A 55,800-nucleotide genomic window follows, 5' to 3' on the forward strand; every position below is an offset into this window, starting at 1 on the left:
CAGCACCTGCACCCGGTCGCCGCGGTAGCGCGTCTCGGGCAGCGCCACCGGAGCGGGTGCGGGGGCGGGCATCGTCACCGGCTGGGCCTCGGCGGCCACGGTGAGGGTGCGGGCCGCCTTGAGCGAGGCCGTCTCGACCGGCGTCACCACCGGGCGCGGATGGGGTTCGAGCTTCGCGGCGGCGGCCAGTCCCGGCCGCATCTGGCCGATATCGCGGCCGCCGATCAGCATGACGGCAAAAAGGGTGCAGCAAAGAAGCAACGTCAGGCGCAGCATGGGAAAAATCTCCGGGATCAATCGGGAGGCAGGGGCCGTGCCTCCCTTGCCCTGTGAACCGCGTTCCCCGGCGGCAGGTTCCCGGATTCCTTTCCGTCTGGACCGGAGCGGCGGCCGGGACTAGACACGCGCCATGACCGACACGCCCGAAGATCCGACCGAAGAGCCCCTCACGACCTCGGAGCCGCTCCGCCGTGCCATCGGCGAGCGCTACCTGACCTATGCGCTTTCGACCATCATGCACCGCGCGCTGCCGGACGCGCGCGACGGGCTGAAGCCCGTGCACCGCCGCATCCTGTTCGCGATGCGCGAATTGCGGCTCTCGCCCACCGGCGGCTTCCGCAAGTCGGCCAAGATTGCGGGCGACGTGATGGGGAACTACCACCCGCACGGGGATGCGGCGATCTACGATGCGATGGCGCGCCTCGCGCAGGATTTCAACGTCCGCTATCCGCTGGTGGACGGGCAGGGCAACTTCGGCAACATCGACGGCGACAACCCGGCCGCCTCGCGCTACACCGAGGCGCGCCTGACGCCCATCGCCGAGCTGCTGATGGAGGGGCTGGCCGAGAACGCGGTCGATTTCCGCCCGAACTACGACGGCACGCTGGAAGAGCCGGTGGTGATGCCCGCGGCCTTCCCGAACCTTCTGGCCAATGGCGCCTCGGGGATCGCGGTGGGCATGGCCACCAACATCCCGCCGCACAATCTCGACGAGCTGATCGAGGGCTGCCTCGCGCTGATCCGCGATCCCGCCATCGCCGACGACACGCTGGTGAGCCTGATCCCGGGGCCCGACTTTCCCACGGGCGGCGTGATCGTCGAGCCGAAGGAGCAGATCCTCGAAGCCTACCGGACGGGGCGCGGCGCGTTCCGGCTCCGGGCGAAATGGCAGACCGAGGATCTGGGCCGCGGCACCTGGCAGATCGTCGTGACCGAGATCCCCTATCAGGTGCAGAAGTCGAAGCTGATCGAGCGGCTGGCGGAGCTGATCCAGACCAAGAAGGTCCCGGCGCTGGCCGACGTGCGCGACGAGAGCGCCGACGATGTGCGCATCGTGCTCGAGCCGCGGGCGCGGACCGTCGATCCCGAGATGCTGATGGGGATGCTCTTCCGCAACTCGGACCTCGAGATCCGCTTCTCGCTGAACATGAACGTGCTGATCGACGGGCGGACGCCCCGGGTCTGCTCGCTCAAGGAGGTGCTGCGCGCCTTCCTCGACCATCGCCGCGAGGTGCTGATCCGGCGCTCGCAGCACCGGATGGAGAAGATCGACCACCGGCTCGAGGTGCTGGGCGGCCTGATCGTGGCTTTCCTGAACCTCGACCGGGTGATCGACATCATCCGCTACGACGCGGATCCCAAGCGCGCGCTGATGGCCGAGAGCTGGGGGCGCAAGTTCAAGCGGGCGAATTCCGAGAAGGACTATGTGGGGCCGGGGCCCGGGCCGGGCGAGCTGAGCGAGGTGCAGGCCGAGGCGATCCTCAACATGCGCCTGCGCTCGTTGCGGCGGCTCGAGGAGATGGAGCTTCTGGCCGAGCGCGATGCGCTTCTGGCCGAGCGGGCCGATCTCGAGGCGCTGATCGGCTCGGAGCGGCTGCAGTGGGACCGGATCGGGCATGATCTGGGCGAGATCCGCAAGCTCTTCGGCAAATGGACGGTGGCAGGCGCGCGGCGCACCCAGTTCGCCGAGGCGGGCGAGGTGGAGGAAGTGCCGCTGGAAGCCATGATCGAGCGCGAGCCGATCACGGTGATCTGCTCGCAGATGGGCTGGATCCGCGCCATGAAGGGCCACCAGCCGCTCGACACCGAGGCGAAGTTCAAGGACGGCGACGGGCCGCGCTTCCTGTTCCATGCCGAGACGACCGACCGGCTTCTGCTCGTGGGCTCGAACGGGCGCTTCTACACGCTGACGGGCGCGAGCCTGCCCGGCGGGCGCGGCATGGGCGAACCGGTGCGGCTGATGGTGGACCTGCCGAACGAGGCCGAAATCCACGACATCTTCGTCTGGCGGCCGGCCGAGAAGCTGCTGCTCGCCTCGTCGGCGGGCGACGGTTTCGTGGTGCCCTCCGAGGAGGTTCTGGCCCAGACCCGCGCGGGCAAGGCGGTGCTCTCGATGAAGGAGGGGGTGCGGACCGCCGTCTGCCGTCCGGTGCGCGGCGATCATGTGGCGGTGGTGGGCGAGAACCGCAAGCTTCTCGTCTTCCCGGTGAGCGAACTGCCGGAGATGGCCAAGGGCAAGGGCGTCCGGCTGCAGAAATACAAGGACGGCGGACTGTCGGACGCGATCACCTTCGAGCGTGCCAGGGGGCTGAGCTGGAAGGACCCGGCCGGCCGCACCCGGACCGAGACCGAGCTTGCCGAATGGACCGCCGCGCGGGCCGGCGCCGGAAAGATGGCGCCCCGGGGCTTTCCGCGGGACAACCGCTTCACCTGACGCGCGGGCGGCCGGAGCCGGGGGCTTCGCGCCCCCGGACCCCCGCGGGATATTTGGGCAGAGTGAAAGGGCCGGGCGGCCGGGCGCGGTTGCGCGGCGCCACGGGGCAAGTTATGCGGGGGCAACCTCTTTCGGAGAAGCCCATGATCCTGCGCCTCGCAGCCCTCTGCCTCGCGGTCCTGCTCGTGACCGCCTGCCAGCGCAACGACCTGAAGGAACCGCCCGTCGATCTGGGCGATTTCGCGCTCGGCCTGAACATCGTCGTGGCGGATCATGCGCAGAAGGTGCCGATCTCGCGCGAGGCCTCGGTCGAGGCGTGGGAAAAGGTCATGAAGAAGGCGATCGACGACCGTTTCGGGCGCTACGAGGGGACGAAGCTCTACAATCTGGGCGTCAGCATCGACGGCTATGCGCTGGCTCCGCCCGGCATTCCGGTCGTCGCAGCGCCGAAGTCGGTGATCGCGATCACGGCCAACATCTGGGACGATGCGGCGGGCGCCAAGCTCAACGAGAAGGGCGAGAAGATGACCGTCTTCGAAAGCCTGACCGGCGGGTCCATCGTGGGCAGCGGCTATACGATGAGCAAGGACGAGCAGATGGAGGCGCTGGCCTACAATGCGGCCAAGCGGATCGAGGGCTGGCTTGTCGCCCATCCCGAGTGGTTCGGCCTGCCGCCGCTGCCGCCGGAACCCGCGCCCGCGCCGGGGAAAGACAAGTGATACTTGATTTTCTTCCTGCCAATGGATAACTCCGCCGCCGTGTAGAACGGGCTGTCCGGTGTCCCATGGGCCGCCCCCCAATCCGCGAGGCGCTCCGCCAATGGCAAAGGCAAAGTTTGAACGTAACAAACCGCACGTCAACATCGGCACGATCGGCCACGTTGACCACGGCAAGACGACTCTGACGGCCGCGATCACGAAGTATTTCGGCGAGTTCCGCGCGTACGACCAGATCGACGGCGCGCCGGAAGAGCGGGCCCGCGGGATCACGATCTCGACCGCGCACGTGGAATACGAGTCGGAAACGCGTCACTATGCGCACGTCGACTGCCCCGGCCACGCCGACTATGTGAAGAACATGATCACGGGCGCCGCGCAGATGGACGGCGCGATCCTCGTGGTGAACGCGGCCGATGGCCCGATGCCGCAGACGCGCGAGCACATCCTGCTCGGCCGTCAGGTGGGCATCCCCTACATGGTCGTCTACATGAACAAGGTCGACCAGGTGGACGATCCGGAACTCATCGAGCTGGTCGAGATGGAGATCCGTGAGCTTCTGTCCTCCTACGACTACCCCGGCGACGACATCCCGATCATCAAGGGCTCGGCTCTGGCGGCGATGAACGGCACCGACAAGGAAATCGGCGAGGATTCGATCCGCGCGCTGATCGCCGCCGTCGACGAGTACATCCCGACCCCGGCGCGTGCCGTGGACCAGCCGTTCCTGATGCCGGTCGAGGACGTGTTCTCGATCTCGGGCCGCGGCACCGTGGCCACGGGCCGGATCGAGCGCGGCGTGGTGAAGGTGGGCGAGGAACTCGAGATCGTCGGCATCCGCCCGTCGAAGAAGACGGTCTGCACCGGCGTCGAGATGTTCCGCAAGCTGCTCGACCAGGGCGAAGCGGGCGACAACGTGGGCCTGCTGCTCCGCGGCGTGGACCGCGACGGCATCGAGCGCGGGCAGGTTCTCTGCAAGCCGGGCTCGGTGAAGCCGCACACGAAGTTCGAGGCCGAGGCCTACATCCTCACGAAAGAGGAAGGCGGCCGCCACACCCCGTTCTTCGCCAACTACCGTCCGCAGTTCTACTTCCGGACCACCGACGTGACCGGGACCGTCCAGCTGCCGGAAGGCACCGAGATGGTGATGCCGGGCGACAACCTGAAGTTCAACGTCGAGCTGATCGCGCCGATCGCCATGGAAGAGAAGCTCCGCTTCGCCATCCGTGAAGGCGGCCGCACCGTCGGCGCCGGCGTCGTCTCGAAAATCATCGCCTGATCCTCACGGATCGGCCGGGGCAGGGCGCGCGGGACATCCCGCGCGCCTTTTCCTTTGGCGCCGTCCGTGTCAGGGTGGGCCCGCGCCGCATCCGGCGCCCGCGAGGGAGGCCCGCATGGTGACGATCCGCATCTGACCGTTCATCCGTAACGCCAGAGGAGATCCCATGCCCTCCCCTTTGCTGAACGCCGGCCTGCGGCATCCGATGCGCTTTGCCGACGGGCGCGCGAATCCCTCGATGGTGCATCTGAACCGCGTCATCGACCATCCGAACATCCGCATCGGCGATTTCACCTATGCCAACGACTTCGACCCGCCCGAGGACTGGGCGGCGCGGCTGGTGCCTTACCTCTATCCCGGCGCGCCCGAGCGGCTGGAGATCGGCCGCTATGGCCAGATCGCCCATGGGGTGCGCTTCATCACCGCCTCCGCCGATCATCCGGCGGGCGGGCTCACCACCTATCCGTTCGCGATCTTCGATCCGGGCAGCCTCGCGCTGTTCAAGGAGGCGCTGACGGATCTGCCCGACACGGTGATCGGACATGACGTCTGGATCGGGCATGGGGCGCTGATCCTGCCCGGCGTGCGGCTGGGCCACGGGGTCATCGTGGGGGCGGGGGCCGTGGTCGCCCGTGACGTGCCCGACTATGCGGTGGTGGCCGGCAATCCCGCGCGCATCCTGCGGATGCGCTTTCCGCCCGAGGTGGTTGCACGGCTCCTTGCGCTCGCCTGGTGGGACTGGCCGCAGGAGCGCCTGGCCGAGCGGCTGGCCGCGCTGGTGGCGGGCGATCTCGAGGCGGCCGCGCGCTGACGCCGCAGCCGGCGCCCCACGCGCAACTTTGCACTTGCGGTCGGGCGCCGGCTGCCGTATCTCGCGGCTGGCCTAGGGGTATAGCTCAGTTGGTAGAGCATCGGTCTCCAAAACCGAGGGTCGTGGGTTCGAGTCCCCCTGCCCCTGCCAGGCCCTTCCCGATCCCGCGCTCTTCCGGCGAGAGCCTTGAACTTTGGCGTCCCAGGGCGTATCTGCCGCGCGACGCTTCTTGAGGACAGACGATGGCCAAGGCGAATCCCTTCACGTTCATCTCGCAGGTGCGCAGCGAAGTCGGCAAGGTCGCCTGGCCCGGCCGGCGCGAGGTGCTGCTGACCACGATCATGGTCTTCGTCATGGCGGCGCTGACCGCGACCTTCTTCTCGCTCGTCGACTTCGCGATCCGGCAGGGGCTGAGCCTGCTGCTCAACACCTTCTGACATTTCCGCTTGAACGCCGGGGGTGCTGCCTGTAATCGGGCGGTCACTGGGAAGAGGCCGGCGCGCAGCGATTCGGGTTGCGCGCTGTTTTTTGTTCTGGGGGCGGACGCTGGTTCGCCGGAGGAGCGGGGATTGCCCCGCGCGAAGAGGTAAGGCTGAGGCATGGCGAAGCGTTGGTATTCGGTGAGCGTTCTCTCGAACTTCGAGAAGAAGGTCGCCGAGCAGATCCGGACCGCCGTGGCGGACGCCGGTCTCGAGGAAGAGATCGACGAGGTGCTGGTCCCCACCGAAGAGGTGATCGAGGTCCGGCGCGGCAAGAAGGTCACGTCCGAGCGCCGCTTCATGCCGGGCTATGTGCTCGTCCATATGGAAATGTCGAACCGCGGCTATCACCTGATCTCCTCGATCAACCGGGTGACGGGGTTCCTCGGGCCGCAGGGCAAGCCGATGCCGATGCGCGACTCGGAAGTGAACACGATTCTGAACCGCGTCGAGGAAGGCGAGGCGCAGCCGCGCAGCCTGATCCGCTACGATATCGGTGAGACGGTGAAGGTGACCGACGGTCCGTTCGAGGGCTTCTCGGGCATGGTCGAGGATGTGGATGAGGAGCATTCGCGCCTCAAGGTGACCGTCTCGATCTTCGGCCGGGCGACCCCGGTCGAGCTGGAATTCACCCAGGTGGCCAAGGGCGCCTGAGTGCATCGCGTGGGAGGCGAGCGCGCCCGCAGGGCGTGACGGACCGGACCACTAAACTCGTCCCAAAGGGGGCAGTGACAGAGGAGAGGCCATATGGCCAAGAAGATTATCGGCAGCCTCAAGCTGCAAGTGAAGGCGGGTCAAGCCAACCCGTCTCCGCCGGTCGGTCCGGCGCTGGGTCAGCGCGGCCTGAACATCATGGCCTTCGTGAAGGAATTCAACGCGAAGTCCGCCGACCTCGAGCCGGGCACCCCCACGCCCGTCATCATCACCTACTACCAGGACAAGTCCTTCAGCCTCGAGCTAAAGACGCCGCCGGCGTCCTTCATGCTGAAGAAGGCCGCGGGCCTTGCTCCGGTGGGCAAGCGGAACCGCCCGAAGGGCTCGGCCAAGCCGGGCCGCGAAGTGGCGGGTTCGGTGACCGTGGCGCAGATCCGCAAGATCGCCGAAGCCAAGATGAAGGATCTGAACGCCAACGACGTCGAGGCGGCGATGCAGATCATCCTCGGCTCGGCCAAGTCCTGCGGCATCGAGGTCAAGGGGTAAGTCATGGCCAAGGTTGGAAAACGGACGCGCTCGGCGCGTGAAGCCTTCGTCGGCAAGGACCTGATCTCGGTCGAGGATGCGGTGGCGCTGATCAAGCAGGCCGCCTCGGCGAAATTCGACGAGACCCTCGAAGTGGCGATGAACCTGGGCGTCGACCCGCGTCACGCCGACCAGATGGTGCGTGGCGTCGTCACCCTGCCGAACGGCACGGGCAAGACGGTGCGCGTGGCGGTCTTCGCCCGCGGCGCCAAGGCGGACGAGGCGAAAGCGGCCGGTGCCGACATCGTCGGTGCCGAAGACCTGATGGAGACGATCCAGTCGGGCAAGATCGAGTTCGACCGCTGCATCGCGACCCCGGACATGATGCCGCTCGTCGGCCGTCTGGGCAAGATCCTCGGGCCGCGGAACCTGATGCCGAACCCGAAGGTCGGCACCGTGACGATGGATGTGAAATCCGCCGTCGAGGCCGCCAAGGGCGGTGAGGTGCAGTTCAAGGTCGAGAAGGCGGGCGTGATCCACGCCGGCGTCGGCAAGATGTCGTTCGAGGCGGACAAGCTCGCGCAGAACGTCCGCGCCTTCGTCGATGCCGTGAACCGCGCGAAGCCTGCCGGGGCGAAAGGCACCTACCTCAAGAAGGTGTCGCTCTCCTCGACCATGGGTCCGGGCGTCTCGGTCGACCTGACCTCCGCCACCAGCCACTGAGGCGGGGGCTTTGAGAGTTCCCCTGCCCTCGGGCAGGGGATGACGGGGCGGAAACGCCCTGTCCTGTCCGAGACGGCGGGTGGGGGCAACCTCTTAATATCCTGCCTGAGATGGGGAACGAGACGGATTTTCGCGGGAAACCGCCGGATCTTGGCTCGGGACCACATCGCGGACCCGAACGCCCCGCTTGCGGGGCAGAAGTGAGCCGGGGGGCAACCCCCAAACTTGGAGTGAAACTGTGGATAGAGCCCAGAAAGAGAAAGTGGTCGAGGAACTCGGCCAGATCTTCGAAAGCTCTGGCGTGGTTGTGGTTGCACACTACGCAGGCATCACGGTTGCTCAGATGCAGGACCTGCGCGCGCAGATGCGCGAAGTCGGTGGGTCCGTACGCGTTGCCAAGAACAGGCTCGCCAAGATCGCCCTCGCCGGGAAGCCCTCTGAAAAGATGGGCGACCTGCTGACGGGCATGACCGTGATGGCCTATTCCGAGGACCCCGTCGCTGCGGCGAAGGTTGCGGAAGCCTATGCCAAGAAGAACGACAAGTTCGTGATCCTCGGCGGGGCAATGGGCGACACGATCCTGGACCCGGCCGGTGTGAAGACCGTCGCCGCCATGCCGTCGCGCGAAGAGCTCATCGCTCAGATCGTGTCGTGCATCGGTGCGCCCGCGTCGAACATCGCCGGTGCCATTGGCGCACCTGCTTCGAACATCGCCGGCATCCTCTCCACCCTGGAGGAGCGGGAAGCCGCTTGAGCAATCTCGTCGACCTGCGTGGGTTGTCACCCACCATGTTGGACCCCATCTAACTGAACGGAACAGAAAATGGCTGATCTGAACAAACTCGCCGAAGACATCGTCGGTCTGACCCTGCTCGAAGCCCAAGAGCTGAAGACGATCCTCAAGGACAAATACGGCATCGAGCCCGCCGCTGGCGGCGCCGTGATGATGGCCGGCCCGGCTGCTGGCGCTGCTGCTCCGGCCGAGGAAGAGAAGACCGAATTCGACGTCGTCCTGACCGACGCCGGCGCCAACAAGATCAACGTGATCAAGGAAGTGCGCGCGATCACCGGTCTGGGCCTGAAAGAGGCGAAAGACCTCGTGGAAGCCGGCGGCAAGGTGAAGGAAGCCGTTGCCAAGGCCGACGCCGAAGCGATGAAGAAGAAGCTCGAAGAAGCTGGCGCGAAAGTCGAGCTGAAGTAATTCGGTCGGGTGCGCTTCGCATCCATCGGTTGAAATCGGGCTGGGTCCGGCGGATAGTCGGGCCCAGCCGAACCTGTCTCGGCAGAGGCTTCGCAGGAAGCCCCTCCCAAGGCGCGGTTCGAGGTTCGGGAGCCCTCCGGTGGGACGGGGGGCGTGAATGGGACCTCACCCCCTTCTTCGCAAGCGGCGCAGGACCGTGGCCCGACGGTCCCTGCGCCCGCGAAAACGAAAGGTGACTTCGAGCATGGCTCAGAGCTACGTTGGCCAGAAACGTATCCGCAGGTACTACGGCAAGATCCGCGAAGTGCTGGAGATGCCGAACCTGATCGAGGTTCAGAAATCCTCCTACGATCTGTTCCTGAAGTCGGGCGACGGCCCGAAGGCGGCCGATGGCGAAGGCATCCAGGGCGTCTTCCAGTCGGTCTTCCCGATCAAGGACTTCAACGAGACCGCCGTGCTCGAGTTCGTGAAATACGAGCTCGAGAAGCCGAAGTACGACGTGGACGAGTGCCAGCAGCGCGACATGACCTACGCCGCGCCGCTGAAGGTGACGCTGCGCCTGATCGTGTTCGATGTCGACGAGACCACGGGCGCCCGCTCGGTCAAGGACATCAAGGAGCAGGACGTCTACATGGGCGACATGCCCCTGATGACCGCCAACGGCACGTTCATCGTGAACGGCACCGAGCGCGTGATCGTCAGCCAGATGCACCGCAGCCCCGGCGTGTTCTTCGACCACGACAAGGGCAAGACCCACTCCTCGGGCAAACTCCTGTTCGCCTGCCGCATCATCCCCTACCGCGGCTCGTGGCTGGACTTCGAATTCGACGCGAAGGACATCGTCTTCGCGCGCATCGACCGTCGCCGGAAGCTGCCGGTGACGACGCTGCTCTATGCCCTCGGCATGGATCAGGAAGGCATCATGGATGCCTATTACGAAACCGTGAACTTCAAGCATCAGAAGAACCGCGGCTGGGTCACCCGGTTCTTCCCCGAGCGCGTGCGCGGCACCCGTCCCACCTACGATCTCGTGGATGCGGCCACCGGCGAGGTCATCCTGAAGGCGGGCGAGAAGGCCACGCCGCGGATGGTCAAGAAGTGGATCGACGACGCCCAGATCACCGAGCTTCTGGTGCCGTTCGACCATATCGTCGGCCGCTATGTCGCGCAGGACATCATCAACGAGGAAACCGGCGAGATCTGGGTCGAAGCCGGTGACGAACTCACGATGGAGTACGACCGCGACGGCGAGGTGAAGGGCGGCACGCTCAAGCTCCTGCTCGATCAGGGCATCACCGACATCCCGGTGCTCGACATCGACAACGTCAACGTCGGCCCCTACATCCGCAACACGATGGCTGCGGACAAGAACATGGGCCGCGACACCGCGCTCATGGACATCTACCGCGTCATGCGTCCGGGCGAGCCGCCGACCGTCGAGGCCGCCGCCTCGCTGTTCGACACGCTGTTCTTCGACAGCGAGCGCTACGACCTGTCGGCCGTCGGCCGCGTGAAGATGAACATGCGTCTGGACCTCGGCAAGCCCGACACCCAGCGCACGCTCGACCGCGACGATATCATCGCCTGCATCAAGGCGCTGACCGAGCTGCGCGACGGCAAGGGCGAGATCGACGACATCGACCACCTCGGCAACCGCCGGGTGCGCTCGGTGGGCGAGCTCATGGAGAACCAGTATCGCGTGGGCCTGCTCCGCATGGAGCGCGCGATCAAGGAACGCATGTCCTCGGTCGAGATCGACACGATCATGCCGCAGGATCTCATCAACGCGAAGCCCGCGGCGGCCGCGGTGCGCGAGTTCTTCGGCTCGTCGCAGCTCTCGCAGTTCATGGACCAGACCAACCCGCTGTCGGAAGTCACCCACAAGCGGCGTCTCTCGGCCCTCGGGCCGGGCGGTCTGACCCGTGAGCGCGCGGGCTTCGAGGTGCGCGACGTTCACCCGACCCACTACGGCCGGATGTGCCCGATCGAAACGCCGGAAGGCCAGAACATCGGCCTCATCAACTCGCTCGCGACCTTCGCCCGTGTGAACAAGTACGGCTTCATCGAGACCCCCTACCGGAAGGTGGTCGAGGGCGCCGTGACCGACGATGTGGTCTACATGTCGGCCACCGAAGAGATGCGGCACACGGTGGCGCAGGCCAACGCGCAGCTCGACGAAGAGGGCCGGTTCGTCTCGGACCTCATCTCGTCGCGCAAGGCGGGCGAGTTCATGCTGAACCCGCCGGATGCCATCGACCTGATCGACGTGTCGCCGAAGCAGCTCGTGTCGGTCGCGGCCTCGCTGATCCCGTTCCTCGAGAACGACGACGCGAACCGCGCGCTGATGGGCTCGAACATGCAGCGTCAGGCGGTGCCGCTCCTGCAATCCGACGCGCCCTTCGTGGGCACGGGGATCGAGGCCGTGGTGGCGCGTGACTCTGGCGCCGCCATCATGGCGCGCCGCGCGGGCGTGATCGACCAGGTGGACGCGACGCGTATCGTCGTGCGCGCCACCGAGATGCTGGAGCCGGGCGAGCCGGGCGTCGACATCTACCGTCTGCGCAAGTTCAAGCGCTCGAACCAGTCATCCTGCATCAACCAGCGCCCGCTGGTGAAGGTGGGTGACGTGGTTCACCGTGGCGAGGTGGTGGCCGACGGCCCCTGCACCGACATGGGCGAGCTGGCCCTCGGCCGGAACGTGATCGTGGCCTTCATGCCGTGGAACGGCTACAACTACGAGGACTCGATCCTGATCTCCGAGCGGATCCTCCGCGACGACGTCTATACCTCGATCCACATCGAGGAATACGAGGTCGCGGCGCGGGACACGAAGCTCGGGCCGGAAGAGATCACCCGCGACATCCCGAACGTCGGCGAGGAAGCCCTGCGCAACCTCGACGAGGCCGGCATCGTCTATATCGGCGCCGAAGTGCAGCCGGGCGACATCCTCGTGGGCAAGATCACTCCCAAGGGCGAAAGCCCGATGACGCCCGAGGAAAAGCTCCTCCGCGCCATCTTCGGCGAGAAGGCCTCGGACGTGCGCGACACCTCGCTGCGCCTGCCGCCGGGGGCCTATGGCACGATCGTGGAAGTGCGGGTCTTCAACCGCCACGGCGTCGACAAGGACGAGCGGGCGCTGCAGATCGAGCGCGAGGAAGTCGAGCGTCTGGCCCGTGACCGGGACGACGAGCTCGCGATCCTCGAGCGCAACATCTACTCGCGTCTGCGCACGCTGATCATGGGCAAGACCGCCGTGAAGGGGCCGAAGGGCATCCGGGCGGGCTCGGAGATCAACGAGGACCTGCTGTCCACGCTGTCGCGTGGCCAGTGGTGGCAGCTGGCGCTGGGTGAGGAAGCCGACGCGAAGGAAGTCGAGGCCCTCCACGAGCAGTTCGAGGCGCAGAAGCGCGCGCTCGATCACCGCTTCGAGGACAAGGTCGAGAAGGTCCGCCGCGGCGACGACCTGCCTCCGGGCGTGATGAAGATGGTCAAGGTCTTCGTGGCGGTGAAGCGCAAGCTGCAGCCGGGCGACAAGATGGCCGGCCGTCACGGCAACAAGGGCGTCATCTCCAAGGTCGTGCCGATCGAGGACATGCCGTTCCTCGGCGACGGGACCCCGGTGGACCTCGTTCTGAACCCGCTCGGCGTGCCGTCGCGGATGAACGTGGGCCAGATCCTCGAGACCCACATGGGCTGGGCCGCGCGCGGTCTGGGCATCAAGATCGACGAGGCGCTGCAGGACTACCGCCGCTCGGGCGACCTCACGCCGGTGAAGGAGGCCATGCGTCTCGCCTATGGCGACGAGACCTATGAAGGCGCCTTCGGCGACCGCGAGGACGAGGATCTGGTCGAAATGGCCGGCCGCGTCACCAAGGGCGTGCCGATCGCGACGCCGGTCTTCGACGGGGCGAAGGAGCCCGACGTCAACGACGCGCTGCGCCGGGCGGGCTTCGACCAGAGCGGGCAGTCCATCGTCTTCGACGGCCGCACGGGCGAGCAGTTCGCGCGTCCCGTCACCGTGGGCGTCAAGTACATGCTGAAGCTGCACCACCTGGTGGACGACAAGCTGCACGCGCGTTCGACGGGGCCCTACTCGCTCGTCACCCAGCAACCGCTGGGCGGCAAGGCGCAGTTCGGTGGCCAGCGTCTCGGGGAGATGGAGGTCTGGGCTCTGGAAGCCTACGGCGCCGCCTACACCCTGCAGGAGATGCTGACGGTGAAGTCGGACGACGTGGCGGGCCGCACGAAGATGTACGAGTCCATCGTCAAGGGCGAAGACAACTTCGAGGCCGGCGTCCCGGAGTCGTTCAACGTGCTCGTCAAGGAAGTGCGGGGCCTCGGCCTCAACATGGAACTCCTGGATGCGGACGAGGAATAAGCCGCGCGGACGGCCCGGGGCTCAGGCCCCGGGGACCGTCGCGAGGACCCTCGACCGCAACCTCATCTTTGGGATCAGGACATGAACCAGGAACTCTCGACCAATCCGTTCAACCCGGTTGCGCCGGTCAAGACCTTCGACGAGATCAAGATCTCGCTCGCCTCGCCGGAACGGATCCTCTCGTGGTCCTACGGCGAGATCAAGAAGCCCGAGACCATCAACTACCGGACCTTCAAGCCCGAGCGCGACGGCCTGTTCTGCGCGCGGATCTTCGGGCCGATCAAGGACTACGAGTGCCTCTGCGGCAAATACAAGCGCATGAAGTATCGCGGCGTCGTCTGCGAGAAATGCGGCGTTGAAGTCACGCTCCAGAAGGTGCGTCGCGAGCGGATGGGCCATATCGAGCTCGCCGCCCCGGTCGCGCACATCTGGTTCCTGAAGTCGCTGCCGAGCCGGATCGGCCTCATGCTCGACATGACGCTGCGGGATCTGGAACGCATCCTCTACTTCGAGAACTATGTCGTCATCGAGCCGGGCCTGACGGACCTCACCTACGGTCAGCTGATGACCGAGGAAGAGTTCCTCGATGCGCAGGACCAGTATGGCGCCGACGCCTTCACCGCCAACATCGGCGCGGAAGCGATCCGCGAGATGCTGTCGGCCATCGATCTCGAACAGACCGCCGAGACGCTCCGCGAGGAGCTGAAGGAGGCCACGGGCGAGCTGAAGCCGAAGAAGATCATCAAGCGGCTGAAGATCGTCGAGAGCTTCCTCGAGTCGGGCAACCGGCCGGAGTGGATGATCCTGACCGTGCTGCCGGTGATCCCGCCGGAACTGCGCCCGCTGGTGCCGCTGGACGGCGGCCGGTTCGCCACGTCGGACCTCAACGACCTCTACCGCCGCGTCATCAACCGGAACAACCGCCTCAAGCGGCTGATCGAGCTGCGCGCGCCGGACATCATCGTCCGCAACGAAAAGCGGATGCTGCAGGAAGCCGTCGATGCGCTGTTCGACAACGGCCGCCGCGGCCGCGTCATCACGGGCACCAACAAGCGCCCGCTGAAGTCGCTGTCGGACATGCTCAAGGGCAAGCAGGGCCGGTTCCGTCAGAACCTGCTCGGCAAGCGCGTGGACTTCTCGGGCCGTTCGGTCATCGTGACCGGCCCGGAGCTGAAGCTGCACCAGTGCGGCCTGCCGAAGAAGATGGCGCTCGAGCTCTTCAAGCCCTTCATCTACTCGCGGCTGGAGGCCAAGGGCCTGTCCTCGACCGTGAAGCAGGCGAAGAAGCTGGTCGAGAAGGAACGCCCCGAGGTCTGGGACATCCTGGATGAAGTCATCCGTGAGCACCCGGTTCTTCTGAACCGCGCGCCGACGCTGCACCGTCTGGGCATCCAGGCGTTCGAGCCGATCCTGATCGAAGGCAAGGCGATCCAGCTTCACCCGCTGGTCTGCTCGGCCTTCAACGCCGACTTCGACGGCGACCAGATGGCCGTTCACGTTCCCCTCTCGCTGGAAGCCCAGCTTGAGGCGCGCGTGCTGATGATGTCGACGAACAACGTGCTGTCGCCCGCCAACGGCGCGCCGATCATCGTGCCGTCGCAGGACATGGTGCTCGGGCTCTATTACACCACGATGGAGCGCCGCGGCATGAAGGGCGAGGGCATGGCCTTCTCGTCCGTCGAAGAGGTCGAACATGCCCTTGCCGCCGGCGAGGTGCATCTGCACGCGACCATCACCGCCCGGATCAAGCAGATCGACGAGGAAGGCAACGAGGTCGTCAAGCGCTACCAGACCACGCCGGGCCGTCTGCGGCTGGGCAACCTCCTGCCGCTGAACGCCAAGGCTCCGTTCGAGCTCGTGAACCGTCTTCTGCGGAAGAAGGACGTGCAGAACGTCATCGACACCGTCTACCGCTACTGCGGCCAGAAGGAGTCGGTGATCTTCTGCGACCAGATCATGGGCATGGGCTTCCGCGAAGCCTTCAAGGCCGGCATTTCGTTCGGCAAGGACGACATGCTGATCCCGGACACCAAATGGCCGATCGTGAACGAGGTTCGCGATCAGGTGAAGGAGTTCGAGCAGCAGTACATGGACGGCCTGATCACTCAGGGCGAAAAGTACAACAAGGTCGTCGACGCCTGGTCGAAATGCTCGGACAAGGTTGCGGGCGAGATGATGGCCGAGATCTCGGCGGTGCGGTATGACGATGCCGGCGCCGAGAAGGAGCCGAACTCGGTCTACATGATGTCCCACTCCGGGGCGCGGGGTTCGCCGGCTCAGATGAAGCAGCTGGGCGGGATGCGCGGCCTGATGGCCAAGCCGAACGGCGAGATCATCGAGACGCCGATCATCTCGAACTTCAAGGAAGGCCTGACCGTGCTCGAGTACTTCAACTCGACCCACGGCGCCCGGAAGGGTCTGGCCGACACCGCTCTGAAGACGGCGAACTCGGGCTACCTGACCCGGCGTCTGGTGGACGTGGCGCAGGACTGCATCGTGCGCACGCACGATTGCGGCACCGAGAATGCGATCACGGCCTCGGCCGCGGTGAACGAGGGCGAAGTCGTGAGCCCGCTGGCCGAGCGGGTGCTGGGCCGTGTCGCGGCCGAGGATATTCTCGTGCCGGGCTCGGACGAGGTGATCGTGGCGCGCGGCGAGCTGATCGACGAGCGTCGGGCGGATCTGATCGATCAGGCGAACGTGGCTTCGGTGCGCATCCGCAGCCCGCTCACCTGTGAGGCGGAAGAGGGCGTCTGCGCCATGTGCTACGGGCGCGACCTTGCCCGCGGCACGCTCGTCAACATCGGCGAAGCGGTGGGCATCATCGCCGCCCAGTCGATCGGCGAACCGGGCACGCAGCTCACGATGCGGACCTTCCACATCGGCGGCATCGCGCAGGGCGGCCAGCAGTCGTTCCTCGAGGCGTCGCAGGAGGGCCGGATCGAGTTCCGCAACCCGAACCTGCTGGAGAACGCCAACGGCGAGCAGATCGTCATGGGCCGCAACATGCAGCTCGCGATCATCGACGAGGCGGGGCAGGAGCGGGCGACGCACAAGCTGACCTACGGCGCCAAGGTCCATGTCAAGGACGGCCAGACGGTCAAGCGGGCCACGCGGCTGTTCGAATGGGACCCCTATACCCTGCCGATCATCGCCGAGAAGGCCGGTGTGGCGCGGTTCGTGGATCTCGTCTCGGGCATCTCGGTGCGCGAGGATACCGACGAAGCCACCGGCATGACCCAGAAGATCGTGTCCGACTGGCGCTCGACGCCGAAGGGCGGCGACCTGAAACCGGAAATCATCATCATGAATCCGGAGACGGGCGATCCGATGCGGAACGAGGCGGGCAACCCGATCTCGTATCCGATGTCGGTGGAGGCGATCCTGTCGGTCGAGGACGGCCAGACCGTCCGGGCCGGCGACGTGGTGGCGCGGATCCCGCGCGAGGGTGCCCGGACCAAGGACATCACCGGGGGTCTTCCCCGCGTGGCGGAACTGTTCGAGGCCCGTCGTCCGAAGGATCACGCGATCATCGCCGAGAACGACGGCTATGTGCGCTTCGGCAAGGACTACAAGAACAAGCGCCGCATCACGATCGAGCCGGTGGACGAGACGCTGAACTCGGTCGAATACATGGTGCCGAAAGGCAAGCACATCCCGGTGCAGGAAGGCGACTTCGTGCAGAAGGGTGACTACATCATGGACGGTAACCCGGCTCCGCACGACATCCTGCGGATCCTGGGCGTCGAGGCGCTGGCCAACTACATGATCGACGAGGTGCAGGAGGTCTACCGACTGCAGGGCGTGAAGATCAACGACAAGCATATCGAGGTGATCGTGCGGCAGATGCTGCAGAAATACGAGATCCTCGACTCGGGCGAGACCACGCTGCTCAAGGGCGAGCATGTGGACAAGGCCGAGCTTGACGAGGTCAACCAGAAGGCCATGGATCACGGGATGCGGCCGGCTCATGCCGAACCGATCCTGCTCGGGATCACCAAGGCGTCGCTGCAGACCCGCAGCTTCATCTCGGCGGCCTCGTTCCAGGAGACGACGCGCGTGCTGACCGAAGCCTCGGTGCAGGGCAAGCGCGACAAGCTCGTGGGCCTGAAGGAGAACGTGATCGTCGGCCGGCTGATCCCGGCCGGGACGGGCGGGGCCACCTCGCGCGTCAAGAAGATCGCGCACGACCGCGACCAGAAGGTGATCGACACCCGCCGGGCCGAGGCCGAATCCGCCGCGGCGCTGGCGGCGCCCACGGACGAGGTGATCGATCTGGGCTCCGAGGACTCGGGGCTGGTGGAAACGGTGGAGAACCGCGAGGAGTGATCGCAGCCTCTTTCGCCTGACCTTGGGCCCGCGCACTCCGGTGCGCGGGCCTTGCCTTTTGGCGGCGCTCCCGGTCGGGCCCGGTGATGCCCGCCCGCCACGGCCCGCTGCCCCTCCGGCCGAAAGATCGCGTCCCGCTTCCCTCCGGCTTCGGTCGCGGTCTAGGGTCGGGAGGCGGGACGGAGGATTTCGTGCGACTCTCGGACAATCTGCGCGGCGCCCTCGCCATGACCGTGGCCATGGCCGCCTTCACGGTGAACGATGCCCTGATGAAGGCCGTGACGCAGACCATGCCGCTCTTTCAGGCCATCGCGCTCCGGGGGCTCGTCTCGCTGCCGCTCCTGTTTATCTACGGCTGGGCGGTGGGCGGCCTGCGCTTTCGCATCCCGCGCAGGGACGGCGGGCTGCTCGCGCTGCGGGCGGGGGCCGATGTGCTCTCGACCATCGCCTATCTCTCGGCACTGATGGTCCTGCCGCTCGCCAACCTCGTGGCGATCCTCCAGTCGGTGCCGCTGGCCGTGACGCTGGCTGCCGCCCTCGTGCTGAAGGAGCCGCTGGGCTGGCGGCGGCTTTCGGCAATCCTGATCGGCTTCTGCGGCGTCCTGCTCATCGTGCGGCCCGGCGCCGAGGGTTTCAGCCTCTGGTCGCTCGTGGGGCTGGCGGCGGTCGGCTGTGTCGTGGCGCGCGACCTCGCCACCCGGCGCATCGGCTCGGATCTTCCGGCCGCGACCATCGCGCTCTGGACCTCGGGCGCCGTCACGTTGCTGGGGCTGGCGGGCAGCCTGCCTTCCGGGTTCGGGCCGGTGACGGGGGGCGAGGCGCTCTTTCTCGGCGGCGCGGCGGTGGCGCTGATGGTGGGCTATCTCTCCATCGTCCTCGCCATGCGGGGAGGGGATATCGCGGCCGTCTCGCCCTTCCGCTATACCGCCCTACTCTGGGCCATCGCCCTCGGCTGGCTCCTCTTCGGAGACCTGCCCGACGGGCCGGCCCTTCTGGGTTTCGCAGTGATCACGGCCACCGGGATCTTCACGATCTGGCGCGAGGCGCGGCTGCGCCGGCTGCCGCGGGAAGCATCTGTTGACATCCCCCCCGACTCCCCCTATACGCCGCCTACCTGACCTGCGGGCTTTGCGGCCTGCAGCCAGCTTCAGTTAACTGTAGTGGTCATGATCCGGGCCATGTGCCCCGATCCTCTGGAATTCCACCGCGTCGTCCCCGCCAAAGGGACGTCCGCGGTTTTGGTGTTTGTGTGAACAGGCACCACGAACGGCGCCCCCCGATCGGATCCGGGCAGGCGTGAATGAAACGGGTTGCAACACGGGGAACGTGAATGCCAACGATCCAACAGCTCATCCGCAAGCCGCGGGAGCCGAAACGAGTCCGCTCCAAGTCCCAGCACCTGGAGTCCTGCCCGCAGAAGCGTGGCGTCTGCACGCGCGTCTACACCACGACGCCGAAGAAGCCGAACTCCGCTATGCGTAAGGTCGCCAAGGTCCGCCTGACCAACGGCTTCGAGGTGATCTCCTACATCCCCGGCGAAAAGCACAACCTGCAAGAGCACTCCGTCGTGCTCATCCGTGGCGGCCGCGTGAAGGACCTTCCCGGCGTGCGTTACCACATCCTGCGCGGTGTCCTCGATACCCAGGGTGTCAAAGATCGTCGTCAACGCCGTTCGAAATACGGCGCGAAGCGTCCGAAATAAGGAGTTCCGGGGATGTCCCGTCGTCACGCAGCCGAGAAGCGCGAAATCCTGCCCGACGCCAAGTTCGGCGATACGGTTCTGACCAAGTTCATGAACAACCTGATGATCGACGGCAAGAAGTCGGTCGCGGAATCCATCGTCTACAACGCGCTCGACCGCGTGCAGACCCGCCTGAAGCGCGAACCGCTCGAAGCCTTCCACGAAGCGCTCGACAACGTGAAGCCTTCGGTCGAGGTGCGCTCGCGCCGCGTCGGCGGTGCGACCTACCAGGTGCCGGTCGAAGTCCGCACCGAGCGCCGTGAGGCGCTGGCGATCCGCTGGCTCATCACCGCGGCGCGCAAGCGCAACGAGAACACCATGGAAGAGCGTCTCGCCGCCGAGCTCGCCGATGCCTGCAACAACCGCGGGACGGCCGTGAAGAAGCGCGAAGACACCCACAAGATGGCCGACGCGAACAAGGCGTTCAGCCATTACCGCTGGTAACCCTTCAGCCTGAGGACCATCCCAATGGCACGCGACTACCCCCTCGAGCTGTACCGGAACTTCGGGATCATGGCTCACATCGACGCCGGTAAAACGACGACGACCGAGCGGATTCTGTATTACACCGGGAAATCCCACAAGATCGGCGAGGTGCATGACGGCGCCGCGACGATGGACTGGATGGAGCAGGAGCAGGAGCGGGGGATCACCATCACCTCGGCCGCGACCACGACTTTCTGGGAGCGCACCGAGGACGGCAAGACCCCTCAGACCCCGAAGCACCGCTTCAACATCATCGACACCCCCGGCCACGTCGACTTCACCATCGAAGTGGAGCGTTCGCTGGCGGTGCTCGACGGGGCCGTGTGCCTTCTCGACGCCAACGCCGGCGTCGAGCCGCAGACCGAGACCGTGTGGCGTCAGGCTGACCGCTACAAGGTTCCGCGCATCGTGTTCGTCAACAAGATGGACAAGATCGGCGCGGACTTCTTCAACTGCGTGAAGATGATCAAGGACCGCACCGGCGCCACCCCCGCTCCGATCGCCCTGCCGATCGGTGCCGAGGACAAGCTGGAAGGCATCATCGACCTCGTGACGATGCAGGAATGGGTCTACCAGGGCGAAGACCTGGGCGCCTCCTGGATCATCAAGGACGTCCGCGACGAGCTCAAGGCCGAGGCCGAAGAATGGCGCGGCAAGCTCATCGAACTCGCCGTCGAGCAGGACGACGAGGCGATGGAAGCCTACCTCGAAGGCAACGAGCCTGACGTGCCGACCCTGCGGAAGCTGATCCGCAAGGGCTGCCTCGCCATGGCCTTCGTTCCGGTGACCGCGGGCTCCGCGTTCAAGAACAAGGGCGTGCAGCCGGTTCTGAACTCGGTGATCGACTACCTGCCCTCGCCGCTCGACGTGCCGGCCTACATGGGCTTCGCCCCGGGCGACGAGACCGAGACGCGGAACATCGCGCGCTCGGCCGACGATTCGCAGCCCTTCGCCGCTCTGGCCTTCAAGATCATGAACGACCCCTTCGTGGGCTCGCTCACCTTCACCCGTCTCTACTCGGGCGTGCTCAAGAAGGGTGACCAGATGGTCAACTCGACGAAGGGCAAGCGCGAGCGCGTGGGCCGGATGATGATGATGCACGCCATCAACCGGGAAGAGATCGACGAAGCCTTTGCGGGCGACATCATCGCGCTGGCCGGTCTGAAAGAGACCACCACCGGCGACACGCTCTGCGACCCGAACAATCAGGTCGTCCTGGAAACCATGACCTTCCCCGAGCCGGTGATCGAGATCGCCGTCGAGCCGAAGACCAAGGCCGACCAGGAGAAGATGGGTCTGGCGCTCGCGCGTCTGGCCGCCGAGGACCCGTCCTTCCGCGTCGAGACCGACTTCGAGTCGGGGCAGACGATCATGAAGGGCATGGGCGAACTTCACCTCGACATCCTCGTCGACCGGATGAAGCGCGAGTTCAAGGTCGAGGCGAACATCGGTGCGCCGCAGGTGGCCTACCGCGAGACCATCTCGCGCGAAGCCGAGATCGACTACACGCACAAGAAACAGACCGGCGGTACCGGCCAGTTCGCGCGCGTGAAGCTCGTCATCACCCCGACCGAGCCGGGCGAGGGCTACTCGTTCGAGTCGAAGATCGTGGGCGGTGCGGTGCCGAAGGAATATATCCCCGGCGTCGAGAAGGGCATCAAGTCGGTCATGGACTCCGGTCCGCTGGCGGGCTTCCCGGTGATCGACTTCCGCGTGGCGCTGATCGACGGGGCGTTCCACGACGTCGACTCGTCGGTGCTGGCGTTCGAGATCGCGTCGCGGGCCGCCATGCGCGAAGGCCTCAAGAAGGCCGGTGCGAAGCTGCTCGAGCCGATCATGAAGGTCGAAGTGGTGACCCCGGAGGAATATACCGGCGGCATCATCGGCGACCTGACCTCGCGGCGCGGGATGGTGCAGGGGCAGGACACGCGCGGCAACGCGAACGTGATCAACGCCTTCGTGCCGCTCGCCAACATGTTCGGCTACATCAACACGCTGCGCTCGATGTCCTCGGGCCGGGCCGTGTTCACGATGCACTTCGATCACTATGACGCGGTGCCGCAGAACATCTCGGACGAGATCCAGAAGAAATACGCCTAAGCGCGGTGGGCGGTCAGCCCACCCTACCAACCCCGTAGGGTGCACCCCACCCGCGAACGTCTCAGGAGGCCATCATGGCAAAGGCAAAGTTTGAACGTAACAAACCGCACGTCAACATCGGCACGATCGGCCACGTTGACCACGGCAAGACGACTCTGACGGCCGCGATCACGAAGTATTTCGGCGAGTTCCGCGCGTACGACCAGATCGACGGCGCGCCGGAAGAGCGGGCCCGCGGGATCACGATCTCGACCGCGCACGTGGAATACGAGTCGGAAACGCGTCACTATGCGCACGTCGACTGCCCCGGCCACGCCGACTATGTGAAGAACATGATCACGGGCGCCGCGCAGATGGACGGCGCGATCCTCGTGGTGAACGCGGCCGATGGCCCGATGCCGCAGACGCGCGAGCACATCCTGCTCGGCCGTCAGGTGGGCATCCCCTACATGGTCGTCTACATGAACAAGGTCGACCAGGTGGACGATCCGGAACTCATCGAGCTGGTCGAGATGGAGATCCGTGAGCTTCTGTCCTCCTACGACTACCCCGGCGACGACATCCCGATCATCAAGGGCTCGGCTCTGGCGGCGATGAACGGCACCGACAAGGAAATCGGCGAGGATTCGATCCGCGCGCTGATCGCCGCCGTCGACGAGTACATCCCGACCCCGGCGCGTGCCGTGGACCAGCCGTTCCTGATGCCGGTCGAGGACGTGTTCTCGATCTCGGGCCGCGGCACCGTGGCCACGGGCCGGATCGAGCGCGGCGTGGTGAAGGTGGGCGAGGAACTCGAGATCGTCGGCATCCGCCCGTCGAAGAAGACGGTCTGCACCGGCGTCGAGATGTTCCGCAAGCTGCTCGACCAGGGCGAAGCGGGCGACAACGTGGGCCTGCTGCTCCGCGGCGTGGACCGCGACGGCATCGAGCGCGGGCAGGTTCTCTGCAAGCCGGGCTCGGTGAAGCCGCACACGAAGTTCGAGGCCGAGGCCTACATCCTCACGAAAGAGGAAGGCGGCCGCCACACCCCGTTCTTCGCCAACTACCGTCCGCAGTTCTACTTCCGGACCACCGACGTGACCGGGACCGTCCAGCTGCCGGAAGGCACCGAGATGGTGATGCCGGGCGACAACCTGAAGTTCAACGTCGAGCTGATCGCGCCGATCGCCATGGAAGAGAAGCTCCGCTTCGCCATCCGTGAAGGCGGCCGCACCGTCGGCGCCGGCGTCGTCTCGAAAATCATCGCGTAAACCGCAATTGGCAGAGGGGCGGGGGGACGAGACCACGCCCCCCCGTTTCCCGCCAAGCCCGAGGGCAATGAAATGCAAGGTCAGACTATCCGCATCAGGCTGAAGGCCTTCGATTACCGGGTGCTGGACGCCAGCACCCAGGAAATCGTGAACACCGCCAAGCGGACCGGTGCGCAAGTGCGCGGCCCGATCCCGCTGCCGAACAAGATCGAGAAGTTCACCGTTCTCCGCGGTCCGCACATCGACAAGAAGTCGCGCGACCAGTGGGAGATCCGGACGCACAAGCGTCTTCTCGACATCGTCGATCCGACCCCGCAGACCGTGGACGCGCTGATGAAGCTCGACCTCGCGGCCGGCGTGGACATTCAGATCAAGGTTTGAGGGGTCCACGAAGATGCGTTCTGGTGTAATCGCCAAGAAGCTGGGCATGACCCGGCTGTTCCTCGAGGACGGGAAGCAGGTTCCCGTGACCGTCCTCCAACTCGATTCGCTTCAGGTCGTCGCGCAGCGCACGACCGAGAAGGACGGCTACACGGCCGTTCAGCTCGGCGCGGGCGCGGCCAAGGCCAAGCGCGTGTCGGCGGCTCAGCGTGGCCACTTCGCGAAAGCGAACGTGGAGCCCAAGCGCAAGATCGCCGAATTCCGCGTCACGCCGGACTGCCTGATCGACGTGGGTGCCGAGATCACCGCTGACCACTATTTCGCGGGTCAGTTCGTGGATATCGCCGGCACCTCGATCGGTAAGGGCTTTGCCGGTGCCATGAAGCGGCACAACTTCGGCGGTCTGCGCGCCTCGCACGGCGTGTCGATCAGCCACCGCTCGCACGGCTCCACCGGCCAGTGCCAGGACCCCGGCAAGGTGTTCAAGGGCAAGAAGATGGCCGGCCACATGGGTGCTGCCCGTGTGACCACGCAGAACCTGCAGGTCGTGCGCACCGACAGCGACCGCGGCCTGATCATGGTGAAGGGCGCCGTTCCCGGTTCGAAGGGCGGCTGGGTCACCATCAAGGACGCGGTGAAGAAGCCGGCGCCGGAACAAGCGATCCGTCCGGCGGCGATCCGTGCCGCGGCGGTTGCCGAGGAAACCTCCACCGGAGGCGAAAGCAATGAAGGCTGAAGTCATCAAGCTGGACGCGAGCCCCGCTGGCTCGATTGAACTCGACGACGCGATCTTCGGTCTGGAGCCGCGCGCCGACATCCTGCACCGCGTCGTGCGCTGGCAACGGGCGAAAGCCCAGGCCGGCACGCACTCGGTGCTCGGCAAGTCGGACGTGAGCTACTCGACCAAGAAGATCTATCGCCAGAAAGGCACCGGCGGCGCTCGCCACGGGTCCAAGAAGGCGCCGATCTTCCGTCACGGTGGCGTCTACAAGGGCCCGACCCCGCGCAGCCACGCCCACGACCTGAACAAGAAGTTCCGGGCGCTCGGGCTGAAGCACGCGCTGTCGTCCAAGGCCACGACGGGCAACCTGATCGTGCTCGAGGATCTCGCGCTGGCCGAAGGCAAGACCGCGATGCTCGCGAAAGCGGTGAAGGAACTCGGCTGGAAGCGCGTGCTCGTCATCGACGGCGCCGACATCAACGAGAACTTCGCCAAGGCCGCGCGCAACCTCGAAGGCGTGGACGTGCTGCCGTCGATCGGGGCGAACGTGTATGACATCCTGAAGCGTGACACGCTCGTGATCACGAAGGCGGGTGTCGAAGCTCTGGAGGCTCGTCTGAAATGACCGCCAAACCCGAACATTACGATGTGATCCGCAAGCCGGTGATCACCGAGAAGGCGACCATGACGTCGGAAGCCAACGGCGTCGTCTTCGCCGTGGCGATGGAAGCGACCAAACCGCAGATCAAGGAAGCGGTCGAGGCCATCTTCAACGTCAAGGTCAAGGCGGTGAACACCGTCGTGACCAAGGGCAAGACCAAGAAGTTCAAGGGCCGCCCCGGCGTGCGCTCGGACCGCAAGAAGGCCTATGTGACGCTCGAGGAAGGAAACACCATCGACGTCTCGACGGGCCTCTGATAGAAGGCCTGCGAATCTCGCGGCCCCGGGCTTCCGGGGCCGTGATTTTTATAATCTGGGGATCTTCGGAGCCCTGTACCGGCCCCTCCCAAGGGGTCTCTAGCTGACGGAAGACAGGAAGCATGGCACTCAAGTCGTACAAACCGACGACGCCTGGCCAGCGTGGGCTGGTTCTGATCGACCGTTCGGAGCTGTGGAAAGGCCGTCCGGTCAAGACCCTCGTCGAGGGCCTGATCAAGACCGGTGGCCGGAACAACACCGGACGCGTCACGATGTGGCACAAGGGCGGCGGGGCCAAGCGGCTCTACCGCATCGTGGATTTCAAGCGTCGCAAGTTCGACGTGCCGGCCGTGGTCGAGCGCATCGAATACGACCCGAACCGCACCGCGTTCATCGCGCTCGTGCGCTATGAGGATGGCGAGCTCGCCTACATCCTCGCGCCGCAGCGCCTCGCCGTGGGCGACAGCGTCGTCGCCGGCGCCAAGACCGACGTGAAGCCGGGCAACGCGATGCCCTTCTCGGGCATGCCGATCGGCACGATCGTGCACAACGTCGAGCTGAAGCCCGGCAAGGGCGGCCAGCTGGCCCGCGCCGCCGGCACCTACGCCCAGTTCGTCGGCCGCGACGGCGGCTACGCCCAGATCCGTCTGAGCTCGGGCGAGCTGCGCATGGTGCGTCAGGAATGCATGGCCACCGTGGGTGCCGTGTCGAACCCGGACAACTCGAACCAGAACTTCGGCAAGGCCGGCCGGATGCGGCACCTCGGCGTTCGCCCGACCGTCCGCGGCGTGGCCATGAACCCGATCGACCACCCGCACGGCGGCGGCGAAGGCCGGACCTCGGGCGGCCGTCACCCGGTCACCCCGTGGGGCAAGGGCACCAAGGGCAACCGGACCCGCAAGAGCAAGGCTTCGGACAAGCTGATTGTCCGCTCGCGGCACGCGAAGAAGAAAGGGCGCTGAGCCATGGCACGTTCTACCTGGAAAGGCCCCTTCGTCGACGGGTACCTGCTGAAGAAGGCAGAGAAGTCGCGCGAGTCGGGCAAGAATGAAGTGATCAAGATCTGGTCGCGGCGCTCCACCATCCTGCCGCAGTTCGTGGGTCTGACCTTCGGCGTCTACAACGGCAAGAAGCACGTCCCGGTCAACGTGACCGAGGAGATGATCGGCCAGAAGTTCGGTGAATATTCGCCGACCCGGACCTACTACGGTCACGCGGCCGACAAGAAAGCGAAGAGGAAGTAATCCATGGGCAAGGAAAAGAACCCGCGCCGCGTGGGCGAAAACGAGGCTTTTGCCAAGGCGAAGATGCTGCGCACCTCGCCGCAGAAGCTGAACCTCGTCGCGGCCCTCATCCGTGGCAAGAAGGTCGACAAGGCGATCGCCGACCTCACCTTCTCGAAGAAGCGCATCAGCCAGGACGTGCTGAAGTGCCTGCAGTCGGCCATCGCGAACGCCGAGAACAACCACGGCCTCGACGTGGATGAACTCGTGGTCTCGGAAGCCTTCTGCGGCAAGAACCTTGTCATGAAGCGCGGTCGTCCGCGGGCTCGCGGCCGGTTCGGCAAGATCATGAAACCGTTCAGCGAGCTCACGATCAAGGTGAAGCAAGTCGGGGAGACTGCGTAATGGGTCAGAAGGTCAATCCGATCGGCATGCGCCTTCAGGTCAACCGCACCTGGGACAGCCGCTGGTTCGCCGAGTCGAAGGACTACGGCAACCTGCTGCTGGAAGACCTGAAGATGCGCGAGTTCATCCACGACTACGCCAAGCAGGCCGGCGTGTCGAAGGTGATCATCGAGCGTCCGCACCGCAAGTGCCGCGTGACGATCCACACCGCCCGTCCGGGCGTGATCATCGGCAAGAAGGGCGCGGACATCGAGACGCTGCGTAAGAAGCTGTCGGCCTTCACCAAGTCCGAGCTTCACCTGAACATCGTCGAGATCCGCAAGCCCGAGCTGGACGCCCAGCTGGTGGCCGAGTCGATCGCCCAGCAGATGGAACGCCGGGTGTCCTTCCGTCGCGCCATGAAGCGCGGCGTGCAGAACGCCATGCGGATCGGTGCCCTGGGCATCCGGGTCAACGTGTCGGGCCGCCTCGGCGGCGCCGAGATTGCCCGGACCGAATGGTACCGCGAGGGTCGGGTGCCGCTGCACACGCTGCGCGCCGACATCGACTACGCGACCTCGGAAGCCTCGACCCCCTACGGGATCATCGGGGTGAAGGTCTGGATCTTCAAGGGCGAGATCCTCGAGCACGATCCGCAGGCGCACGACCGCCGGCACTCGGAAGCTCAGGAAGGTGCCGCACCGCGGCCGCCGCGTCGCGACCGCGAACGCGCGTAAGGGAGCAATGACAGATGCTGCAACCGAAACGGACGAAGTTCCGCAAACAGCACAAGGGCCGCATCCACGGTGAAGCCAAGGGCGGGTTCCTCCTGAACTTCGGCGGCTTCGGCCTCAAGGCCACCGAGCCCGAGCGTGTGACCGCGCGGCAGATCGAGGCGGCTCGCCGTGCGATCACCCGCCACATGAAGCGTCAGGGCCGGGTCTGGATCCGCGTGTTCCCGGACGTGCCGGTGACCTCCAAGCCCACCGAAGTCCGGATGGGTAAGGGCAAGGGCTCGGTCGACTACTGGGCGGCCAAGGTGAAGCCGGGCCGGATCATGTTCGAGATCGACGGCGTGTCCGAGACCATCGCCCGCGAGGCCCTGCGCCTCGGCGCGATGAAGCTGCCGGTCATGACCCGGATCGTGGTCCGCGAGGACTGGTGATCTCCGGCCCCAGGCGGGCAGGACAGAGGCCCCCGGACGCAGCCGCGCCCGGGGGCCTTTTCAATGAAACAAGGCCGTTGGGGCATTCTTTCGCTTGCCCTTCGGCCGAACCTCCTGTAGCAGGCTGCATCCTGCGGATTCCGGGTCACCGGATTCGCGGGTTTGTCATTGATCCACCAGATCCAAGGTAACCCTGCCAAGGTCGGGAGCCCTCTGGTGATTGAAGAAGGAAAGAGGCGATGACCACCGCCCAGGAACTGCGGTCCAAGACCCCGGACCAGCTCCGCGACCAGCTCGTGGCGCTCAAGAAAGAGGCCTTCAACCTCCGCTTCCAGCAGGCCACCGGCCAGCTCGAGAACACCGCCCGCATGCGCGCCGTCCGCCGCGACGTTGCCCGCATCAAGACGGTCCTGAACGAGATGGCCGCTTCGGCCGCTGCGAACTGAGAGGAAGCCTCCCATGCCCAAACGCATCCTGCAAGGCACCGTGACCAGCGACAAGAACGAGCAGACCGTGACGGTCCTCGTCGAGCGCCGCTTCAAGCACCCGCTGCTGAAGAAGACGGTCCGTCTGTCGAAGAAATACCGGGCCCATGACCCGGAGAACCAATTCAAGGTCGGCGACGTCGTCCGCATCGAGGAATGCGCGCCCATCTCGAAGACGAAGCGCTGGAAGGTCGTGACCGACGCCGTCGTGGCGTGACGTCCTCCTTTCCGCCTGAACGAAACCCTGGGGCCGTGGGATCTAGCGGTCCCCAAAGGTCGGGAGAAACCAAATGATCCAGATGCAGACCAATCTGGATGTTGCTGACAACTCCGGCGCTCGCCGAGTTCAGTGCATCAAGGTTCTGGGTGGTTCCCACCGTCGCTATGCCAGCGTCGGCGACATCATCGTGGTGTCGGTGAAGGAAGCCATCCCGCGCGGTCGCGTGAAGAAGGGCGATGTCCGCAAGGCCGTCGTCGTGCGCACCGCCAAGGAAGTCCGTCGTGAGGACGGCACCACCATCCGCTTCGACCGCAATGCTGCCGTCATCCTGAACAACCAGGGCGAACCGGTCGGCACCCGTATCTTCGGGCCGGTCGTGCGCGAGCTGCGTGCCAAGAACTTCATGAAAATCATCTCGCTGGCGCCGGAGGTGCTCTGATGGCTGCGAAGCTGAAGAAGGGTGACCGCGTCGTCGTGCTGGCCGGCAAGGACAAGGGCAAGCAGGGCGAGATCACTGCGGTGATGCCGAAGGACAACAAGGCCGTGGTCGAGGGCGTGAACGTCGCCATCCGCCACACCAAGCAGACGCCGACCGCCCAGGGCGGCCGTCTCGCCAAGGCGATGCCGATCGATCTGTCGAACCTCGCGCTGCTCGATGCCAACGGCAAGGCCACGCGCGTGGGCTTCCGCTTCGAGGGCGAGAAGAAGGTCCGCTACGCCAAGACCACGGGGGATGTCATCTGATGCTCGACCAGACCAACTACACCCCGCGCCTGAAGGCGGCCTATGCGAGCACCGTTCGCGCCGCGCTGAAGGAAGAGTTCGGCTACAAGAACGACATGCAGATCCCGCGTCTGGACAAGATCGTCCTGAACATGGGCGTCGGCGAGGCGGTCAAGGACACCAAGAAGGTGAAGACCGCCGCGGAAGAGCTCTCGATGATCGCCGGCCAGAAGGCCGTCGTGACCCACGCCAAGAAGTCGATCGCCGGCTTCCGCGTGCGCGAGCAGATGCCGCTCGGCTGCAAGGTCACGCTCCGCGGCGACCGCATGTACGAATTCCTCGACCGTCTGATCACGATCGCGCTGCCCCGCGTCCGCGACTTCCGCGGCGTGAAAGGCAACTCGTTCGATGGCCGCGGCAACTACGCGATGGGCCTCAAGGAGCAGTTCGTGTTCCCCGAGATCAACTTCGACAAGGTCGACGAGGTTCTCGGCATGGACATCATCATCTGCACCACCGCGAAGACCGACGCGGAAGCGAAGGCGCTGTTGAAGCAGTTCAACATGCCGTTCATCAGCTGATCGCGGGAGAGAGAAGAGTATGGCGAAGAAATCCATGATCGAACGCGAGATCAAGCGCGCGAAGATGGTGCAGCAATATGCTGCCAAGCGCGCCTCGCTGAAGGAGATCACCACCAACGCGGACCTGCCGATGGAGCAACGCTTCAAGGCGCAGCTCAAGCTGGCGGAACTGCCGCGCAACTCGTCGGCCACGCGGATCCACAACCGCTGCCAGCTGACGGGCCGTCCGCATGCGTATTATCGCAAGCTGAAACTCTCGCGGATCATGCTGCGTGAACTGGCCTCGTTCGGCCAGATCCCCGGCATGGTGAAGTCGAGCTGGTAAGGAGATCGGGATATGTCTGTGAACGATCCGCTCGGCGATATGCTGACCCGCATCCGCAACGCGCAGCTGCGTGGCAAGTCCACGGTGAGCACGCCGGCGTCCCGGCTGCGCGCCTGGGTGCTCGACGTGCTCCAGGCCGAGGGCTACATCCGCGGCTACGAGAAGAAGGAAACCGAGAACGGCCAGGGCGAACTGGTCATCTCGCTGAAGTACTTCGAGGGTACCCCGGTGATCCGCGAACTCAAGCGCGTGTCGAAGCCCGGCCGCCGCGTCTACATGGCCACGAAGGACCTTCCGAGCGTCCGTAACGGCCTCGGCGTGTCGATCATCTCCACGCCGAAAGGCGTCATGTCCGATGCGAGCGCCCGCTCCGCCAATGTTGGCGGCGAAGTGCTCTGCACCGTGTTCTGAGGAGGGTTCAATGTCTCGTATTGGCAAGAAACCCGTTCCGCTGCCGAAAGGCGTGACGGCCTCGATCTCGGGCCAGTCGATCGAAGTGAAGGGCCCGAAAGGCACCCGCAGCTTCTCGGCGACCGACGACGTGACCCTCGCGCTGGACGAAGGTTCGGTGAAGGTGACCCCGCGCGGCACCTCGAAACGTGCGCGTCAGCAATGGGGCATGGTGCGGTCGCAGGTGGAAAACCTCGTGACCGGCGTCACCACCGGCTTCAAGAAGGAGCTGGAGATCTCGGGCGTGGGTTACCGCGCGCAGATGGCCGGCAACGTGCTGAAGCTCTCGCTCGGCTATTCGCACGACGTCAACTTCGAGGTTCCGGCGGGCGTCACCGTCACCACCCCGAAGCAGACCGAGATCACGGTCGAAGGCATTGACCAGCAGCTGGTCGGCCAGGTGGCGGCGAACATCCGCGAGTGGCGGCGTCCCGAGCCCTACAAGGGCAAGGGCATCCGCTACAAGGACGAGTTCATCTTCCGCAAGGAAGGCAAGAAGAAGTAAGGGGCGCGACAATGGCGAACACGAAAAGAGAGCTGTTCCTCAAGCGCCGCCTGCGCGTCCGGAACAAACTGAAAGCATCGGCGAACGGGCGGCTCCGGCTGTCCGTCCACCGTTCCTCGAAGAACATCAGCGCCCAGCTGATCGACGACGCGAACGGTGTCACGCTGGCGGCGGCCTCGACCCTCGAGAAGGGCCTGGGCTTCGTCGGCAAGAACAACGTCGAGGCGTCGGCGGCCGTGGGCCGTGCGATCGCCGAGCGGGCGAAGGCGGCCGGGATCGAGGAATGTTTCTTCGACCGCGGCGGTTTCCTCTTTCACGGGAAGATCAAGGCTCTGGCCGACGCTGCCCGTGAAGGCGGCCTGAAGTTCTGAGGAGTAAGACGATGGCAGAAAGAGAGAACCGCCGGGACCGTCGCGACGATCGTTCGCGCGAGGAAACCCCGGAATTCGCCGATCGTCTGGTGGCGATCAACCGCGTCTCCAAGACCGTGAAGGGCGGCAAGCGCTTCGGCTTTGCGGCTCTGGTGGTCGTGGGCGACCAGCGCGGCCGCGTCGGCTTCGGCAAGGGCAAGGCCAAGGAAGTGCCGGAAGCCATCCGCAAGGCGACCGAGCAGGCCAAGCGTCAGATGATCCGCGTCGCGCTGCGCGACGGCCGGACGCTGCACCATGACCAGGAAGGCCGCCACGGCGCCGGCAAGGTCGTGATGCGGGCCGCCGTTCCGGGGACGGGGATCATCGCCGGCGGCCCGATGCGCGCCGTGTTCGAGATGCTCGGCATCCAGGGCGTGGTGGCGAAGTCGCTCGGCTCGCAGAACCCCTACAACATGATCCGTGCCACGATGGACGGTCTGAAGCGGGAATCCAGCCCTCGTCAAGTCGCGCAGCGTCGCGGCAAGAAGGTGGCCGACATCCTGAAGAAGCCGGAAGCCGAAGTGGCGGAAGCGTAAGGAGTCCGCACCATGGCGAAAACGATCATCGTGAAGCAGGTCCGGTCGGCAGCCCGCCGTCCGGCCGTTCAGACCGCGGTCCTCAAGGGCCTCGGGCTGAACAAGATGCACCGGACCCGGGAACTGGAAGACACGCCGTCGATCCGCGGCATGGTCGCCAAGATCCCGCATCTGGTCGAGATCATCGAAGAGCGCGGCTGACGCCGGGCTCGTGCAATCACGGGGCGCGCGGGCTTGCACCGGGCGCCCTTTCCCCATATCAGGCGCGCGGAGAGGCGACTCTCTGCCCAACAACAAGAAACGCCGTGTTCCCTCCATCCGTCGCTGGCGGAGGGGTTCCGGCCAGGAGATAGCGACATGAAACTGAACGAACTCCGCGACAACGAAGGCGCAGCCCGCAAGAAGAAGCGCGTGGCGCGCGGCCCGGGCTCGGGCAAGGGCAAGACCGCCGGCCGCGGGATCAAGGGCCAGAAGTCGCGTTCGGGCGTGGCTCTGAACGGCTACGAAGGCGGCCAGATGCCGCTCTACCGGCGTCTGCCGAAGCGGGGCTTCACCAAGCCGAACCGCAAGGAATATGCCGTGGTCAACCTCGGCCTGATCCAGAAGTTCGTCGATGCCGGCAAGCTGGACGCCAGCCAGCCGATCGACGAGGCCGCGATCGTGGCCGCGGGCGTGACCTCGCACAAGCGTGACGGCATCCGCGTGCTGGCCAAGGGCGAGATCACCGCGAAGCTCGCGCTGACCGTGTCGGGCGCGTCGAAATCGGCGGTGGAAGCGATCGAGAAGGCGGGTGGCTCGATCACCCTGACCGCTCCGGCTGCGGCGGCCGCCAGCGCAGAATAAGGTTGTGGGTGCGCCTGCGGGCGCATACATCACCTGACAGTTTTCCCGCGCCGCCGACCCGGAGAACGGATCGGCGGCGCCGTCATGAGAGAGACCGGGCATGGCATCTGCTGCAGAGCAAATGGCGGCGAACCTGAGTTGGGGCGCCCTCGGCAAGGCCACCGACCTTCGCCAACGCATCTTCTTCACCATTGGCCTGCTGATGGTGTATCGCCTCGGCACCTACATTCCCGTGCCAGGCATCGACGGCTCGGCCCTGCGCCAGTTCATGGACAGTGCGACGGCCGGCATCGGCGGGATGCTGAACATGTTCACCGGCGGCGCGATCAGCCGGATGGGCATCTTCGCGCTCGGCATCATGCCCTACATCTCGGCCTCGATCATCGTCCAGCTCATGGCCTCGATGGTGCCGAAGCTCGAGCAGCTCAAGAAAGAGGGCGAGCAGGGCCGCAAGAAGATCAACCAGTATACCCGCTACGGCACCGTGTTCCTGGCGACCTTCCAGGCCTGGGGCATCGCCCTGAGCCTCGAGGCGGGCGATCTCGTGACGGATCCGGGGATGTTCTTCCGCGCCGCCTGCGTCATCACGCTCGTCGGCGGCACCATGTTCCTGATGTGGCTCGGCGAGCAGATCACCGCGCGCGGCATCGGCAACGGGATCTCTCTTATCATCTTCGTGGGCATCGTCGCCGAGATCCCCGCGCACCTCGCCCAGTTCCTGAGCCAAGGCCGTTCGGGCGCCATCAGCCCCGCCGTGATCGTGGGCGTGATCGCCATGGTGATCGCCGTGATCACTTTCGTGGTCTTCATGGAGCGCGCGCTCCGCAAGATCCACATCCAGTATCCGCGGCGCCAGGTCGGCATGAAGATCTATGACGGCGGCTCGTCGCACCTGCCGGTCAAGGTGAACCCGGCGGGCGTGATCCCGGCGATCTTCGCCTCGTCGCTCCTCCTGCTTCCGGTGACGATCTCGACCTTCTCGGGCCAGCAGACCGGCCCCGTCATGTCGACGATCCTCGCCTACTTCGGCCCCGGCCAGCCGCTCTACCTGCTGTTCTTCGCAGGCATGATCGTGTTCTTCGCCTATTTCTACACGGCGAACGTGGCCTTCAAGGTCGACGACGTGGCCGAGAACCTGAAGAACCAGAACGGCTTCATCCCGGGCATCCGTCCCGGCAAGAAGACCGAGGAATATCTCGAATATGTGGTGAACCGGATCCTCGTGCTCGGCTCGGCCTATCTCGCGGCCGTCTGCCTCCTGCCCGAGATCCTGCGTAACCAGCTCGGCATTCCCTTCTACTTCGGGGGAACGTCGGTGCTGATCGTGGTGTCGGTGACGATGGACACGATCAACCAGGTTCAGTCGCACCTGCTAGCCCACCAGTACGAGGGGCTGATCGAGCGGTCGCAGCTGCGTGGAAGGAAACGGACCGGGGCGAAGACTCCGACCCGCCGCTGAGGGAAGAGTGATGGTGAATGTGATACTTCTGGGGCCGCCGGGCGCGGGCAAGGGCACGCAGGCCAAGCGGCTCGAGGAGAGCCGCGGCATGGTGCAGCTCTCGACGGGCGACATGCTGCGCGAGGCCAAGACCAGCGGTTCCGAGATGGGCCGCCGCGCGGCCGAGGTGATGGACCGGGGCGAGCTCGTGACGGACGAGATCGTGATCGGCCTGATTCGCGAGAAGCTGCAGTCGCCCGCGGCGGGCGGCTTCATCTTCGACGGTTTCCCGCGGACGCTGAAGCAGGCGGATGCCTTGGGAGAGCTGCTTGCGCAGATGGGGCAGGGGCTCGATGCGGTGATCGAGATGCAGGTGGACGATGCCGCCCTCGTGGCGCGCATCACCGGCCGCTACTCGTGCGGCGCCTGCGGCGCGGTCTATCACGACGATACGAAGCCCACGAAGGTCGAGGGCGTCTGCGACGTCTGCGGCTCGACGGACCTGCGGCGGCGTGCGGACGACACGGCCGAGGCGCTGTCGAAGCGTCTGATGGAATATTACAAGAAAACCTCGCCCCTCATCGGCTACTACTATGCCAAGGGGCAGCTGTCCTCGGTCGACGGTCTGGCCGAGATGGATGCGGTGTCGGCGGCGATCGCGAAGGTTCTTGACAAGCGCGGGTGACTTTGCATCCGGCCTTGACGGCCGGATCAAAAGCCCATAGATCACGGCGTCCCGCGAGGGAATCGTCCAGCGACGGGTTTTGTCCTGCGGCGAACAGTCCGGAGCGACTGCCGGCTCCGGTGGTTGTGAAAAAAGGTCCTGGAATTACGGGACCGCAACAAAAGGAAGAAACGTTTGGCACGTATTGCTGGCGTCAACATCCCGACCGCGAAACGGGTTCCGATCGCGCTCACCTACATCCACGGCATCGGCGACTTCGTGGCCGGTCAGATCTGTGACGCCGTGGGCATCGACCGCGCCCGTCGCGTCAATGAACTGTCCGACGCCGAAGTGCTGGCGATCCGCGAGTACATCGATGCGAACGTGACCGTCGAGGGCGACCTGCGTCGCGAGACCTCGATGAACATCAAGCGCCTGATGGATCTCGGCTGCTACCGCGGCCTGCGTCACCGTCGCGGCCTGCCGGTGCGCGGTCAGCGCACGCACACCAACGCCCGCACCCGCAAGGGCCCGGCCAAAGCCATTGCCGGCAAGAAGAAATAAGGGGCGCTGAGACATGGCACGTGACAAGACCCGCATGAAGCGCAAGGAACGCAAGAACATCGCCGCCGGCGTTGCTCATGTGAACTCCTCGTTCAACAACACCAAGATCCTGATTTCCGACGTGCAGGGCAACGCGATCTCCTGGTCGTCGGCCGGCACCATGGGCTTCAAGGGCTCGCGGAAATCGACGCCCTACGCGGCGCAGATGGCCGCCGAGGACGCCGCCAAGAAGGCTCAGGACCACGGCATGAAGACCATCGAGGTCGAAGTGCAGGGCCCGGGTTCGGGGCGCGAATCGGCGCTCCGCGCGCTGGCCGCCGCTGGCCTCAACATCACCTCGATTCGCGACGTGACGCCGATGGCGCACAACGGCTGCCGTCCGCCGAAACGCCGTCGCGTCTGACCGCACATCCATCGGGTCGGGCCGCGCCATCTGGTGCGGCCCGATCGACTTGTTCAGATCCTCGGGCGTTGCCGGCTTACGGACATGGGCTGGCGACAGGTATGGAGGCAAACGCATGATCCACAAGAACTGGGCCGAGCTGATCAAGCCGACGCAGCTGGTCGTCAAGCCGGGTGCCGATCCGGCCCGGGTCGCCACCGTGATTGCGGAGCCGCTCGAGCGCGGCTTCGGTCTGACGCTGGGCAACGCGCTGCGCCGCGTGCTGCTCTCGTCGCTTCAGGGGGCCGCCATCACCTCCGTCCAGATCGACAACGTGCTGCACGAGTTCTCGTCGGTGGCCGGCGTCCGTGAGGATGTGACCGACATCGTCCTGAACCTGAAGGGCGTCTCGATCAAGATGGAGGTCGAGGGTCCGAAGCGTCTGTCGATCTCCGCCAAGGGGCCGGGCGTCGTCACGGCGGGCGATATCTCGGAATCGAACGGCATCGAGATCCTGAACAAGGACCATGTCATCTGCCACCTCGACGAGGGGGCGGACGTGTTCATGGAGCTGACCGTGAACACCGGCAAGGGCTATGTCGCGGCGGACAAGAACCGCCCCGAGGATGCGCCGATCGGCCTCATTCCGATCGACGCGATCTATTCGCCGGTGAAGAAGGTGAGCTACGAAGTCACGCCGACCCGCGAGGGCCAGGTGCTCGACTATGACAAGCTCACCATGCGGATCGAGACCGACGGCGGCCTGACCCCGGACGATGCCGTGGCCTATGCGGCGCGCATCCTGCAGGATCAGCTGTCGATCTTCGTGAACTTCGAAGAGCCGGAATCGGCCACCCGCCACGACGTGGAGGACGGGCTGGAGTTCAACCCGCTGCTCCTCAAGAAGGTGGACGAGCTCGAACTGTCGGTCCGCTCGGCGAACTGCCTCAAGAACGACAATATCGTCTATATCGGCGATCTCATCCAGAAGACCGAAGCCGAGATGCTCCGCACCCCGAACTTCGGCCGCAAGTCGCTCAACGAGATCAAGGAAGTGCTCTCGGGCATGGGTCTGCACCTCGGCATGGATGTCGAGGACTGGCCGCCGGAGAACATCGAGGATCTGGCCAAGCGCTTCGAAGACCAGTTCTGAGGGCGGGGGCGTCATGCCCCCCTCTCGGCCCCCGGGCAATCCCGCCCCAAAGAAGCCCGTCGCACCGCACGTCGGGCAGGACAAAGCATAGGAGACCATCATGCGTCACGCCCGCGGCTATCGCCGCCTGAACCGCACCCACGAGCACCGCAAGGCGCTGTTTGCCAACATGGCCGGCTCGCTTATCGAGCATGAGCAGATCAAGACGACCCTGCCGAAGGCCAAGGAACTGCGTCCGATCATCGAAAAGCTGATCACGCTGGCCAAGCGCGGCGACCTGCACGCCCGCCGTCAGGCTGCGGCGCAGCTCAAGGAAGACCGTCACGTCGCCCGGCTGTTCGAGATCCTCGGGCCGCGCTACGCCGAGCGCGCCGGCGGCTATGTCCGCGTGCTGAAAGCCGGTTTCCGCTATGGGGACATGGCGCCGATGGCGATCATCGAATTTGTCGACCGCGATCCGAATGCGAAGGGCGCCGCCGACAAGGCGCGCACCGCTGCCGAAGAAGCGCTGGAAGAATAAGACCGTTTCCGGTCTTGCGATTTGGGCCTGTCTCCTTGGAGATGGGCCTTTTTCTTTTTGGCACCATGGGCTTTTGTTTCATGACCAAAGGGATGGGATTACCGCGAAAGGCAGTTCAAGACAGGCGGATTCACCGTTGCCAAAAAACGTGTTTGCTTCATGAGATGGTTGTCATAAAGCTAGCTTTGTGACGGCGCAGGGATCGCCGAATATCGAGCTTGTGTCCATCCCAAGCGATTTGCTGTGCACTGTTTCCCGAATGACGATGAATTCAAAAATCGATCTTGAAATCAGTCAGCTCCGGCGCATGGCCACGGCAGGCTTCTTTCTTGGCCTGCACGTCCGCTTCACCTCGCCGCTCATCACCATGCAATCATACCGCGAGGACTGGATCGAGTATTACACGGAAAAGGGATATGTCATTTATGATCCCACGATCCGCTGGGCGTTGAGCGAAACGGGCCATCGCAGGTGGAGCGATCTGGCAGAGCAGGATACGCGCGGTGTCTTCGCGGCTGCCGCGCAATTCGATCTCCGCTATGGCGTCACATGTTCATGGGGCGCACGGGAATCGCGCAGCCTGGGGAGTTTTGCGCGTTCGGACAGGGAATTTACCGACCGCGAGGTCGAGTTGATCTTTTCCCTGTTCCAGCGGCTTCACGAACTGACCCAGCCGCCCCATGAATTGACGCAACCGCAGATCGAGGCGCTGCGCTGCATCGCCAGTGGCGACCGCCACGCGGCGGCGGCGATGAAACTCGGCATTTCCGAAAGCGCGCTGAAGGCGCGGATCGCCAGCGCGCGCCAGCGACTCGGCGCCCGCACCACCGCCGAGGCCATCCAGCGGGCCAAGGAATACCGCCTGATCTGACGCTTGCACCGGGGCGGGCGGCGATTACATATCGCTGCGTCCCATGAGGTGTTTCGATGCGCAAGGCGCTGCTTGCCCTTTCCCTGATCGCTCTCCTGTCGCCGCTCGCCGCGCCTGCCGAGACGCGCCTGCCCGAGAGCGCGGCCGAGATCTCGCTCTCCTTCGCGCCGGTGGTCCGCTCGGCGGCACCGGCGGTCGTGAACATCTATGCCACGCGGGTCGTCGAGCAGCGCGTCAGCCCCTTCGCGGCCGATCCCTTCTTCGACCAGCTCTTCCGCGATTTCGGTCGCCGCCAGCCGCGGGTGCAGAACTCGCTGGGCTCGGGCGTGATCGTCTCCGGCGACGGCATCGTGGTTTCGAACTATCATGTGGTGGGACAGGCGGATGCGATCCGGGTCGTGCTGAACGACCGGCGGGAATATGAGGCCGAGGTGATGCTCGCGGATGAGGACAGCGACCTCGCGGTGCTGAAGCTGGAGGATGCCAGGGATCTGCCGCATCTGGGCCTGCGCGATTCCGACGGTGTCGAGGTGGGGGAGCTGGTGCTGGCCATCGGCAATCCGTTCGGCGTGGGCCAGACCGTGTCGCAGGGCATCGTCTCGGGTCTCGCGCGCTCGGGGCTCTCGATCGACGGCGGGCGCGGCTATTTCATCCAGACGGACGCGGCCATCAACCCCGGCAACTCGGGTGGCGCGCTGGTGGACACGGCGGGGAGGCTTGTGGGCATCAACACGGCGATCCTCACGCAGTCCGGCGGCTCGAACGGGATCGGCTTCGCCATTCCCGCCAATCTCGTGCGCAGCTTCCTTGCGCAGGCGGAGGCGGGCGAGGCGCGGTTCCAGCGCCCCTGGGCCGGCGTCAACGGGCAGGCGGTCGATGCCGGCATGGCCGAGGCGATGGGGCTCGAACGCCCAGAAGGGGTGGTGCTGACCGAACTCGATCCCGAGAGCCCGTTCCGCGCCGCGGGCCTGCGCGCGGGCGATGTGGTGGTGGCGCTGGAGGGGCTGCGCACCGACAGCCCGCAGGAGGTGATCTTCCGGCTCTCCTCTCTCGGCATCGGCGCGCGCGCCTCCGTGACCTATCTGCGCGACGGCGAGACGCGCGAGGCCGAGATCGCGCTCGTTGTGGCGCCCGACAAGCCGCCGCGCGAGACGGTGACGCTGCGCGAGACGGTCCTTGCCGGGCTCACGGTCGAGCGGCTCAATCCCGCGGTGCGCGCCGAGCTGAACCTGCCCCTGACGCTCGAAGGGGTGGTGGTGCGCGCGTCCGAGGCGACGGCGGCCCGGACGGGCCTGCGGCCGGGCGATATCCTGCTCGAGATCAACGGCCGCCGGATCGAGCGTCCGCGCGATGTGGAGCGCGCCGCGCAGGAGCGGGTGCGCTGGTGGCAGATCGACGTCCTCCGCGACGGCAAGCCGCTGCGACTGCGCTTCCGTCTGTGACCCTTTCCCCGCCCTCGCGGCGCGCGTAGGCTTCGCCCATGTCCGACCTCTTCGACCGAGAGCCTGCGCCCCCGCAGCCCGATGCCCCCCGACCGCTGGCCGACCGGCTGCGGCCGAAGTCGCTGGCCGAGGTGATCGGGCAGGGCAAGGTCCTGTCGCCCGACGGGCCCTTGGGCGCCATGCTGGCCTCGGGCAGCCTGTCGTCGCTGATCCTCTGGGGACCGCCGGGCGTGGGCAAGACCACCATCGCCCGGTTGCTCGCGAAGGAGACCGACCTCGCCTTCGTGCAGATCTCGGCGATCTTCACCGGCGTGCCCGACCTTCGGAAGGTGTTCGAGGCGGCGAAGCTCCGGCGGGCGAACGGGCAGGGGACGCTCCTGTTCGTCGATGAGATCCACCGCTTCAACAAGGCCCAGCAGGATGGCTTCCTGCCGCACATGGAGGACGGGACCATCCTCCTCGTGGGCGCCACCACCGAGAACCCCTCGTTCGAGCTGAACGCGGCCCTCATGTCGCGGGCCCAGGTGATCGTGCTCGAACGGCTGAGCCTCGCCGATCTCGAACGTCTGGCCCAGCGGGCCGAGCACGAGACGGGGCGTGCCCTGCCGCTCGACGGTCCCGCGCGCGAGGCGCTTCTGGAGATGGCCGACGGCGACGGACGGGCGCTTCTGAACCTCGTCGAGCAGGTGATGGCCTGGAAGGTCAAGGGTCCGCTCGACCGCGACCAGCTTGCCACACGCCTCATGCGGCGGGCCGCGAAATACGACAAGTCGGGCGAGGAGCATTACAACCTCATCTCGGCCCTGCACAAATCCGTGCGCGGATCGGACCCCGATGCCGCGCTCTACTGGTTCGCGCGGATGCTCGAGGGCGGCGAGGATCCCCGCTTCCTCGCCCGGCGCATCACCCGCATGGCGGTCGAGGACATCGGCCTTGCCGATCCGCAGGCGCAGGGGATCTGCCTCGAGGCCTGGGCCACCTACGAACGGCTGGGGTCGCCCGAGGGCGAGCTCGCGCTGGCCGAGGCGCTGGTCTATCTGGCGCTCAGCCCGAAATCGAACGCGATCTACACTGCCTACAAGGCCGCGCGGGCGGCGGCGAAGCAGACCGGCTCCGAGCCGCCGCCGAAACATATCCTGAATGCGCCGACGAAGATGATGAAGGAGATCGGCTACGGCTCGGGCTACCAGTACGATCACGATGCCGAGGACGGCTTCTCGGGCCAGAACTACTTCCCCGAGGGCATGAAGCGCCCGGTCTGGTATCTGCCGCAGGAGCGGGGGTTCGAGCGGGAACTGAAGAAGCGCACCGACTATTTCTCCAAGCTCCGCGCCAAGCGGCAGGGCGGTTGACATTGACCCTTGCGGGGAACAGAGAAGCGCGATGATCAGCTCTCTCTTACAGGTGGCGCTTGGCGGCGCCCTCGGCGCCTCGGCGCGCTATCTGACCAATGTCGGCAGTATGCGCCTCTTCGGTCCGTCCTTCCCGGTCGGGACCATGGTCGTCAACGTGGCGGGCTCGTTCCTGATGGGCGTGCTGGTGGTGGTGCTGGCCCACAAGGGCGACCGCTACGCGCCGCTTCTCATGACGGGAATGCTGGGCGGCTTCACGACCTTTTCGGCCTTTTCGCTGGATGCGGTCACGCTCTACGAGCGCGGGCAGGCGGGGCTTGCCGCGGCCTATGTGGGGCTTTCGGTGGGGCTGTCGCTCGTGGGGCTGATGGCCGGCATGGCGGCGGTTCGGGGATGGATGGCATGAGCAGCGTGCAGCTTCTGAAGGTGACGGCAGACGAGGGCGAGCAAAGGCTCGACCGCTGGTTCAAGCGCCGCTTCCCGCATGTGACGCAGGGCGCCGTGGAGAAGATGTGCCGCACCGGGCAGGTGCGCGTCGACGGCGCGCGGGCCAAGGCCTCGGACCGCGTGGCCGAGGGCATGGAGATCCGTGTGCCGCCGCTGCCCGATCCGGATGCGCCGCGGCCGCAGGCGTCGCGGGTCACGAAGTCCGACGAGCAGATGATCCAGGACTGCGTGATCTACCGCGACAACGACATCATCGTGCTGAACAAGCCCGCGGGCCTGCCCTCGCAGGGAGGCTCGGGGCAGGGCGAGCGGCATGTCGACGGGCTGACCGAGGCGCTGAAGTTCGGCTACAAGGAGCGGCCCAAGCTGGTGCACCGGCTCGACAAGGACACGTCGGGCGTGCTGGTGCTGGCGCGCACCGACCGCGTAGCGCGGGCGCTCTCCGAGAGTTTCCGCCACCGCAACACGCGCAAGATCTACTGGGCGCTGGTCGCGGGCGTGCCCAGCCCGAAACAGGGCTCGATCAAATATGCGCTGATGAAGGCGCCGGGCCACGGGCGCGGCGGCGAGGGCGAGAAGATGCTCTGCATCCATCCCGCCAAGGTGGGCGACTACCCCGAGGCCAAGCGCGCCCAGACCGACTTCTTCACCCTCTGGTTCCTCGGCAACCGCTGCGCCTGGATGGCGCTTTCGCCGATCACGGGGCGCACGCACCAGCTGCGCGCCCATATGGCCGAGCTCGGCCATCCGATCGTCGGCGACGGGAAATACGGCGGGTCGGGGCAGGAGAATCTCGGCGACGGCTGGGGGGCGCAGATCGGCGGTGAGATGAGCCGCAAGCTGCATCTCCATGCCCGCAGCCTCACCATCGAACATCCGATCAAGAAGGAACTCGTGACCTTCACCGCGCCGCTGCCCGCCCATATGGCCAAGACCTGGAAGCTGCTCGACTGGAAGGAAGGCGACGTGCCCGAAGATCCGTTCGGAGCCTTCTGATGGCGGGGTGGGTTGCGAAACGGTTCTGGAAGGAGGCCGCCGTGGCCGAGGAGCCGGGCGGCTTCGCCGTGCTCCTCGACGGGCGCGGCGTGCGGACGCCGGCCAAGCGGCCGCTGATCCTGCCCACCCGTGCGCTGGCCGAGGCGGTCGCGTCCGAATGGCAGGCGCAGGAGGGCCAGGTGCGCCCCGAGACGATGCCCGTCACCCGCTCGGCCAATTCGGCGCTCGACAAGGTGGCGCCGCAGTTCGACGAGGTGACGGAGATGCTCGCGGCCTATGGCGGCACCGATCTCCTCTGCTACCGCGCCACGGCCCCCGAGGCGCTCGTGGCGCGGCAGGCGCAGGCCTGGGACCCGGTCCTCGCCTGGGCGGCCGGGCGGTTCGAGGCCCCGCTCGAGACCACCGCAGGCGTGATGCATCAGGCCCAGCCCGAGACCAGCCTCACCCGCCTCGCGGACCATGTTCGTGGCTTTTCTCCCTTTCAGGTTGCGGGCTTCCATGATCTCGTGGCCATCTCGGGATCGCTGATCCTGGGCCTCGGCGTGACCGAGGGACACCTCCTTCCGGAGGAGGCCTGGGAGCTCTCGCGCCTGGACGAGACCTGGCAGATCGAGCAGTGGGGCGCGGACGAGGAAGCGGCGGAAATCGAGGCGTTCCGGCGCACGGCCTTCCTGCAGGCGGCGCGATTCTACGCATTGTGCGGGTAACAATCCTCGGCCACGAACGGGGGATGCGTCGCAAAACCGCCCAATCGATTCGCAATCCCGTGATTTCGCTGCGCAAATGGACGCTTCTGCGGTTTGACTTGACGATTGAAACGGCTTCGGTCGACACTGGATGCCACTGTGAGGAAGGGTATCCTCCACAAGAGATGTCCCCGCTCACCGGGGATCAAAGAACCGCCTCAGGGGCGGCAATCAGGAAGAGGTACGCATGACTAAATCCGTTTTTCTCGGCACGCTGACCGTGGCGGGCCTGGCTGCCGGCCTCGCGTCGGCGGCGACGCTCGACGATGTGAAGGCGCGTGGCGAGCTGAATTGCGGTGTCTCGACCGGTCTCACCGGTTTCTCGCTGCCCGATGCCAACGGCAACTGGACCGGGTTCGACGTCTCGCTGTGCCGGGCGGTGGCTGCGGCGGTGCTGGGCGACGGCACCAAGGTGAAGTTCGTGCCGACCACGGGCCAGACCCGTTTCACCGCCCTTGCCTCGGGCGAGGTTGACATGCTGGCGCGCAACTCCACCTGGACCTTCTCGCGCGACACCGACCTCAAGCTCGATTTCGTCGGCGTGAACTACTACGACGGTCAGGGCTTCATGGTGCGCAAGGACCTCGGCGTGACCTCGGCCAAGGAACTCGACGGCGCCACCGTCTGCATCCAGACCGGCACCACGACCGAGCTGAACCTCGCCGACTGGTTCAAGGTCAACAACCTCAGCTACACGCCCGTCGCGGTCGAGACCAACGCCGAGGGCGAGCAGCAATATGCCGCCGGCGCCTGCGACGCCTATACGACGGATGCCTCGGGCCTCGCCGCCACCCGCGCGGCCTTCGCCGACCCGGAAAACCACATCATCCTTCCCGAGATCATCTCTAAAGAGCCGCTCGGGCCGGCCGTGCGCCACGGCGACAACGAATGGGCCGACATCGTCCGCTCGACGCTGAACGCGCTGATCGCGGCCGAGGAATATGGCGTGACCTCCGCCAACATGGAGGAGCTGGCCGCCAACTCGCCGAACCCCGAGATCCAGCGTCTCCTGGGCGTGCAGGGCGACCTGGGCAAGATGATCCGCCTCGACAACGACTGGGCCAAGCGCGCCATCGCCGTGGGCGGCAACTATGGCGAGATCTTCGCCGCCACCATCGGCGAGGCCACTCCGATCGGCCTCGCGCGCGGGCTGAACGCGCAATGGACCCAAGGCGGGCTGCTCTACGCCCCGCCGTTCCGCTGATGTGACGAGGGGCGCCCGGGCATCGGGCGCCCCTTCAACAATCTCCCGCCGCAAGAGCGGGGCAACAACGATCGGACTGCGAGGGGCGCAACGACGCCATCCTGCCGGAACACCGGCCCCGCGATCCGTTCAATGGGGAAACACTGCATGGCCAACGTCGCGGATGCGCCGAAGGACTCCTTTCGGCTCAGCATGTTGCTATACGATACGCGCTATCGTTCTCTCACCATCCAGGTCTTCGTCTTCTTCCTGTTCATGGCCGGCGCCGCCTGGCTCGTGGACAATACGATGCGCAACCTCGAGGCGCTGGGGAAGGACTTCGACTTCGGCTTTCTCTGGAACCGCGCCGGCTACGACATCAGCCAGCGGCTGGTCGAATATACCAACGACAGCACCCATGGCCGGGCCATGCTGGTGGGGCTGCTCAACACGCTGCTGATCGCGCTGCTGGGCTGCATGGCTGCCACCGTGATCGGCGTCCTCGTGGGCGTGCTGCGGCTGTCGCGGAACTGGATCGTCGGGCGGCTGATGACCGTCTATGTCGAGGTCTTCCGCAACGTGCCGCTGCTCCTCTGGATCCTCCTGATCTATGCGGTCTTCAGCGAGGCCACCCCCGCGCCGAACGCCTTCCGGCCGAACCCCGAGACGGGGATCGCGGACCGCTCGATGTTCCTCGACGCGATCGCGGTGACGAACCGCTACACCGCCCTGCCGAACCCGGTCTTCAGCCGCGAGCTGGGCTGGCTCGATCTCGGCCTCTTCTACGTCAACATGGATGTGCTGGCGGTGATCGGGGCCGTCATCGCAGGCTGGTTCATCAACCGGGCCGTCAAGGCGCGCGCCACCCGCATCCAGGAGGCCACGGGCGAGCGCCCGGCGACCTGGTGGTCGTCGCTGCTCCTGCTCGCAGGCCTGCCGGTGGCGGTGCTGCTGGCGCTCGGCTTCCATCTCGAGTTCCCCGAGCTCCGCGGCTTCAACTTCGTGGGCGGCCTGAACGTCTCGAACTCCTTCATGGCGCTGTGGCTGGCGCTTTCGCTCTATACCGGCGCCTTCATCGCCGAGATCGTGCGCGCGGGCATCCTCGCCATCTCGCGCGGCCAGTCCGAGGCGGCCTTCGCGCTCGGCCTGCGGCCGGGGCGGACGATGAACCTCGTGATCCTGCCGCAGGCGCTCCGGGTCATCATCCCGCCGCTCATCTCGCAATATCTGAACCTGACGAAGAACTCCTCGCTGGCCATCGCCGTGGGCTATCTCGACCTCCGCGGCACGCTGGGCGGCATCACGCTGAACCAGACCGGGCGCGAGCTCGAATGCGTGCTTCTGATGATGCTGATCTATCTCGCCATCAGCCTCGTCATCTCGGCGGTGATGAACGTCTACAACTCGGCCGTGAAGCTGAAGGAGCGCTGAGATGAGCGATACCCACGCCCAGACCGTGCCCTTCGTCCGCGAGACCATGCTGCCGCCGGTGGCCCCGCCCGCCAACGAGGCGGGCGTCGTCCGCTGGCTGCGCCAGAACCTGTTCTCGGGGCCGCTGAACATCGCGCTGACGGTGCTCGGCCTCGTCGCCATCTATTATGTCCTCGAGGGCATCGTGCCCTGGCTCATGCGGTCGGTCTGGACGGCGGACACGCTCGCCCAGTGCCGCCAGATCATCGCCGAGCGCTGGGGCGAGGGGGCCACCGGCGCCTGCTGGGCGGTGATCCGGGAACGCTGGCCGCAGTTCCTCTACGGCTTCTACCCGAACCACCTCTACTGGCGGCCGACGCTGACCTTCGTGCTGCTCTTCGTGGCGCTGGCGCCGATCCTGTTCGGGCAGGTGCCCCGACAGCTCCTGTGGTTCAGCCTTGCCTATCCGTTCCTCGCCTTCTGGCTCCTCTGGGGCGGCTCGATCTTCCTGCCGCTCGTGGCTGCGGCGGGCTTCCTGTTCGGCTGGCTGGCCTATGGCCTCGCCGCCCGGTTCGGCACCATCCCGGCGGTGGCGGCGGCGGCGCTGGTCCCCGTGCTCTGGTGGCTGTTCCTCGCGGGCGACGTGTCGGACGATCTGGCCCGGCTGACCGGCCGCAGCTTCCCGCTCTGGCTCGAGGAGGTGCGCTCGGACAAGTTCGGCGGCTTCGTCCTCGCCGTCACCATCGGCGTCTCGGGCATCGCCCTCTCGTTGCCGCTGGGCATCGTCCTCGCGCTCGGGCGGCGGTCGGACATGTTCCTCATCAAGGCGCTGTCGGTCTCGTTCATCGAGTTCATCCGCGGCGTGCCGCTCATCACGCTGCTCTTCACCGCCTCGCTCCTGCTGAACTACTTCCTGCCGCCGGGCACCACCTTCGACATCATCCTGCGGGTCATCATCATGGTGACGCTGTTTGCCGCGGCCTATATCGCCGAGGTGATCCGGGGCGGGCTCGCCGCCCTGCCGCGCGGGCAATACGAGGCGGCCGACGCGCTCGGGCTCGACTACTGGAAGGCGCAGCGGCTCATCATCCTGCCGCAGGCGCTGAAGATCTCGATCCCCGGCATCGTCTCGACCTTCATCGGCATGTTCAAGGACACGACGCTCGTCGTCTTCGTGGGCCTGCTCGATCCGCTGAAGGGCATCACCGACGCCGTGCGCGCCTCGACCGACTGGAAGGGCATCTACTGGGAGCCCTACATCTTCGTGGGCCTCATCTTCTTCGCCTTCAACTTCGCCATGTCGCGCTATTCGATGCATCTCGAGCGCCGGCTGAAGACCGACCATCGCTAAGGAACCGAACCCATGTCCGAAGCCATCGAACGCGCCATCGACCGCAGCCACATGCAGGTGAGCGACGAGGTCGCCATCCAGATCAGCCAGATGAACAAGTGGTACGGCAGCTTCCACGTCCTGCGCGACGTGAACATGACCGTCCACAAGGGCGAGCGGATCGTGATCTGCGGCCCCTCCGGCTCGGGGAAATCCACCCTGATCCGCTGCATCAACCGCCTCGAAGAGCACCAGTCCGGCCAGATCGTCGTGGACGGGATCGAGCTCACCTCGGACCTCAAGAACATCGACAAGGTGCGCTCCGAGGTCGGGATGGTGTTCCAGCACTTCAACCTGTTCCCGCATCTGACGATCCTGGAAAACTGCACCCTCGCGCCGATCTGGGTCCGCAAGACCCCGAAGAAGGAGGCCGAGGAGGTGGCGATGCACTACCTCAAGAAGGTCAAGATCCCCGAGCAGGCGCACAAATATCCGGGCCAGCTCTCGGGCGGGCAGCAGCAGCGGGTGGCCATCGCCCGCTCGCTCTGCATGAAGCCGCGCATCATGCTCTTCGACGAGCCGACCTCGGCGCTCGACCCCGAGATGATCAAGGAGGTGCTCGACACGATGATCGAGCTGGCGGAAGAGGGGATGACCATGCTCTGCGTGACCCACGAGATGGGCTTCGCGCAGGCGGTGGCGAACCGGGTGATCTTCATGGACCAGGGTCAGATCGTCGAGCAGAACGAGCCGGGCGAGTTCTTCCGCAATCCGAAGTCGGAACGCACCAAGCTCTTCCTCAGCCAGATCCTCGGGCACTGAGCCGGAGGCTTCTGCCGAATTGATGGGCGCCATCCGCAGGGGTGGCGCCTTTTTCGTGCCTTTGCCCCATTTTCAGGCAAGCCCCGGCCGACAGGCCGCGCCGCGCCTGCGACGGCGCGAGCGGTCTTGCGCGCGCCCGAGGTTGCTATCGTTCCGCTGAAACAAGCCGCGCCCGCCCGCGAGGAGGGACGGGCGTCCAGAAAGGGACAAGCACATGGCCAACATCACCTTCACCTCGCCGATCATGCACGGGCCCAAGACGGTCTATGCCGTGGCGGGCGACACCAAGACCATCCTCGCCGTCGCCGAGGAGCACCGGATCCCGATCCCGTTCGACTGCAAGGACGGCAACTGCGCCTCCTGCCTCATCGAAGTGACCTACGAGGAACCCTCGCTGCGCAAGGGCATCACGCTCACCGAGAAGGAGAAGGCCAAGCTGCGCGAACTGGGCAAGATCACCGCGCAGGAGATCCAGGATGCGGAGGTGCTCGACCTTCCGCCGCGCTACCGGCTGGCCTGCCAGTTCATCGCGCGCGACGAGAATGTGACGGTGGCCTTCTCCGGCGAACCCGGCGGCGCCTGAGCCGAACCGGGGCCGGGCCTGCCGCGCCTGTCTGCGGCGGGCCTGCGCCCCTTGACAGGCAACCCGTGGCGCGGGATGAAACGGGATCCCCGAGGCCCTTCCGGGCCCGGGCCGGGCGGAGAGCCTTCCGAGGCCGCCTCCGCCCGTGTCAGACATGCCGGATACGACCGGCAGGAAAGCGCATGCGACGATGGCGTCGTCGCGCGGAGGTCCGCCTCCGGTGCTGGCGCGGGCAACCCCGCATCCGTCCTGTACGCCGGGACTCCTGAGGGGTCCCGTTCGGCGGGCCCCAGTCGATGAGGTCCGAGATGGAACGTCCCGAAAACTACCGCTTCCACAATGGCGAGAAGGCCGCGCTGCCCTTCCCGCCCGAGGAATACGAGGCCCGGCTCGAGGGCCTGCGCGACCTGATGGAGCTGCATTCGCTCGACGCGGTCGTGCTGACCTCGATGCACAATGTGGCCTACTATTCCGGCTTCCTCTACCTGTCGTTCGGCCGCCCCTACGCCTGCGTGGTCACCCCCACGGACTGCGTCACGGTCAGCGCGGGAATCGATGCCGGTCAGCCCTGGCGGCGGAGCGTGGGCGACAACATCACCTACACCGACTGGCAGCGCGACAACTTCTGGCGGACGGTGGCGCAGGTCACCGGCACGGGCCGGGCCATCGGCTGCGAGGCGGACCATCTGACCATGGTGCAGGCCGAGAAGCTGAACGCCTTCCTTAGGCCCACGCGCGGCATGGACATCGCCCCCGGCACGATGGCGCAGCGGATGGTGAAGTCTCCCGCAGAGATCGCGCTCATCCGCCACGGCGCGCAGGTGGCGGATGTGGGCGGCTATGCCATCCGCGAGGCGATCCGCGAGGGCGCAACCGAGCTCGAGATCGCCATGGTGGGGCGCGACGCGATGGAGCGCGAAATCGCGGCCCGCTTCCCCGAGGCCGAATATCGCGACAGCTGGGTCTGGTTTCAGTCGGGCCCGAACACCGACGGCGCGCACAACCCGGTGACGAACCGGGCGCTCCGGCGTGGCGACATCCTCTCGCTCAACTGCTTTCCGATGATCTCGGGCTATTACACCGCGCTCGAACGCACGCTGTTTCTGGGCGAGGTGGACGAAGCCAGCATGAAGATCTGGGAGGCGAATGTCGCCGCCCATGAATATGGCATCTCCCTGCTGAAGCCGGGAGCCTCCTGCGCCGAGGTGACGGCGAAGATCAACGCCTTCCTCGAAGAGCGCGACCTCCTGCGCTACCGCACCTTCGGCTACGGCCATTCCTTCGGCCTGCTCTCGCATTACTACGGCCGCGAGGCGGGGCTCGAGCTGCGCGAGGATATCGAGACGGTGCTCGAGCCCGGCATGGTGATCTCGATGGAGCCGATGCTGACGCTCGGCGAAGGCCAGCCCGGCGCGGGCGGCTACCGCGAGCACGACATCCTCGTCATCACCGAGGAGGGGCCCGAGAACATCACGGGCTATCCCTACGGTCCCGGCTTCAACGTGGTGGGCTGAGGGGCCTCTCGCCTGGGGCAGGGCGGGCCGCTCGCGCGCAGGCGGTGCGGCCCGACCGTAAGATCACGTCTCCATCGCCGGCTGCGGCGGGCCAGACCGGGGGCGGGACGGCGCATGGCCAAGCGCCACCGGTCCTGCCGCCGCAAGCGGCCTCCGCAGCGGTCCCGGCAGCGTCGCAGAACCGTCACCCTTCCGTCATGCGGGCTTCATCCAAAGCCGCCATCCCTCGGCCGAACGACAAGAGGGATGCTCCATGTCCATGAAACTCGCCGGGATGACCTCGGCTCTTGCGCTGGCCGCGGCCGCGCCGGTGCTGGCAGAGACCAGCTTCAACCGCATCGCGACCTTCGCCACGACCGCCAACATGGCCGCGGGCGAGGACATGAGCCGCCCGACCTCGGCCGAGATCGTGTCGGTGTCCGAGGACGGAATGACGCTGATCTACACCGACAGCCCGCTGGGCGTGGTGGGGCTCATCGACCTCGCCGATCCCGAGGCGCCGAAGCCGCTCGGCACCATCGCCATGGGCGGAGAGCCCACCACCGCCGTGATCGCGGGCGCGCGCGCCTATGTCGCCGTCAACACCTCCGAGAGCTACACCGCGCCCTCGGGCAAGCTCGTGACCGTGGATCTCGAGAGCCGCAAGGAGGTGGCCTCCTGCGATCTCGGCGGCCAGCCCGACTCGGTCGCCAAGGCGCCGGACGGCTCGTTCCTCGCCATCGCCATCGAGAACGAGCGCGACGAGGAGGTGAACGACGGCGCGCTGCCGCAGATGCCCGCGGGCTTCCTCGTCAAGCTGCCGCTGACCGAGGCGGGGGCGGACTGCGCGGCGCTCGAGCGGATCGATCTGACCGGCCTCGCCGCCATCGCCCCCGAGGATCCCGAGCCGGAGTTCGTCTCGATCAACGCGGCCGGCGACATCGCCGTGACGCTGCAGGAGAACAACGAGGTGGTGATCGCCGCCGCCGACGGCACGATCAGCCATTTCCCGGCCGGCACCGTCGATCTCGAAGGGATCGACACGAAGAAGGACGGCCGCTTCTCCTTCACCGACAGTCAGGAAGCCCGTCTGCGCGAGCCCGACGGGATCAAGTGGATCGGCACCGACCATCTCGCCACCGCCAACGAGGGCGACTGGAACGGCGGCGCGCGCGGCTGGACGATCTTCTCGCGGGACGGGCAGGTGGTCTGGGAGGCGGGCGCGAGCCTCGAGCGCGCCATCGCCGCCATCGGCCATTATCCCGAGCACCGGTCGAAGTCGAAGGGGGTCGAGGTGGAGTCGGTCGAGGTGGCGAGCTTCGGCGGCACGCCTCTGGCCTTCGTCGCCTCCGAGCGCGCCTCGGTGGTGGCGGTCTATGATCTGACCGATCCGGCGGCGCCGCGTCTCCTCCAGATCCTGCCCTCGGGCGTCTCGCCGGAAGGCGTGGTGGCCATCCCCGAGCGCGACCTTCTCGTGACCGCGAACGAGGCCGACCTGCGCGAGGACGGCGGCGCGCCGGCCCATGTGATGATCTACCGGCGGGGCGAAGGCCCTGCGGCCTATCCGACCCTCACCTCCGAGGGCAGCGACTCGCTGATCGGCTGGGGCGCCCTGTCGGCGCTTGCCGCCGACGCCCAGACGCCGGGTCAGCTCTGGGCCGTCTCGGACAGCGTCTATTCCATGGCACCCACGATCTACCGGATCGACGCGACCGCTACGCCCGCGCGCATTGCGGAAGCGATCCCGGTCACGCGGATGGGCCAGCCCGCCCAGAAGCTCGACCTCGAGGGGATCGCCTCCGACGGCGAGGGCGGCTTCTGGCTCGCCTCCGAGGGCAACAGCGCCAAGCTCGTGCCCCACGCGATCTACCATGTCGACGGCAAGGGCCGGATCGACGAGGAGATCCCGCTGCCGGCCGAGCTTCTGGCGGGCGAGACCCGCTTCGGCCTCGAGGGGATCGCGAAGGTGGGCGATGTGCTCTGGATGGCCGTGCAGCGCGAATGGAAGGACGATCCGAAGGGGCAGGTGAAGCTTCTGGCCTACGACCTCAAGGAGGAAAGCTGGGGCGGCGTGCGCTACCCGCTCGACGCGCCGGCGGAAGGCGCCTGGATGGGGCTGTCGGAGCTGACCGTCCACGGCGACTGGGCCTGGCTCATCGAGCGCGACAACCGCGTGGCCGATGCGGATGCCGCGAAGCGTCTGACCCGTGTGGCCCTGTCGGAGCTGAAGCCCGCGCCGCTCGGCTCGGAGCTGCCGCTGGTGAAGAAGGAGGTCGTCCGCGATCTGGTGCCCGATCTTCAGCGGCTGAACGGCTATGTCCTCGACAAGGTCGAAGGCTTCGCCATCGATGCGGCAGGCACCGGCTACATCGTCACCGACAATGACGGGACCGACGATGCCTCGGGCGAGACCCTGTTCTGGAGCGTGGATCAGCTTCCGGAATGAACCTGCCGGCCCCCGGTCCGCCGGGGGCCACCCTCGGGACGCGCGGGAGACGCCCGCATGTCCCGCCCCGTCCGGGGCGCGGGCGGCGTGCCCCCGGCCTCGGCCCGCGCCTCGCGGCAGCGGTGCTTCGGTCCGCGAGCGGCGGGCTGCCCCGGCACCGTCTTCCCCGGTCGAGCCGCTCCTCGTGCATCCTCAAGTTGAGTCGGGCAGGCGGGGCGCCCGACCGTCAGGAGGGGCTGTCTCCGGGGAAGAAGGCCGCGCTTCCGTCCCGAAGCGCGCCCCTTTTCCCGCGCGAGGGCCGGAATCGGGTCGGAAGTGGACCCGACGTGCCACGTTTGCGGCCTTCCTGCGCCGGGGGACTTGACGGGATCGTGCGCGCCATGTCCGATCAATCGGATTTCCCGCCCCTCCAGATGGATTGATCGTGACCAGCCGCATTCTCTCATACGCGCTGATGGCGCTGCTGCCGTTCCTCGCCGCCTGCGCGCAGGCGCCGGCCCCCGAGACGCCGAAGGAGCATCCGCTCTATCCGGGCATCCAGGATGGCGAGTTCTTCATCGAGCCGGTGCCCATGCGGTATCTGACGCCCGACACGGTGCGGCAGGAGGTGGCCTACAACGGCCCCGAGGAGCCCGGCACCATCGTCGTCGATACGTTCGCGCGGCGGCTCTATTATGTGACGGAAGAGGGCCGGGCCATGCGCTACGCCATCGCCGTCGGCCGGGCGGGTCTCGCCTTCCGCGGCAATGCCAAGGTGCAGCGCAAGCGCGAGTGGCCCTCGTGGCAACCCACGGCCAACATGATCCGCACCCAGCCCGAGATGTATGCGCCCTATGCGGCGGGCCTGCCCGGCGGGCTCGAGAACCCGCTCGGCGCGCGGGCGCTCTATCTCTACCGTGGCGGGCGGGACACGATGTTCCGCATTCATGGCACCGTGCAGAATGCCTCCATCGGGCACGCAACCTCGGCGGGCTGCATCCGGCTGTTCAACCAGGATGCGATCGACCTCTACGGTCGCGTGAACCTCGGCACGCCGGTCAAGGTCCGCACCGAGGCCGAGTCGCTCGCGCTCGAGGGGCAGTTCCACGACGACCGCTACGGCCGCATCGCGCCGGGCCCGGCCGAGCCGCTGACCGAGGAGGAGCGCGTGCTTCTGTCGGGCGTGCCGACCCAGACGCGCTGAGGCGCCGTTGCCGCGCGCGCCGGGCCGCCGGCGCGCGCAGGTCAGAGACGGATGACGTAATCCTTGACCGTCGTCTCGATCACCTCCCAGGTGCCCTCGAAGCCGGGGCGGATGATCCAGCTGTCGCCCGCCCGCAGCGTCACCGCCTCGCCCGCGGCCGAAGTCAGGATCGAGTGGCCCTCGAGGATGCGGATATATTCCCACTCCTCGTAGCGCACGCGCCATTTGCCCGGCGTCGATTGCCAGATGCCGCAGAAGAGGCCGTCGCGCTCCTCGAGGTTCCAGCTCGTGTGGACCGGATCGCCTGCGATCAGCCGGTCGGGGGAAGGGCGCTCGATCTCGGGGGCGACGGCCTCGCGGCTCAGGCGGATCAGGTGGTTCATGTCTCTCTCCTCGGGGGCAGGGGGCCAGCATCGGGCCCGCCGCGGCACAGTCAAGAGAAAGCAGCCGGGCAAGAAGCCACGTCCGCACGGACACTTGCCTTCTGGTCCTTCGGGCCGTTGGCCTTTATACCCGGTCCCGACGGTTCCTCTGGGGGAGAGCAGCTATGAGCGTGAACAGTCCCGTCCGCCCGGTCATGGCGGCCGACATCCTGGCGCGGAAGGGGGGCGAACCCATCGTCTGCCTGACCGCCTATACCACGCCCATGGCGCGGCTGGTGGATGCCCATTGCGACCTCACGCTGGTGGGCGACAGCCTCGGCATGGTGGTTCATGGCCTGCCCACCACGGTCGGCGTGACCATGGAGATGATGATCCTGCACGGGCAGGCTGTAGCGCGGGGCACCTCGCGCTCGATGCTGGTGGTCGACATGCCCTTCGGCAGCTACGAGGAGAGCCCCGCGCAGGCCTTCGCCAATGCGCGCCGCCTGATGGCCGAGACGGGCTGCGCCGCGGTGAAGCTCGAGGGCGGCCAGCACATGGCCGAGACGATCCGCTTCCTCGTCGCGCGCGGCGTGCCGGTCATGGCCCATATCGGGCTCACGCCGCAGGCGGTGAATGCGCTCGGCGGCTACAAGGTGCAGGGCCGCGGCGCCGATGCCGAGCGGGTGATGGAGGATGCCATCGCCGTGGCCGAGGCCGGGGCTTTCTCGGTCGTGCTCGAGAAGGTGCCGGACGGGCTGTCGCAGCGCATCACCCAGCGCATCGCGATCCCCACCATCGGCATCGGGGCCTCGGCCCATTGCGACGGGCAGGTGCTGGTGCTCGACGACATGCTGGGGCTCTTCGCCGACTTCCGCCCGAAGTTCGTCAAACGGTATGGCGAGCTCGGCGCGGCCGCCGACGAGGCCATTGCCGCCTATGCGTCCGAGGTCCGGGCCCGGCGCTTTCCCGCGCCGGAACATGTCTTCGCCGACGAGCTGAAGGGAAAGGCACAGTGATGCCTCCGATCCTGCGGACGGTGGCCGAGCTCCGCGCCCGGGTCTCGGACTGGAAGGCCGCGGGCGAGACGGTGGGGGTCGTGCCCACCATGGGCGCGCTGCACGAAGGCCACCTGAGCCTCGCGCGCCGCGCCCGGGC

General features: G+C 66.3%; 61 protein-coding genes, 1 tRNA gene and 1 pseudogene (1 of these 63 only partly in view). 61 read left to right on the forward strand and 2 right to left on the reverse strand.

Going from position 1 to position 55,800, the window contains the following annotated elements; genetic code table 11:
- Positions 1–276 (reverse strand): annotated as a pseudogene (locus A9O63_RS20700) (SH3 domain-containing protein); the annotation flags it as partial.
- A 133-nt stretch (positions 277–409) separates the two neighbouring features.
- Between A9O63_RS20700 and A9O63_RS20705 the strand changes: the two are divergent.
- The 59 genes from A9O63_RS20705 (at position 410) to A9O63_RS20995 (ending at position 54,280) form a co-directional block, all read left to right on the forward strand.
- Positions 410–2,713, forward strand: coding sequence for a DNA topoisomerase IV subunit A (locus A9O63_RS20705; RefSeq protein ID WP_069333575.1), 2,304 nt, complete (start codon positions 410–412; stop codon positions 2,711–2,713).
- A gap of 143 nt (positions 2,714–2,856) precedes the next feature.
- A complete protein-coding gene (locus tag A9O63_RS20710) occupies positions 2,857–3,432 on the forward strand; it encodes a hypothetical protein (RefSeq protein ID WP_069333576.1) in 576 nt (191 codons plus the stop codon).
- A gap of 100 nt (positions 3,433–3,532) precedes the next feature.
- The gene (gene tuf / locus A9O63_RS20715; protein WP_069333577.1) at positions 3,533–4,708 is read left to right on the forward strand and encodes an elongation factor Tu; all 1,176 of its coding nucleotides are present in this window, start codon (positions 3,533–3,535) and stop codon (positions 4,706–4,708) included.
- A 166-nt stretch (positions 4,709–4,874) separates the two neighbouring features.
- Positions 4,875–5,519 carry a CatB-related O-acetyltransferase gene (locus tag A9O63_RS20720; protein ID WP_069333578.1) on the forward strand — a complete coding sequence of 215 codons (645 nt, stop codon included), beginning with the start codon at positions 4,875–4,877 and terminating at the stop codon, positions 5,517–5,519.
- A 74-nt stretch (positions 5,520–5,593) separates the two neighbouring features.
- A tRNA-Trp gene (locus A9O63_RS20725) sits at positions 5,594–5,669 on the forward strand.
- Between the two features lie 92 nt (positions 5,670–5,761).
- Positions 5,762–5,956 (forward strand): preprotein translocase subunit SecE, encoded by a 195-nt coding sequence (gene secE, locus A9O63_RS20730; RefSeq protein WP_002722466.1) that lies wholly within the window; start codon positions 5,762–5,764, stop codon positions 5,954–5,956.
- 162 nt (positions 5,957–6,118) lie between these two features.
- Positions 6,119–6,652, forward strand: a complete 534-nt coding sequence (gene nusG / locus A9O63_RS20735) for a transcription termination/antitermination protein NusG (RefSeq protein WP_002722468.1) — start codon at positions 6,119–6,121, stop codon at positions 6,650–6,652.
- 93 nt (positions 6,653–6,745) lie between these two features.
- Complete coding sequence (gene rplK / locus A9O63_RS20740) at positions 6,746–7,198, forward strand: 50S ribosomal protein L11 (protein WP_069333579.1); 453 nt, start codon at positions 6,746–6,748, stop codon at positions 7,196–7,198.
- Between the two features lie 3 nt (positions 7,199–7,201).
- Positions 7,202–7,900, forward strand: coding sequence for a 50S ribosomal protein L1 (gene rplA, locus A9O63_RS20745; RefSeq protein WP_002722474.1), 699 nt, complete (start codon positions 7,202–7,204; stop codon positions 7,898–7,900).
- A 238-nt stretch (positions 7,901–8,138) separates the two neighbouring features.
- On the forward strand, positions 8,139–8,654 hold the full coding sequence (rplJ, locus tag A9O63_RS20750) for a 50S ribosomal protein L10 (RefSeq protein ID WP_069333580.1): 516 nt from the start codon (positions 8,139–8,141) through the stop codon (positions 8,652–8,654).
- A gap of 69 nt (positions 8,655–8,723) precedes the next feature.
- Positions 8,724–9,101, forward strand: coding sequence for a 50S ribosomal protein L7/L12 (gene rplL / locus A9O63_RS20755; protein WP_002722477.1), 378 nt, complete (start codon positions 8,724–8,726; stop codon positions 9,099–9,101).
- Positions 9,102–9,345: 244 nt separating this feature from the next.
- Complete coding sequence (gene rpoB, locus A9O63_RS20760) at positions 9,346–13,479, forward strand: DNA-directed RNA polymerase subunit beta (protein ID WP_069333581.1); 4,134 nt, start codon at positions 9,346–9,348, stop codon at positions 13,477–13,479.
- Positions 13,480–13,560: 81 nt separating this feature from the next.
- Entirely contained in the window at positions 13,561–17,808 is a 4,248-nt protein-coding gene (rpoC, locus tag A9O63_RS20765) for a DNA-directed RNA polymerase subunit beta' (protein WP_069333582.1), read from the forward strand.
- Positions 17,809–17,999: 191 nt separating this feature from the next.
- Positions 18,000–18,926 (forward strand): DMT family transporter, encoded by a 927-nt coding sequence (locus tag A9O63_RS20770; RefSeq protein ID WP_069333583.1) that lies wholly within the window; start codon positions 18,000–18,002, stop codon positions 18,924–18,926.
- 212 nt (positions 18,927–19,138) lie between these two features.
- Positions 19,139–19,510: a 30S ribosomal protein S12 gene (rpsL, locus tag A9O63_RS20775; RefSeq protein WP_002722481.1), complete on the forward strand. Its 372-nt coding sequence runs from the start codon at positions 19,139–19,141 to the stop codon at positions 19,508–19,510.
- A gap of 12 nt (positions 19,511–19,522) precedes the next feature.
- A complete protein-coding gene (gene rpsG / locus A9O63_RS20780; protein WP_002722484.1) occupies positions 19,523–19,993 on the forward strand; it encodes a 30S ribosomal protein S7 in 471 nt (156 codons plus the stop codon).
- 24 nt (positions 19,994–20,017) lie between these two features.
- Positions 20,018–22,135, forward strand: a complete 2,118-nt coding sequence (fusA, locus tag A9O63_RS20785; protein ID WP_069333584.1) for an elongation factor G — start codon at positions 20,018–20,020, stop codon at positions 22,133–22,135.
- 74 nt (positions 22,136–22,209) lie between these two features.
- Positions 22,210–23,385 (forward strand): elongation factor Tu, encoded by a 1,176-nt coding sequence (gene tuf / locus A9O63_RS20790; RefSeq protein WP_069333577.1) that lies wholly within the window; start codon positions 22,210–22,212, stop codon positions 23,383–23,385.
- A 72-nt stretch (positions 23,386–23,457) separates the two neighbouring features.
- The gene (rpsJ, locus tag A9O63_RS20795) at positions 23,458–23,766 is read left to right on the forward strand and encodes a 30S ribosomal protein S10 (protein ID WP_002722490.1); all 309 of its coding nucleotides are present in this window, start codon (positions 23,458–23,460) and stop codon (positions 23,764–23,766) included.
- A gap of 13 nt (positions 23,767–23,779) precedes the next feature.
- Entirely contained in the window at positions 23,780–24,502 is a 723-nt protein-coding gene (rplC, locus tag A9O63_RS20800) for a 50S ribosomal protein L3 (RefSeq protein ID WP_009563652.1), read from the forward strand.
- Positions 24,492–25,112 (forward strand): 50S ribosomal protein L4, encoded by a 621-nt coding sequence (rplD, locus tag A9O63_RS20805; RefSeq protein ID WP_069333585.1) that lies wholly within the window; start codon positions 24,492–24,494, stop codon positions 25,110–25,112. The genes rplC and rplD overlap by 11 nt, the downstream gene beginning before the upstream one ends.
- Positions 25,109–25,405 (forward strand): 50S ribosomal protein L23, encoded by a 297-nt coding sequence (locus A9O63_RS20810; RefSeq protein WP_002722494.1) that lies wholly within the window; start codon positions 25,109–25,111, stop codon positions 25,403–25,405. The genes rplD and A9O63_RS20810 overlap by 4 nt, the downstream gene beginning before the upstream one ends.
- 122 nt (positions 25,406–25,527) lie before the next feature.
- Entirely contained in the window at positions 25,528–26,367 is an 840-nt protein-coding gene (rplB, locus tag A9O63_RS20815) for a 50S ribosomal protein L2 (RefSeq protein WP_069333586.1), read from the forward strand.
- A 3-nt stretch (positions 26,368–26,370) separates the two neighbouring features.
- Positions 26,371–26,649, forward strand: coding sequence for a 30S ribosomal protein S19 (rpsS, locus tag A9O63_RS20820; RefSeq protein WP_002722496.1), 279 nt, complete (start codon positions 26,371–26,373; stop codon positions 26,647–26,649).
- Positions 26,650–26,652: 3 nt separating this feature from the next.
- Positions 26,653–27,033, forward strand: coding sequence for a 50S ribosomal protein L22 (gene rplV, locus A9O63_RS20825; protein ID WP_069333587.1), 381 nt, complete (start codon positions 26,653–26,655; stop codon positions 27,031–27,033).
- Positions 27,033–27,749 carry a 30S ribosomal protein S3 gene (rpsC, locus tag A9O63_RS20830; protein WP_069333588.1) on the forward strand — a complete coding sequence of 239 codons (717 nt, stop codon included), beginning with the start codon at positions 27,033–27,035 and terminating at the stop codon, positions 27,747–27,749. Before rplV ends, rpsC begins: the two co-directional genes overlap by 1 nt.
- Positions 27,750–27,763: 14 nt before the next feature.
- Complete coding sequence (gene rplP / locus A9O63_RS20835; RefSeq protein WP_002722499.1) at positions 27,764–28,177, forward strand: 50S ribosomal protein L16; 414 nt, start codon at positions 27,764–27,766, stop codon at positions 28,175–28,177.
- A gap of 239 nt (positions 28,178–28,416) precedes the next feature.
- Positions 28,417–28,623 (forward strand): 50S ribosomal protein L29, encoded by a 207-nt coding sequence (rpmC, locus tag A9O63_RS20840; protein ID WP_002722500.1) that lies wholly within the window; start codon positions 28,417–28,419, stop codon positions 28,621–28,623.
- Between the two features lie 13 nt (positions 28,624–28,636).
- The gene (gene rpsQ / locus A9O63_RS20845) at positions 28,637–28,879 is read left to right on the forward strand and encodes a 30S ribosomal protein S17 (protein ID WP_069333589.1); all 243 of its coding nucleotides are present in this window, start codon (positions 28,637–28,639) and stop codon (positions 28,877–28,879) included.
- A gap of 73 nt (positions 28,880–28,952) precedes the next feature.
- Entirely contained in the window at positions 28,953–29,321 is a 369-nt protein-coding gene (rplN, locus tag A9O63_RS20850) for a 50S ribosomal protein L14 (RefSeq protein ID WP_002722508.1), read from the forward strand.
- Positions 29,321–29,626, forward strand: a complete 306-nt coding sequence (gene rplX / locus A9O63_RS20855; protein ID WP_002722510.1) for a 50S ribosomal protein L24 — start codon at positions 29,321–29,323, stop codon at positions 29,624–29,626. The genes rplN and rplX overlap by 1 nt, the downstream gene beginning before the upstream one ends.
- Entirely contained in the window at positions 29,626–30,186 is a 561-nt protein-coding gene (gene rplE, locus A9O63_RS20860; RefSeq protein WP_009563655.1) for a 50S ribosomal protein L5, read from the forward strand. The genes rplX and rplE overlap by 1 nt, the downstream gene beginning before the upstream one ends.
- 19 nt (positions 30,187–30,205) lie before the next feature.
- Entirely contained in the window at positions 30,206–30,511 is a 306-nt protein-coding gene (rpsN, locus tag A9O63_RS20865) for a 30S ribosomal protein S14 (RefSeq protein ID WP_002722514.1), read from the forward strand.
- Between the two features lie 12 nt (positions 30,512–30,523).
- Positions 30,524–30,922, forward strand: coding sequence for a 30S ribosomal protein S8 (gene rpsH, locus A9O63_RS20870; protein ID WP_002722516.1), 399 nt, complete (start codon positions 30,524–30,526; stop codon positions 30,920–30,922).
- A 10-nt stretch (positions 30,923–30,932) separates the two neighbouring features.
- On the forward strand, positions 30,933–31,466 hold the full coding sequence (rplF, locus tag A9O63_RS20875; protein WP_009563656.1) for a 50S ribosomal protein L6: 534 nt from the start codon (positions 30,933–30,935) through the stop codon (positions 31,464–31,466).
- Positions 31,467–31,477: 11 nt separating this feature from the next.
- Positions 31,478–31,837, forward strand: coding sequence for a 50S ribosomal protein L18 (gene rplR, locus A9O63_RS20880; RefSeq protein WP_002722520.1), 360 nt, complete (start codon positions 31,478–31,480; stop codon positions 31,835–31,837).
- A gap of 11 nt (positions 31,838–31,848) precedes the next feature.
- Positions 31,849–32,412 (forward strand): 30S ribosomal protein S5, encoded by a 564-nt coding sequence (gene rpsE, locus A9O63_RS20885; RefSeq protein ID WP_069333590.1) that lies wholly within the window; start codon positions 31,849–31,851, stop codon positions 32,410–32,412.
- Between the two features lie 12 nt (positions 32,413–32,424).
- Positions 32,425–32,613 carry a 50S ribosomal protein L30 gene (gene rpmD / locus A9O63_RS20890; protein ID WP_002722524.1) on the forward strand — a complete coding sequence of 63 codons (189 nt, stop codon included), beginning with the start codon at positions 32,425–32,427 and terminating at the stop codon, positions 32,611–32,613.
- A gap of 156 nt (positions 32,614–32,769) precedes the next feature.
- The gene (rplO, locus tag A9O63_RS20895; protein WP_069333591.1) at positions 32,770–33,255 is read left to right on the forward strand and encodes a 50S ribosomal protein L15; all 486 of its coding nucleotides are present in this window, start codon (positions 32,770–32,772) and stop codon (positions 33,253–33,255) included.
- A gap of 100 nt (positions 33,256–33,355) precedes the next feature.
- A complete protein-coding gene (gene secY / locus A9O63_RS20900; protein ID WP_069333592.1) occupies positions 33,356–34,714 on the forward strand; it encodes a preprotein translocase subunit SecY in 1,359 nt (452 codons plus the stop codon).
- Between the two features lie 10 nt (positions 34,715–34,724).
- Entirely contained in the window at positions 34,725–35,378 is a 654-nt protein-coding gene (locus tag A9O63_RS20905) for an adenylate kinase (protein WP_069333593.1), read from the forward strand.
- A 174-nt stretch (positions 35,379–35,552) separates the two neighbouring features.
- A complete protein-coding gene (rpsM, locus tag A9O63_RS20910; protein WP_069333594.1) occupies positions 35,553–35,921 on the forward strand; it encodes a 30S ribosomal protein S13 in 369 nt (122 codons plus the stop codon).
- Between the two features lie 13 nt (positions 35,922–35,934).
- Positions 35,935–36,324 carry a 30S ribosomal protein S11 gene (gene rpsK, locus A9O63_RS20915; RefSeq protein WP_002722534.1) on the forward strand — a complete coding sequence of 130 codons (390 nt, stop codon included), beginning with the start codon at positions 35,935–35,937 and terminating at the stop codon, positions 36,322–36,324.
- 115 nt (positions 36,325–36,439) lie between these two features.
- Positions 36,440–37,456, forward strand: a complete 1,017-nt coding sequence (locus tag A9O63_RS20920) for a DNA-directed RNA polymerase subunit alpha (RefSeq protein ID WP_002722536.1) — start codon at positions 36,440–36,442, stop codon at positions 37,454–37,456.
- Between the two features lie 100 nt (positions 37,457–37,556).
- Positions 37,557–37,976 carry a 50S ribosomal protein L17 gene (gene rplQ / locus A9O63_RS20925; RefSeq protein WP_002722538.1) on the forward strand — a complete coding sequence of 140 codons (420 nt, stop codon included), beginning with the start codon at positions 37,557–37,559 and terminating at the stop codon, positions 37,974–37,976.
- Between the two features lie 259 nt (positions 37,977–38,235).
- Positions 38,236–38,847: a helix-turn-helix transcriptional regulator gene (locus tag A9O63_RS20930; protein WP_069333595.1), complete on the forward strand. Its 612-nt coding sequence runs from the start codon at positions 38,236–38,238 to the stop codon at positions 38,845–38,847.
- Positions 38,848–38,903: 56 nt separating this feature from the next.
- Positions 38,904–40,289: a Do family serine endopeptidase gene (locus A9O63_RS20935; protein WP_069333596.1), complete on the forward strand. Its 1,386-nt coding sequence runs from the start codon at positions 38,904–38,906 to the stop codon at positions 40,287–40,289.
- 38 nt (positions 40,290–40,327) lie between these two features.
- Complete coding sequence (locus A9O63_RS20940) at positions 40,328–41,641, forward strand: replication-associated recombination protein A (protein ID WP_069333597.1); 1,314 nt, start codon at positions 40,328–40,330, stop codon at positions 41,639–41,641.
- A 31-nt stretch (positions 41,642–41,672) separates the two neighbouring features.
- Positions 41,673–42,047 carry a fluoride efflux transporter CrcB gene (crcB, locus tag A9O63_RS20945; protein WP_069333598.1) on the forward strand — a complete coding sequence of 125 codons (375 nt, stop codon included), beginning with the start codon at positions 41,673–41,675 and terminating at the stop codon, positions 42,045–42,047.
- Positions 42,044–43,084, forward strand: a complete 1,041-nt coding sequence (locus tag A9O63_RS20950) for an RluA family pseudouridine synthase (RefSeq protein WP_069333599.1) — start codon at positions 42,044–42,046, stop codon at positions 43,082–43,084. Before crcB ends, A9O63_RS20950 begins: the two co-directional genes overlap by 4 nt.
- Positions 43,084–43,791: an ATP12 family chaperone protein gene (locus A9O63_RS20955; RefSeq protein ID WP_069333600.1), complete on the forward strand. Its 708-nt coding sequence runs from the start codon at positions 43,084–43,086 to the stop codon at positions 43,789–43,791. Before A9O63_RS20950 ends, A9O63_RS20955 begins: the two co-directional genes overlap by 1 nt.
- Positions 43,792–44,017: 226 nt before the next feature.
- Complete coding sequence (locus A9O63_RS20960) at positions 44,018–45,034, forward strand: amino acid ABC transporter substrate-binding protein (RefSeq protein ID WP_069333601.1); 1,017 nt, start codon at positions 44,018–44,020, stop codon at positions 45,032–45,034.
- 147 nt (positions 45,035–45,181) lie between these two features.
- On the forward strand, positions 45,182–46,444 hold the full coding sequence (locus tag A9O63_RS20965; RefSeq protein WP_069333602.1) for an amino acid ABC transporter permease: 1,263 nt from the start codon (positions 45,182–45,184) through the stop codon (positions 46,442–46,444).
- 1 nt (position 46,445) lies between these two features.
- On the forward strand, positions 46,446–47,774 hold the full coding sequence (locus A9O63_RS20970) for an amino acid ABC transporter permease (RefSeq protein ID WP_069333603.1): 1,329 nt from the start codon (positions 46,446–46,448) through the stop codon (positions 47,772–47,774).
- Between the two features lie 12 nt (positions 47,775–47,786).
- A complete protein-coding gene (locus A9O63_RS20975; protein ID WP_002722560.1) occupies positions 47,787–48,575 on the forward strand; it encodes an amino acid ABC transporter ATP-binding protein in 789 nt (262 codons plus the stop codon).
- Positions 48,576–48,789: 214 nt separating this feature from the next.
- Entirely contained in the window at positions 48,790–49,158 is a 369-nt protein-coding gene (locus A9O63_RS20980) for a 2Fe-2S iron-sulfur cluster-binding protein (protein WP_009563670.1), read from the forward strand.
- A 308-nt stretch (positions 49,159–49,466) separates the two neighbouring features.
- Positions 49,467–50,672 (forward strand): M24 family metallopeptidase, encoded by a 1,206-nt coding sequence (locus A9O63_RS20985; protein WP_069333604.1) that lies wholly within the window; start codon positions 49,467–49,469, stop codon positions 50,670–50,672.
- Between the two features lie 253 nt (positions 50,673–50,925).
- Positions 50,926–53,097 carry an esterase-like activity of phytase family protein gene (locus A9O63_RS20990; RefSeq protein ID WP_069333605.1) on the forward strand — a complete coding sequence of 724 codons (2,172 nt, stop codon included), beginning with the start codon at positions 50,926–50,928 and terminating at the stop codon, positions 53,095–53,097.
- 418 nt (positions 53,098–53,515) lie between these two features.
- Positions 53,516–54,280: a L,D-transpeptidase gene (locus tag A9O63_RS20995; protein ID WP_069333606.1), complete on the forward strand. Its 765-nt coding sequence runs from the start codon at positions 53,516–53,518 to the stop codon at positions 54,278–54,280.
- A gap of 41 nt (positions 54,281–54,321) precedes the next feature.
- Here A9O63_RS20995 and A9O63_RS21000 read toward each other — a convergent pair whose 3' ends face one another.
- Positions 54,322–54,663 (reverse strand): cupin domain-containing protein, encoded by a 342-nt coding sequence (locus tag A9O63_RS21000; protein WP_069333607.1) that lies wholly within the window; start codon positions 54,661–54,663, stop codon positions 54,322–54,324.
- A gap of 164 nt (positions 54,664–54,827) precedes the next feature.
- Here A9O63_RS21000 and panB point away from each other — a divergent pair, with 164 nt between their 5' ends.
- Positions 54,828–55,661 (forward strand): 3-methyl-2-oxobutanoate hydroxymethyltransferase, encoded by an 834-nt coding sequence (gene panB, locus A9O63_RS21005; protein WP_069333608.1) that lies wholly within the window; start codon positions 54,828–54,830, stop codon positions 55,659–55,661.
- On the forward strand, positions 55,661–55,800 hold the 5' end (the start) of the coding sequence (gene panC, locus A9O63_RS21010; protein ID WP_069333609.1) for a pantoate--beta-alanine ligase. It continues 700 nt past the right edge of the window; only the first 140 of its 840 coding nucleotides appear in the window; the start codon lies at positions 55,661–55,663; the stop codon falls past the right edge of the window. Before panB ends, panC begins: the two co-directional genes overlap by 1 nt.

It is taken from the genome of Cereibacter johrii (assembly GCF_001720585.1).
Lineage (GTDB): Bacteria > Pseudomonadota > Alphaproteobacteria > Rhodobacterales > Rhodobacteraceae > Cereibacter_A > Cereibacter_A johrii.

Bases quoted from the DNA above. Each gene is read 5' to 3' on its own strand.
- A9O63_RS21000 (WP_069333607.1), bottom strand. From the start codon at position 54,663: ATGAACCACCTGATCCGCCTGAGCCGCGAGGCCGTCGCCCCCGAGATC.
- rplL (WP_002722477.1), top strand. From the start codon at position 8,724: ATGGCTGATCTGAACAAACTCGCCGAAGACATCGTCGGTCTGACCCTG.
- A9O63_RS20920 (WP_002722536.1), top strand. From the start codon at position 36,440: ATGATCCACAAGAACTGGGCCGAGCTGATCAAGCCGACGCAGCTGGTC.
- rpsQ (WP_069333589.1), top strand. From the start codon at position 28,637: ATGCCCAAACGCATCCTGCAAGGCACCGTGACCAGCGACAAGAACGAG.
- crcB (WP_069333598.1), top strand. From the start codon at position 41,673: ATGATCAGCTCTCTCTTACAGGTGGCGCTTGGCGGCGCCCTCGGCGCC.
- rpsH (WP_002722516.1), top strand. From the start codon at position 30,524: ATGTCTGTGAACGATCCGCTCGGCGATATGCTGACCCGCATCCGCAAC.
- rplA (WP_002722474.1), top strand. From the start codon at position 7,202: ATGGCCAAGGTTGGAAAACGGACGCGCTCGGCGCGTGAAGCCTTCGTC.
- rpsJ (WP_002722490.1), top strand. From the start codon at position 23,458: ATGCAAGGTCAGACTATCCGCATCAGGCTGAAGGCCTTCGATTACCGG.
- A9O63_RS20955 (WP_069333600.1), top strand. From the start codon at position 43,084: ATGGCGGGGTGGGTTGCGAAACGGTTCTGGAAGGAGGCCGCCGTGGCC.
- rplP (WP_002722499.1), top strand. From the start codon at position 27,764: ATGCTGCAACCGAAACGGACGAAGTTCCGCAAACAGCACAAGGGCCGC.
- A9O63_RS20975 (WP_002722560.1), top strand. From the start codon at position 47,787: ATGTCCGAAGCCATCGAACGCGCCATCGACCGCAGCCACATGCAGGTG.
- A9O63_RS20960 (WP_069333601.1), top strand. From the start codon at position 44,018: ATGACTAAATCCGTTTTTCTCGGCACGCTGACCGTGGCGGGCCTGGCT.
- rplD (WP_069333585.1), top strand. From the start codon at position 24,492: ATGAAGGCTGAAGTCATCAAGCTGGACGCGAGCCCCGCTGGCTCGATT.
- A9O63_RS20940 (WP_069333597.1), top strand. From the start codon at position 40,328: ATGTCCGACCTCTTCGACCGAGAGCCTGCGCCCCCGCAGCCCGATGCC.
- rpsS (WP_002722496.1), top strand. From the start codon at position 26,371: ATGGCACGTTCTACCTGGAAAGGCCCCTTCGTCGACGGGTACCTGCTG.
- rpmC (WP_002722500.1), top strand. From the start codon at position 28,417: ATGACCACCGCCCAGGAACTGCGGTCCAAGACCCCGGACCAGCTCCGC.
- rpsG (WP_002722484.1), top strand. From the start codon at position 19,523: ATGTCCCGTCGTCACGCAGCCGAGAAGCGCGAAATCCTGCCCGACGCC.
- A9O63_RS20905 (WP_069333593.1), top strand. From the start codon at position 34,725: ATGGTGAATGTGATACTTCTGGGGCCGCCGGGCGCGGGCAAGGGCACG.
- A9O63_RS20810 (WP_002722494.1), top strand. From the start codon at position 25,109: ATGACCGCCAAACCCGAACATTACGATGTGATCCGCAAGCCGGTGATC.
- rplF (WP_009563656.1), top strand. From the start codon at position 30,933: ATGTCTCGTATTGGCAAGAAACCCGTTCCGCTGCCGAAAGGCGTGACG.
- rpsN (WP_002722514.1), top strand. From the start codon at position 30,206: ATGGCGAAGAAATCCATGATCGAACGCGAGATCAAGCGCGCGAAGATG.
- rpsC (WP_069333588.1), top strand. From the start codon at position 27,033: ATGGGTCAGAAGGTCAATCCGATCGGCATGCGCCTTCAGGTCAACCGC.
- rpsE (WP_069333590.1), top strand. From the start codon at position 31,849: ATGGCAGAAAGAGAGAACCGCCGGGACCGTCGCGACGATCGTTCGCGC.
- rplV (WP_069333587.1), top strand. From the start codon at position 26,653: ATGGGCAAGGAAAAGAACCCGCGCCGCGTGGGCGAAAACGAGGCTTTT.
- rplO (WP_069333591.1), top strand. From the start codon at position 32,770: ATGAAACTGAACGAACTCCGCGACAACGAAGGCGCAGCCCGCAAGAAG.
- A9O63_RS20930 (WP_069333595.1), top strand. From the start codon at position 38,236: ATGACGATGAATTCAAAAATCGATCTTGAAATCAGTCAGCTCCGGCGC.
- tuf (WP_069333577.1), top strand. From the start codon at position 22,210: ATGGCAAAGGCAAAGTTTGAACGTAACAAACCGCACGTCAACATCGGC.
- secY (WP_069333592.1), top strand. From the start codon at position 33,356: ATGGCATCTGCTGCAGAGCAAATGGCGGCGAACCTGAGTTGGGGCGCC.
- rpoB (WP_069333581.1), top strand. From the start codon at position 9,346: ATGGCTCAGAGCTACGTTGGCCAGAAACGTATCCGCAGGTACTACGGC.
- A9O63_RS20950 (WP_069333599.1), top strand. From the start codon at position 42,044: ATGAGCAGCGTGCAGCTTCTGAAGGTGACGGCAGACGAGGGCGAGCAA.
- tuf (WP_069333577.1), top strand. From the start codon at position 3,533: ATGGCAAAGGCAAAGTTTGAACGTAACAAACCGCACGTCAACATCGGC.
- rplQ (WP_002722538.1), top strand. From the start codon at position 37,557: ATGCGTCACGCCCGCGGCTATCGCCGCCTGAACCGCACCCACGAGCAC.
- panB (WP_069333608.1), top strand. From the start codon at position 54,828: ATGAGCGTGAACAGTCCCGTCCGCCCGGTCATGGCGGCCGACATCCTG.
- rplN (WP_002722508.1), top strand. From the start codon at position 28,953: ATGATCCAGATGCAGACCAATCTGGATGTTGCTGACAACTCCGGCGCT.
- A9O63_RS20720 (WP_069333578.1), top strand. From the start codon at position 4,875: ATGCCCTCCCCTTTGCTGAACGCCGGCCTGCGGCATCCGATGCGCTTT.
- fusA (WP_069333584.1), top strand. From the start codon at position 20,018: ATGGCACGCGACTACCCCCTCGAGCTGTACCGGAACTTCGGGATCATG.
- A9O63_RS20710 (WP_069333576.1), top strand. From the start codon at position 2,857: ATGATCCTGCGCCTCGCAGCCCTCTGCCTCGCGGTCCTGCTCGTGACC.
- A9O63_RS20965 (WP_069333602.1), top strand. From the start codon at position 45,182: ATGGCCAACGTCGCGGATGCGCCGAAGGACTCCTTTCGGCTCAGCATG.
- rpmD (WP_002722524.1), top strand. From the start codon at position 32,425: ATGGCGAAAACGATCATCGTGAAGCAGGTCCGGTCGGCAGCCCGCCGT.
- nusG (WP_002722468.1), top strand. From the start codon at position 6,119: ATGGCGAAGCGTTGGTATTCGGTGAGCGTTCTCTCGAACTTCGAGAAG.
- rplE (WP_009563655.1), top strand. From the start codon at position 29,626: ATGCTCGACCAGACCAACTACACCCCGCGCCTGAAGGCGGCCTATGCG.
- A9O63_RS20705 (WP_069333575.1), top strand. From the start codon at position 410: ATGACCGACACGCCCGAAGATCCGACCGAAGAGCCCCTCACGACCTCG.
- rplR (WP_002722520.1), top strand. From the start codon at position 31,478: ATGGCGAACACGAAAAGAGAGCTGTTCCTCAAGCGCCGCCTGCGCGTC.
- rpsK (WP_002722534.1), top strand. From the start codon at position 35,935: ATGGCACGTGACAAGACCCGCATGAAGCGCAAGGAACGCAAGAACATC.
- rplC (WP_009563652.1), top strand. From the start codon at position 23,780: ATGCGTTCTGGTGTAATCGCCAAGAAGCTGGGCATGACCCGGCTGTTC.
- rplB (WP_069333586.1), top strand. From the start codon at position 25,528: ATGGCACTCAAGTCGTACAAACCGACGACGCCTGGCCAGCGTGGGCTG.
- A9O63_RS20970 (WP_069333603.1), top strand. From the start codon at position 46,446: ATGAGCGATACCCACGCCCAGACCGTGCCCTTCGTCCGCGAGACCATG.
- rplK (WP_069333579.1), top strand. From the start codon at position 6,746: ATGGCCAAGAAGATTATCGGCAGCCTCAAGCTGCAAGTGAAGGCGGGT.
- rpoC (WP_069333582.1), top strand. From the start codon at position 13,561: ATGAACCAGGAACTCTCGACCAATCCGTTCAACCCGGTTGCGCCGGTC.
- A9O63_RS20985 (WP_069333604.1), top strand. From the start codon at position 49,467: ATGGAACGTCCCGAAAACTACCGCTTCCACAATGGCGAGAAGGCCGCG.
- A9O63_RS20935 (WP_069333596.1), top strand. From the start codon at position 38,904: ATGCGCAAGGCGCTGCTTGCCCTTTCCCTGATCGCTCTCCTGTCGCCG.
- rpsL (WP_002722481.1), top strand. From the start codon at position 19,139: ATGCCAACGATCCAACAGCTCATCCGCAAGCCGCGGGAGCCGAAACGA.
- A9O63_RS20980 (WP_009563670.1), top strand. From the start codon at position 48,790: ATGGCCAACATCACCTTCACCTCGCCGATCATGCACGGGCCCAAGACG.
- secE (WP_002722466.1), top strand. From the start codon at position 5,762: ATGGCCAAGGCGAATCCCTTCACGTTCATCTCGCAGGTGCGCAGCGAA.
- rplX (WP_002722510.1), top strand. From the start codon at position 29,321: ATGGCTGCGAAGCTGAAGAAGGGTGACCGCGTCGTCGTGCTGGCCGGC.
- A9O63_RS20990 (WP_069333605.1), top strand. From the start codon at position 50,926: ATGTCCATGAAACTCGCCGGGATGACCTCGGCTCTTGCGCTGGCCGCG.